This window comes from Streptomyces sp. NPDC001393, from assembly GCF_053597455.1.
Genome location: NZ_JBSFIH010000038.1, coordinates 1 through 57,671 on the forward strand (window position 1 = coordinate 1; position 57,671 = coordinate 57,671).

45 protein-coding genes (1 of these 45 running past the window's edge) are annotated in these 57,671 nt (G+C 72.6%); 16 read left to right on the forward strand and 29 right to left on the reverse strand.

Going from position 1 to position 57,671, the window contains the following annotated elements; translation table 11 throughout:
* Positions 1 to 398 precede the first annotated feature (398 nt).
* A complete protein-coding gene (locus ACWC2T_RS31385; protein ID WP_450673719.1) occupies positions 399 to 1,157 on the forward strand; it encodes a thioesterase II family protein in 759 nt (252 codons plus the stop codon).
* A 13-nt stretch (positions 1,158 to 1,170) separates the two neighbouring features.
* Here the strand turns inward: ACWC2T_RS31385 and ACWC2T_RS31390 are convergent, their stop codons facing one another.
* A complete protein-coding gene (locus ACWC2T_RS31390) occupies positions 1,171 to 2,502 on the reverse strand; it encodes an aminotransferase class V-fold PLP-dependent enzyme (protein ID WP_450673720.1) in 1,332 nt (443 codons plus the stop codon).
* A gap of 403 nt (positions 2,503 to 2,905) precedes the next feature.
* Here ACWC2T_RS31390 and ACWC2T_RS31395 point away from each other — a divergent pair, with 403 nt between their 5' ends.
* The 7 genes from ACWC2T_RS31395 (at position 2,906) to ACWC2T_RS31425 (ending at position 17,062) form a co-directional block, all read left to right on the forward strand.
* Positions 2,906 to 3,358, forward strand: coding sequence for a hypothetical protein (locus ACWC2T_RS31395; protein WP_450673721.1), 453 nt, complete (start codon positions 2,906 to 2,908; stop codon positions 3,356 to 3,358).
* A gap of 176 nt (positions 3,359 to 3,534) precedes the next feature.
* Positions 3,535 to 6,033, forward strand: a complete 2,499-nt coding sequence (locus ACWC2T_RS31400; RefSeq protein ID WP_450673722.1) for an AAA family ATPase — start codon at positions 3,535 to 3,537, stop codon at positions 6,031 to 6,033.
* A gap of 296 nt (positions 6,034 to 6,329) precedes the next feature.
* Positions 6,330 to 11,633 carry an amino acid adenylation domain-containing protein gene (locus ACWC2T_RS31405; protein ID WP_450673723.1) on the forward strand — a complete coding sequence of 1,768 codons (5,304 nt, stop codon included), beginning with the start codon at positions 6,330 to 6,332 and terminating at the stop codon, positions 11,631 to 11,633.
* Between the two features lie 78 nt (positions 11,634 to 11,711).
* Positions 11,712 to 12,689 carry a TauD/TfdA family dioxygenase gene (locus tag ACWC2T_RS31410; protein WP_450673724.1) on the forward strand — a complete coding sequence of 326 codons (978 nt, stop codon included), beginning with the start codon at positions 11,712 to 11,714 and terminating at the stop codon, positions 12,687 to 12,689.
* Between the two features lie 34 nt (positions 12,690 to 12,723).
* The gene (locus ACWC2T_RS31415; RefSeq protein ID WP_450673725.1) at positions 12,724 to 13,965 is read left to right on the forward strand and encodes an ATP-grasp domain-containing protein; all 1,242 of its coding nucleotides are present in this window, start codon (positions 12,724 to 12,726) and stop codon (positions 13,963 to 13,965) included.
* Positions 13,962 to 15,782: a hypothetical protein gene (locus ACWC2T_RS31420; protein WP_450673726.1), complete on the forward strand. Its 1,821-nt coding sequence runs from the start codon at positions 13,962 to 13,964 to the stop codon at positions 15,780 to 15,782. Before ACWC2T_RS31415 ends, ACWC2T_RS31420 begins: the two co-directional genes overlap by 4 nt.
* The gene (locus ACWC2T_RS31425) at positions 15,779 to 17,062 is read left to right on the forward strand and encodes an MFS transporter (protein WP_450673727.1); all 1,284 of its coding nucleotides are present in this window, start codon (positions 15,779 to 15,781) and stop codon (positions 17,060 to 17,062) included. Before ACWC2T_RS31420 ends, ACWC2T_RS31425 begins: the two co-directional genes overlap by 4 nt.
* A gap of 99 nt (positions 17,063 to 17,161) precedes the next feature.
* On the opposite strand, the gene ACWC2T_RS31430 is transcribed toward ACWC2T_RS31425, so the two are convergent.
* The 3 genes from ACWC2T_RS31430 to ACWC2T_RS31440 form a co-directional block, all read right to left on the reverse strand.
* Entirely contained in the window at positions 17,162 to 18,397 is a 1,236-nt protein-coding gene (locus ACWC2T_RS31430) for a helix-turn-helix domain-containing protein (protein ID WP_450673728.1), read from the reverse strand.
* Between the two features lie 484 nt (positions 18,398 to 18,881).
* Positions 18,882 to 20,963: a condensation domain-containing protein gene (locus ACWC2T_RS31435; RefSeq protein WP_450673729.1), complete on the reverse strand. Its 2,082-nt coding sequence runs from the start codon at positions 20,961 to 20,963 to the stop codon at positions 18,882 to 18,884.
* A 449-nt stretch (positions 20,964 to 21,412) separates the two neighbouring features.
* The gene (locus tag ACWC2T_RS31440; protein WP_450673730.1) at positions 21,413 to 21,760 is read right to left on the reverse strand and encodes a hypothetical protein; all 348 of its coding nucleotides are present in this window, start codon (positions 21,758 to 21,760) and stop codon (positions 21,413 to 21,415) included.
* Between the two features lie 188 nt (positions 21,761 to 21,948).
* Here ACWC2T_RS31440 and ACWC2T_RS31445 point away from each other — a divergent pair, with 188 nt between their 5' ends.
* Positions 21,949 to 22,197: a phosphopantetheine-binding protein gene (locus ACWC2T_RS31445; protein WP_450673731.1), complete on the forward strand. Its 249-nt coding sequence runs from the start codon at positions 21,949 to 21,951 to the stop codon at positions 22,195 to 22,197.
* Between the two features lie 37 nt (positions 22,198 to 22,234).
* Here the strand turns inward: ACWC2T_RS31445 and ACWC2T_RS31450 are convergent, their stop codons facing one another.
* The 13 genes from ACWC2T_RS31450 to ACWC2T_RS31510 form a co-directional block, all read right to left on the reverse strand.
* On the reverse strand, positions 22,235 to 23,056 hold the full coding sequence (locus ACWC2T_RS31450; protein WP_450673732.1) for an AfsR/SARP family transcriptional regulator: 822 nt from the start codon (positions 23,054 to 23,056) through the stop codon (positions 22,235 to 22,237).
* A gap of 257 nt (positions 23,057 to 23,313) precedes the next feature.
* The gene (locus ACWC2T_RS31455; protein ID WP_450673733.1) at positions 23,314 to 24,156 is read right to left on the reverse strand and encodes a 4'-phosphopantetheinyl transferase family protein; all 843 of its coding nucleotides are present in this window, start codon (positions 24,154 to 24,156) and stop codon (positions 23,314 to 23,316) included.
* A 123-nt stretch (positions 24,157 to 24,279) separates the two neighbouring features.
* Positions 24,280 to 25,008 (reverse strand): phosphopantetheine-binding protein, encoded by a 729-nt coding sequence (locus tag ACWC2T_RS31460; RefSeq protein WP_450673734.1) that lies wholly within the window; start codon positions 25,006 to 25,008, stop codon positions 24,280 to 24,282.
* A 40-nt stretch (positions 25,009 to 25,048) separates the two neighbouring features.
* Entirely contained in the window at positions 25,049 to 25,924 is an 876-nt protein-coding gene (locus ACWC2T_RS31465; RefSeq protein ID WP_450673735.1) for an AfsR/SARP family transcriptional regulator, read from the reverse strand.
* A gap of 92 nt (positions 25,925 to 26,016) precedes the next feature.
* Positions 26,017 to 26,337, reverse strand: coding sequence for an acyl-CoA carboxylase subunit epsilon (locus ACWC2T_RS31470; RefSeq protein WP_450673736.1), 321 nt, complete (start codon positions 26,335 to 26,337; stop codon positions 26,017 to 26,019).
* An 87-nt stretch (positions 26,338 to 26,424) separates the two neighbouring features.
* Positions 26,425 to 28,431 (reverse strand): condensation domain-containing protein, encoded by a 2,007-nt coding sequence (locus ACWC2T_RS31475; protein ID WP_450673737.1) that lies wholly within the window; start codon positions 28,429 to 28,431, stop codon positions 26,425 to 26,427.
* A 178-nt stretch (positions 28,432 to 28,609) separates the two neighbouring features.
* On the reverse strand, positions 28,610 to 29,485 hold the full coding sequence (locus tag ACWC2T_RS31480; RefSeq protein WP_450673738.1) for a 4'-phosphopantetheinyl transferase family protein: 876 nt from the start codon (positions 29,483 to 29,485) through the stop codon (positions 28,610 to 28,612).
* Positions 29,479 to 31,032, reverse strand: coding sequence for a hypothetical protein (locus tag ACWC2T_RS31485; protein WP_450673739.1), 1,554 nt, complete (start codon positions 31,030 to 31,032; stop codon positions 29,479 to 29,481). Before ACWC2T_RS31485 ends, ACWC2T_RS31480 begins: the two co-directional genes overlap by 7 nt.
* Positions 31,033 to 31,088: 56 nt before the next feature.
* Positions 31,089 to 32,033, reverse strand: a complete 945-nt coding sequence (locus ACWC2T_RS31490; protein ID WP_450673740.1) for an SRPBCC family protein — start codon at positions 32,031 to 32,033, stop codon at positions 31,089 to 31,091.
* 109 nt (positions 32,034 to 32,142) lie between these two features.
* A complete protein-coding gene (locus ACWC2T_RS31495; RefSeq protein WP_450673741.1) occupies positions 32,143 to 32,976 on the reverse strand; it encodes an AfsR/SARP family transcriptional regulator in 834 nt (277 codons plus the stop codon).
* Positions 32,977 to 33,159: 183 nt separating this feature from the next.
* Positions 33,160 to 33,795 carry a ScbR family autoregulator-binding transcription factor gene (locus ACWC2T_RS31500; protein WP_450673742.1) on the reverse strand — a complete coding sequence of 212 codons (636 nt, stop codon included), beginning with the start codon at positions 33,793 to 33,795 and terminating at the stop codon, positions 33,160 to 33,162.
* A gap of 365 nt (positions 33,796 to 34,160) precedes the next feature.
* Positions 34,161 to 35,396, reverse strand: a complete 1,236-nt coding sequence (locus ACWC2T_RS31505; protein WP_450673743.1) for a cytochrome P450 family protein — start codon at positions 35,394 to 35,396, stop codon at positions 34,161 to 34,163.
* A gap of 135 nt (positions 35,397 to 35,531) precedes the next feature.
* Positions 35,532 to 36,215, reverse strand: a complete 684-nt coding sequence (locus ACWC2T_RS31510; RefSeq protein ID WP_450673744.1) for a ScbR family autoregulator-binding transcription factor — start codon at positions 36,213 to 36,215, stop codon at positions 35,532 to 35,534.
* A 407-nt stretch (positions 36,216 to 36,622) separates the two neighbouring features.
* Between ACWC2T_RS31510 and ACWC2T_RS31515 the strand changes: the two genes are divergently transcribed.
* The gene (locus ACWC2T_RS31515; RefSeq protein WP_450673745.1) at positions 36,623 to 38,617 is read left to right on the forward strand and encodes an acyl-CoA dehydrogenase family protein; all 1,995 of its coding nucleotides are present in this window, start codon (positions 36,623 to 36,625) and stop codon (positions 38,615 to 38,617) included.
* A gap of 120 nt (positions 38,618 to 38,737) precedes the next feature.
* Here ACWC2T_RS31515 and ACWC2T_RS31520 read toward each other — a convergent pair whose 3' ends face one another.
* From ACWC2T_RS31520 to ACWC2T_RS31545, 6 genes are all read right to left on the reverse strand, one after another.
* Positions 38,738 to 39,112 carry a DUF6009 family protein gene (locus tag ACWC2T_RS31520; protein WP_351217195.1) on the reverse strand — a complete coding sequence of 125 codons (375 nt, stop codon included), beginning with the start codon at positions 39,110 to 39,112 and terminating at the stop codon, positions 38,738 to 38,740.
* Positions 39,109 to 40,674 (reverse strand): DNA primase family protein, encoded by a 1,566-nt coding sequence (locus ACWC2T_RS31525; RefSeq protein ID WP_450673746.1) that lies wholly within the window; start codon positions 40,672 to 40,674, stop codon positions 39,109 to 39,111. The genes ACWC2T_RS31520 and ACWC2T_RS31525 overlap by 4 nt, the downstream gene beginning before the upstream one ends.
* Positions 40,671 to 41,783, reverse strand: a complete 1,113-nt coding sequence (locus ACWC2T_RS31530) for a bifunctional DNA primase/polymerase (RefSeq protein ID WP_450673747.1) — start codon at positions 41,781 to 41,783, stop codon at positions 40,671 to 40,673. The genes ACWC2T_RS31525 and ACWC2T_RS31530 overlap by 4 nt, the downstream gene beginning before the upstream one ends.
* Positions 41,784 to 42,427: 644 nt before the next feature.
* Positions 42,428 to 42,811: a DUF6009 family protein gene (locus ACWC2T_RS31535; protein ID WP_450673748.1), complete on the reverse strand. Its 384-nt coding sequence runs from the start codon at positions 42,809 to 42,811 to the stop codon at positions 42,428 to 42,430.
* Between the two features lie 193 nt (positions 42,812 to 43,004).
* Positions 43,005 to 44,546: a DNA primase family protein gene (locus ACWC2T_RS31540; protein WP_450673749.1), complete on the reverse strand. Its 1,542-nt coding sequence runs from the start codon at positions 44,544 to 44,546 to the stop codon at positions 43,005 to 43,007.
* Positions 44,543 to 45,568 carry a bifunctional DNA primase/polymerase gene (locus ACWC2T_RS31545; protein WP_450673786.1) on the reverse strand — a complete coding sequence of 342 codons (1,026 nt, stop codon included), beginning with the start codon at positions 45,566 to 45,568 and terminating at the stop codon, positions 44,543 to 44,545. The genes ACWC2T_RS31540 and ACWC2T_RS31545 overlap by 4 nt, the downstream gene beginning before the upstream one ends.
* 836 nt (positions 45,569 to 46,404) lie before the next feature.
* On the opposite strand from ACWC2T_RS31545, the gene tap reads away from it, so the two are divergent.
* The gene (gene tap, locus ACWC2T_RS31550) at positions 46,405 to 48,669 is read left to right on the forward strand and encodes a telomere-associated protein Tap (protein WP_450673750.1); all 2,265 of its coding nucleotides are present in this window, start codon (positions 46,405 to 46,407) and stop codon (positions 48,667 to 48,669) included.
* 6 nt (positions 48,670 to 48,675) lie between these two features.
* Entirely contained in the window at positions 48,676 to 49,230 is a 555-nt protein-coding gene (gene tpg, locus ACWC2T_RS31555) for a telomere-protecting terminal protein Tpg (protein ID WP_450673751.1), read from the forward strand.
* A 145-nt stretch (positions 49,231 to 49,375) separates the two neighbouring features.
* Here tpg and ACWC2T_RS31560 read toward each other — a convergent pair whose 3' ends face one another.
* Both ACWC2T_RS31560 and ACWC2T_RS31565 read right to left on the reverse strand, forming a co-directional pair.
* Positions 49,376 to 50,629, reverse strand: coding sequence for a ParB/RepB/Spo0J family partition protein (locus ACWC2T_RS31560; RefSeq protein ID WP_450673752.1), 1,254 nt, complete (start codon positions 50,627 to 50,629; stop codon positions 49,376 to 49,378).
* Positions 50,626 to 51,891, reverse strand: coding sequence for a ParA family protein (locus ACWC2T_RS31565; protein WP_450673753.1), 1,266 nt, complete (start codon positions 51,889 to 51,891; stop codon positions 50,626 to 50,628). Before ACWC2T_RS31565 ends, ACWC2T_RS31560 begins: the two co-directional genes overlap by 4 nt.
* Before the next feature lie 1,093 nt (positions 51,892 to 52,984).
* Here ACWC2T_RS31565 and ACWC2T_RS31570 point away from each other — a divergent pair.
* Positions 52,985 to 53,437: a MarR family transcriptional regulator gene (locus ACWC2T_RS31570; protein WP_351217213.1), complete on the forward strand. Its 453-nt coding sequence runs from the start codon at positions 52,985 to 52,987 to the stop codon at positions 53,435 to 53,437.
* Positions 53,437 to 53,748: a cyclic nucleotide-binding domain-containing protein gene (locus tag ACWC2T_RS31575; protein WP_388767505.1), complete on the forward strand. Its 312-nt coding sequence runs from the start codon at positions 53,437 to 53,439 to the stop codon at positions 53,746 to 53,748. Before ACWC2T_RS31570 ends, ACWC2T_RS31575 begins: the two co-directional genes overlap by 1 nt.
* 321 nt (positions 53,749 to 54,069) lie before the next feature.
* Here ACWC2T_RS31575 and ACWC2T_RS31580 read toward each other — a convergent pair whose 3' ends face one another.
* Genes ACWC2T_RS31580 through ACWC2T_RS31590 form a run of 3 tightly spaced genes read right to left on the reverse strand, consistent with a single transcriptional unit; the run spans position 54,070 to position 55,317 of the window.
* Entirely contained in the window at positions 54,070 to 54,447 is a 378-nt protein-coding gene (locus tag ACWC2T_RS31580; protein WP_450673754.1) for a toxin Doc, read from the reverse strand.
* Entirely contained in the window at positions 54,447 to 54,686 is a 240-nt protein-coding gene (locus tag ACWC2T_RS31585; RefSeq protein WP_388767482.1) for a hypothetical protein, read from the reverse strand. Before ACWC2T_RS31585 ends, ACWC2T_RS31580 begins: the two co-directional genes overlap by 1 nt.
* Positions 54,687 to 54,699: 13 nt before the next feature.
* On the reverse strand, positions 54,700 to 55,317 hold the full coding sequence (locus tag ACWC2T_RS31590; RefSeq protein WP_450673755.1) for a TetR/AcrR family transcriptional regulator: 618 nt from the start codon (positions 55,315 to 55,317) through the stop codon (positions 54,700 to 54,702).
* Between the two features lie 131 nt (positions 55,318 to 55,448).
* On the opposite strand from ACWC2T_RS31590, the gene ACWC2T_RS31595 reads away from it, so the two are divergent.
* Positions 55,449 to 56,018, forward strand: a complete 570-nt coding sequence (locus ACWC2T_RS31595; RefSeq protein ID WP_450673756.1) for a dihydrofolate reductase family protein — start codon at positions 55,449 to 55,451, stop codon at positions 56,016 to 56,018.
* A gap of 67 nt (positions 56,019 to 56,085) precedes the next feature.
* Here ACWC2T_RS31595 and ACWC2T_RS31600 read toward each other — a convergent pair whose 3' ends face one another.
* Positions 56,086 to 57,021, reverse strand: coding sequence for a LysR family transcriptional regulator (locus ACWC2T_RS31600; RefSeq protein ID WP_450673757.1), 936 nt, complete (start codon positions 57,019 to 57,021; stop codon positions 56,086 to 56,088).
* 148 nt (positions 57,022 to 57,169) lie between these two features.
* On the opposite strand from ACWC2T_RS31600, the gene ACWC2T_RS31605 reads away from it, so the two are divergent.
* On the forward strand, positions 57,170 to 57,671 hold the 5' end (the start) of the coding sequence (locus ACWC2T_RS31605) for an MFS transporter (protein ID WP_450673758.1). The gene runs 767 nt beyond the window's last position; the window shows 502 of its 1,269 coding nt (coding positions 1-502); the start codon lies at positions 57,170 to 57,172; its stop codon lies off the right edge, out of view.

Genomic DNA, 57,671 nt, shown 5'->3' on the forward strand with positions numbered 1-57,671 from the left:
CCGAGGTGAACCGGTCACCCGTGAGCTGCATACCGTCACCCGAGTCCCCCGCGAACCGGATGATCACCCGGTCCAGGCGCCGCACATCCTTCGCGGTTGCCGTCCCCGTCTCGGGCGGCCCGGTCATTTCCACAGACATGCGTAGGTCCGCTCCTGTCGGTCCGTGACTGATCTCGCGGCGGCACCGCATGGTGCGCGCACCTGGGCCCGAGGCTAGGGACGGCCGTTAGAGGGGCACTCGCGTCTGCCCGGGCCGCCGTGAACGCGACGACGGCATCCGCAGCGCGCCGCTCGCCGCGTTCCGCTGCGGCTGTATCGCCACGTGCGATGCTCCTGCGCCCGGAACTGATCCGCGCGGAGCCGGCCCGGCCCGCACGACCCCGAGGGGGACCACCGACATGACAGCCTTCACGACGCCCAGGAGCGCCGGGACGGGCGCCTGGGTACGGCGCTTCCACCCCGCTCCCGACGCCCCGCACCGCCTGGTGTGCTTCCCGCACGGGGGCGGTTCGGCGTCCTACTACTTCCCGTTCGCCCGCGCCCTCGCCCCGGGCGTCGATGTGCTCGCGATCCAGTACCCGGGGCGCCAGGACCGACGCCACGAACCGTGTGTCGACAGCGTCCACGGGCTCGCCGACGCGCTGGTGGAGGAGTTGCAGGGCTGGTTCGACCGGCCGGTGTCGTTCTTCGGGCACAGCATGGGCGCCTCGGTGGCCTACGAGGTGGCTCGGCGCTTCGAGCAGCGCGGCCAGGTGCTGCACGGGCTCTTCGTCTCCGGCCGGCGGGCCCCGTCGACCGTGCGGGACGAGCGGGTGTACCTGCTGGACGACGACGGACTGATCGAGGACGTCATCAGGCTCAGCGGCACCGACGCCCAGGTGCTGGGCGATCCGGACATCCTGCGCATGGCCCTGCCGTCGATCCGCGCCGACTACCGGGCCGCCGAGACCTACCGCCCTACGCCGGGGCCGCTGCTGTCCTGCCCGCTGACCGCGCTCACCGGTGACGACGATCCCCGGGTCACGCTCGACGAGGCCGGGGCCTGGGCGGAGCACAGTACGGGGCCCTTCGAGCTGAAGGTGTTCCCCGGCGGCCACTTCTACCTCAACGCGGAGGCACCCGCCGTCTTTTCCACCCTTGAGGCACGGCTGCGCTGACCGGACCGCGAGCTCACGCCCCGGTCTGGAGCGGGCTGGTGTGCGACGGATCGCCGGTCACCAGGGTCAGATGCCCTCGCCCGACCGCTCGCCGACGCGGCATCCGGACCACGGACGGCGTGGACGGCACGGACGGCGCAGACGGCGCAGACGGCGCAGACGGCGCAGACGGCATGAATGGCACAGACGGCGTGAACGGCGTGGCGCGCGACGCCGGTTCGGTGGACAGCGGATGCGCGGCGTGGACGGACCGCGGGCGCCCCTCAGCCACGGCGTCCTGGAGAGCGTCGGCGAACCACTCGATGTCCTCGGCGCGGTTGTCGGGGTGGACGGATGCGCGTACGGCCGTCACGACACCGCGCCCGGGCAGGTACAGCGGGGTCTCCTGAGCGACCGTCTTCCATACGACGACTCCACGGTCTGCGAGGCGGCGGCGCACCAGTGCGGACGGCAGTTCCTCGTGCTGGAAGGTGACGATGCCGGACTGGACCCGGCCGGGGGCGATCAGCTCGGTGCCGGACGTGTTCTCCACGGCGGCGCGCAGGCGGGAGGCGAGGTCCCCGGGCGCGGGTGCGAGGGCAGGTGCGTGCCCGGTGAGGGCCGCGTTCAGCGCGGCGACGGCGGCGCCGTGGGGCGGCACGAGCGGCAGACCGCCGTGCGGGGCCAGAAGCTGGTGCACCTGCGGCGCCACGTAGGCGAACCCGACGGACTGCGGGCCGCGCAGGAAGCGCCAGCCGTCGCCGGTGAGCAGCTGGCAGCCGATGCGGGCGACGTCCACGGGGAGTTGTCCGACGGCGTAGGAGGCGTCGACGGCGTACAGGCAGCGGTGGGGGGCCAGGATGCGCCCGATCTCCTCCACCGGGTTGACGATGCCGCAGCCCGCCGGGACATGTGCCACCGAGACCAGGGCAAGGTCACCGTCGGCGTGGGAGGCCATCCACTCCAGGTCCAGGTCCCCGTCCGGGCGCAGCGGTACGACCTCCAGCCGGCAGTGGGTGCGGGCGCGCAGGGCGAAGAGGGCCGTGAGGTTGGCGGCCGACTCGTAGGGAGTCGTCCAGACCCGGTCGCGCGGGCCGAGCGGGAGCCGGGACAGGACGGCGGCGAACGCGTCGGCGGCCCCGGTGCACAGGGCGGTGTCGCCGGGTGGTGCGCCGAGCAGGGCGGCCAGTCGCTCGTGGATCTCCCGGTGCAGCACGTCGTCCAGGCGTTCCTCCAGCTCGTACGGCCCGTACCGGTCCTCGAAGCGTGTCCATTCGGTGAGGACCTCGAGTACGGCGGCGGGCATGCGGCCCAGACCGGCCGAGTTCAGATGGACCCTTCGGTCGCCGTGGGACATCGCGTTCATCTCCGGGGCCTCCCCCCGTCTCCGAGACAATTGAGGCAACTTCTTGCCTAATGCTTGGCAATACATTGCCAGCACGCATCGAGATTTGGCAACCTGGGCTCAGGCAGCGCTCAAGTGGGCGGCCCGTTTGCCTCCGAACTCAGCTGCGCCCGGCTCTCTTTCCTAGGGATTGCCGAGCGTTGCCAGAGCCTCTGGAATTCTGCCAAGAAACCGAGATTCCGCAGTTCACAGGCAGTTTGTCCAGGCAAGTCGGCCGAGTTCGCCGGGGTTCCTGGAGCGCATCTCGCGGCCGACTTGAGCATAACTCGATCAATTCCCGAGCGATTCCCGAGATTTGCTTGCCAACCTTCTTGGCAAGAGGTTGCCAAGCAACGAACACGGAATTGACACCGAGGAGCCCACCATGAACCGCATCGCCCGGATCGCCACCGTCGCCGCCACCATCGCCGCCGCCGCGTTCTCCACCGTGGCGACCGCCACCACCGCGGACGCCATCAACTGGCCGGCCACCGCCACCACCGCCACCCAGGCCGGCTCCGACATCAACTGGCCCGCCACCGCCACGGCCACCCCGGCCAGCACCGACATCAACTGGCCCGCCGCCACCGCCACCCAGGCCAGCGCCAACATCAACTGGCCGACCACCCCCACCGCCACCCCGGCCAACACCAACATCAACTGGCCCGCCGCCACCGCCACCCCGGCCAACACCAACATCAACTGGCCGACCACCCCCACCGCCACCCCGGCCAACACCGACATCAACTGGCCCGCCGCCACCGCCACCCAGGCCAGCGCCAACATCAACTGGCCCGCCGGCGCCGGCATCAACTGGCCTGCCTCCGCCTCCGTCTGATCCGCGCCCGGGCATTCCGTGCCCGTTCCGTGACGCCCCCGTCGGCCGCCGTGCCGGAGCGGGGGCTTCGGCGTTTCCGGGGGTGTTCTCACCTCCGTCGCCGCTCCACCTCGTTTAGAGGCGCTCCTCGGATGCTGGCCCGGACCGGGCGCGGCTTCGGGCGAGGGAGCGGGTTCATGACGGAGGCGGACAGAACATCGATGGCCGGAGCTCTGGAGACGGTCCTCACCGCCTGCGCGGTGGGACGTTCCCGGGTGGTACTGATCGAGGGGGCCGCCGGCTGTGGCAAGAGCCACCTGCTGAACGCCGTGGCCGAACAGGCCACCGCCGCGGGAGCGCTGCTGCTCACCGCCGCCGCCACCGAGTCCGAACGCCGGGTACCTCTCGCCGTGCTGCGCCAACTGGCCGGTGACGCGGCGGAGTTCGTGTCCCAGCGGACCCATGCGCCAAGCGCCGTACCGTCCGAGGAGGCGATGCGGACCTTCTGCGCGCGGTTGCGCGATCTCGCCCTGGAGGGCCCGGTGGTGCTCTGCGTGGACGACGTCCAGTACGCCGACGCGCCGTCCCTGCATCATCTGCGCCATCTCGCCCGGCACGCCCGCCCGGCCCCGGTGCTGCTGGTCGCCACCGTCTCCCCGTACGCCGGGGTCGCCCAGGACACCTTCTGCGCTTCGGAGTTGGCCAGGCAGCCGCACGTCCGGCGGATCCGGCTCGCTCCGCTCACCCCGGAGGAGACCGCACGGACCGCCGCCACCCCGCCCCAGGAGTGGGCGGTGCCGGCGCACCCCGGCCGTCCGCCGTCCGAGCTGTACGGCATCACCGGCGGAAACCCGCTCCTGCTGCGCGCCCTGCTGCAGGAGGACGGCGCCGCCGTACGGCCTGCGGAGACCGCGTCCGACGGTCCGTTCGCCGAGGCCGTCCTCGCCTGTGTGCACCGCAGTGGGCAAGGGGCCCAAGCGGTCGCCCGCGCCGTGGCGACACTGGCCGGGCGGGCCACCGAGCCGCTGATCGCCCACATGCTGCACGGCCCCGGGAGCGGTGCCGCACCGCCCGCCGGCCGTGACGTCCGGGGCGCGCTGAACGCTCTGCGTGCCTGCGGGCTCCTCGACGGCCTCCGGTTCCGCCACCCGTCCGTCCCGGCCGCCGTCCTCGCCGACACTCCCCCGCGCCTGCGTGGCGACCTGCGTCGACAGGCAGCCCATGCGCTGCACGCGGCCGGTGCCCCGACCGAGGCGGTGGCCGGTCTGCTGCTCGCCCCACCGGGGGACGGCGTACGCTCCCCCGCCCGCTCCGAGGACTTCACGTTGCTCGTCGAGACGGCGGACGCCCTGCTGGCGCCCGCGGCGGGCGGCGGGTGCCCCGGCCGAGGCGGTGACCGGCCGACCGGCGGACACGTCGACGGCCCCGGCCGGATTCCGCGCGCGGACACCGTCGTCGACGCCGAGCGTCTGCTCGAACTCGCGCATGCTGTCTGCCCCGACGAGGACGAGCGTGCCGCCGTGGCCCTGCGGCTCGCGCGGACCGGCGCCCGCCGGCATCCGGCGGCCGCCGAGGCACGGCTGACCGCATGGGTCACCGGCCCGCGTTCGGCCCGGCCCGCCGGGTGGGACCCGCGGGAGCCCGCCGCGCTGCTGCTCGCGCAGGGCCGGATCGCCGAGGCCGACGCGCTGCTGCGGACGGAGGATTCGGGTGCCGAGGACCGCTCGGCGGTCGGCACCCTGCTCGACGCCCCGGTCGACGGCTGCGAGAGGCTGCTGCGGACGGTGCCGCTGACGGACGCCGCCTTCGCCCCGCTCGTCAACGCCGTGCGAACGCTGCTGTACTCGGACCGGCCCGAGCGCGCGGTGTCCCCGAGCAGAGGGCTGCTGGCGCAGGCGGAGGCGAGCGGCGCGCCCGGCTGGCGTGCGGTCTGCGCGGCGCTGCACGCCGAGGCGCTGTGGCGGACCGGCGAGGCGGACGGCGCCCGTCGGCACGCGACGGCGGCGCTCGACGCGCTGCCCGCCTGCGAAGGCGGAACGTTCCGTTACGGTCCGGCCGCCGTGCTCGTCCAGGCCTGCGGCGCCCTCGGCCGCCACGACGAGGCGGCCCGGCACGTCCAGTTCCCGGTGACCCGTCAGATGCTGACGAGCCTGTACGGCGTGCAGTACCTGCGCGCCCGTGGGCTGCACCGGTTGTACCAGGGGCTGCCGCACACCGCGCTCGCCGACTTCCTCGCGGCGGGCCGTGTGGTGCGGTCGTGGCGGGCGGACCGGCCGGCGTTGCTGCCGTGGCGCACGGACGCCGCGCAGGCGCTCGTGCGGATGGGCCGGCTCGGGCGGGCCCGGGCGCTGGCGGAGGAACAGCTCGCCGTGCCGGACGCGGCGCTCCCCCGGGTACGGGGTGTCTGCCTGCGCCTGCTGGCCGCGACGGGTTCGCCCGGCCGGCGCACGGCCCTGCTGCGCGAGGCCGTCGACGAACTGCGGCGCTCGGGCGACCGGTTGGAGGCGGCCCGGGCGCTGGCCGACCTCGGGCGCGCCCTGCACGGCGACGACGTCCCCGCACAGGGAGCCGCCGCGCTGCGGGCCGCCTGGGGCCTGGCGCGGCAGATGGGCGCGGTGGGCCTGCGGGACGAGCTGTGGGCCGTGTCCGACCGTCCGGCGGTCGCGGCCGCCGCCGAGGCGCCCGTGCGCGGCTGACCGCCGGGCGGCCCCGGCCGCCGTCCCTCCCCCCTGACGCCCCCTGAAGCCCCCTGAAGCGGCTGTGCCGCGGAGGACCCTCCCTCCGCGGCACAGCCGCTTTCGCATGCAGGACGAGCCCGCCCCGCGGCGGTACTTGGCAACACGCTGCCTCTCGAACTGTCAAGTTTCCACCCCCACCACCTGCGATTCCAGCACCGCTCGACCATGGCGAGACGGCACCTCAGGCAGCCGTTGCCAACATTCAGGCAAGGTTTTGCCATGCCGGAAGGCGCTGTCGTAAGGAGCGGGTGCTGATGTCCGTCGTGTCGGTCTCTGGCCTCATCGAGCAGCAGGCCCAGGCGCGTCCCCACGCGATCGCGGTCCACTACCCCGAGCACGCCGACGGCCGCGGGGCGCGCCTCACCTACCGGGAGCTGAGCCGTGCGGCCAACCGCCTGGCCGCCCATCTGCGGGCCCGCGGCATCGGCCGCGGCGACCGGGTGGTGACCTCCCTGCGACCGGGCCCGGAGATGGTGACCGCATTCCTCGGGATCGTCCGGGCCGGCGCCGCCTACGTCCCGGTCGACCCCGCCAACCCGGCCGAACGGCGCCGGCTGATCGTGCGCGACAGCGCGGCCGCCGCGGTGCTCACCGAGGGCGCGGACGCCGCGGACTACGCGGACCTGGACACGGTGGTCGTCGCGCTGGACGCCGAGGCCCCGGAGATCGCCGGGCGCCCCGACGCCCTGCCCGAGCAGACGGCGGGCCCGGACGACGCGGTCTACGTCTGCTACACCTCCGGCACCACCGGCACGCCCAAGGGCGTCGTCGTACCGCACCGCGCGGTGCTGGACTTCGTACGCTCCACCGACTACCTGCGGCTGACCCCCGCCGACGTGGTGGCCCAGGCCGCCAACCCGGCCTTCGACGCGGTCACCTTCGAGGTGTGGACGACGCTCACCGCGGGCGCCCGGCTGGTCGGCCTGGGCAAGGACACCGTCACCGACCCGGGCCGCTTCCAGGACGCGGTCCGCGACCACGACATCACCGTGATCTTCCTGACGACCGCCCTGTTCAACCTGATCGCCCGGGAGCGCCCGGCCGCCTTCGCCCCGCTCGGCACCGTCCTGTTCGGCGGCGAGGCCTGCGACCCGCGCCGGGTGCGCGAGGTCTTCGCCGCCGGCGCGCCCGAGCGGCTGCTGCACGTGTACGGGCCGACCGAGACGACGACGTTCGCCACCTGGCACCAGGTCACCGAACCCGCCGAGGGCGACCGTACGATCCCGATCGGCCGGCCGATCGGCGCCACCACGGCCGTGGTCGTGGACGCCGACGACACCCCCGTCGCCCCGGGCGGCACCGGTGAACTCCTGCTCGGCGGGCCCGGCGTGGCCGCCGGCTACCTGCACCGGCCGGAGCTGACCGCGCAGCGGTTCGTCGAGGACCGCTTCACCGGCACCGACGGCCCCCTGTACCGCACGGGTGACCTGGTGCGCCTCGGCGAGGACGGCACGCTGGAGTTCGTCGGCCGGGTGGACAACCAGATCAAGCTGCGCGGTTTCCGCATCGAACTCGGTGAGATCGAGTCGGTGCTGACCGCCCACCCGGCCGTGTCCGCCGCCGCGGTGTCCCTGTACGAGACCGAGGACGGCGACAAACGCCTGGTGGCCCACGTGGTACCGGCCGCCCCGGCCGCGGCGGCCGCCGACCAGGACGCGCAGATCACCGAGTGGAAGGAGATCTACGAGGCGCTCTACGACGACGCCGGCGCCGCCGGGCTGGGCGACAACTTCACCGGCTGGAACAGCAGTTACGACGCCCTGCCGATCCCGCTGGAGCACATGCGGGAGTGGCAGGACGCCACCCTCGACCGGATCCGCGAGCTGCCGCGCCGCCGGATCCTGGAGATCGGCGTCGGCACCGGCCTGCTGATGGCCCACCTCGCCCGCGACGAGGAGGTCCACGAGTACTGGGCCACCGACTTCTCCCCCGCCGTCGTCGCCGCGCTCACCGCGCAGGTGGAGGCCGACCCGGTCCTCAAGGAGAAGGTCCGGCTGGGCTGCCGGGGCGCCGAGGACACCGGCGGACTGCCCGCCGGTCACTTCGATGCGATCATCGTCAACTCGGTGATCCAGTACTTCCCGAGCCTGGACTACCTGCGCACCGTCGTCGAGCGGGCCCTGCCCCTGCTCGCCCCGGGCGGCTCGCTGCTCCTCGGCGACCTGCGCAACCTCGACCTCGCCCGCTGCTTCCAGACCGGCATCGCGCTGGCCCGGCCGGGCGCCGCCCGGGGCGAGAGGGAGGCGCTGCGCCGCGCCATCGACCAGCAGGTCGCCACGGAGACCGAACTGCTGCTCTCCCCCGCCCTGTTCGACGCACTCGCCCGGGACCTGCCCGCCGTGCGCGCGGTCGACGTACGCGCCAAGCGGGGCCGGCACCACAACGAACTGACCCGCTACCGCTACGAGGCGGTGCTCTCCACGGCCGCACCGGTCGCCGACCTCACCACCGCGCCCGCCCTCCGCTGGGGCCGGGACGTCGCCGCCACCGCCGACGTCGAACACCACCTGACGACGGAACGCCCCGCCGTGCTGCGCCTGGCCGGGGTGCCCAACCGCCGCCTGCACGACGAGTACGCGGCCATGCAGTCCCTCTTCGACCCCCGCGAGAGCATCGACCTCGCACCGCAGGACGCCCCCGCCCCCGACCCGGAGACCCTGTGCGAGACCGCCGAGCGCCTGGGCTACCGGGCCCTGCCCACCTGGGGCGAGAGCCCGGACCTCCTCGACATCGTCCTCCTCGACCCCGAGCAGGTCCCCGCGGGCCGGCTGACCGGCGTGTACGCGGCAGCCGTCTCCGACGCCGAGAGCTGCGCCAACACCCCGACCGCCTTCGACCACACCCTCGACCTGGACGTCGTCCTGCGCACCCACCTGCAGGAGCGGCTGCCGGACTACATGATCCCGTCCGCGCTGATGACCCTTGACGCCCTGCCGCTGAACGCCAACGGCAAGGTGGACCGCAAGGCCCTGCCAGCGCCCGCCGTCACCGCCGACGGCCCCGGCACCCAGCCCGGCACGCCGATCCAGGAGATCGTCCGTGACCTGTTCGCCGAGGTGGTGGGCCTGCCGCGGCACAAGGTGCACGCCGAGTCCGACTTCTTCCAGATCGGCGGCCACTCGCTGGCAGCGGCCCGGCTGCTGTCCCGGGCCCGCGAGACCCTGGGCGCCGACCCGGGCAGCCGGGCGCTGTACGACGCGCCGACCCCGGCCGCGTTCGCCGCGCTCGTCGGCGACGCCCCCGCCGCGGTGACCGGGCCGGGCGCCACCGCCGGCGACAGCTCGGAGTTCTCGGTGCGGCTGCGCGGCGCGCTCGACACCCGCGCCCTGGAAGCGGCCCTGGAGGACCTCGGCCGGCGCCATCCGTCGCTGCGCAACTCCCGGCTCGGCGTGGCCGGCACCCGGCTGCGCGCCCTGGCCGCCGACGACCACCTGCTGGAGGTGGCCCTGCCCGCCGACTCGGTCGACCTGTGGTCCCACCTGCCGCTGACCGCCGAACTCGCCCAGGCCTACGGGGCACGGGCGACCGGGGACACCCCGCACCACTCCCCCGCCGCACTGGACGCGGCCCCCCTCGCCGTCTTCGGCGACCTGCCGCCCACCCCGCTTCCCGGCAGCGCGCCGCAGGCCGGCGACGCCTCCTACGGCACCCTGGAGACCGAGCTGGACGCCGAACTGCACGCGCGGCTCACCCGGTTGGCCGCCGAGCACGGCGCCACCCTGTTCATGGTGGTGCACGCCGCGCTCGCCACCCTGCTGAACCGGCTCGGCGCGAGCGAGCAGGTCACCGTGGCCGCCCCCGTCCCGGCCCGGGACACCGCCGCACTGCGCCGGGCCGTCGGCCCCTACGGGCGGGTCCTGGCCCTGACGGTGGACACCTCCGGCGACCCGGCCTTCACCGAACTGCTGCGCCGGGTCCGCGAACGGGACCTGGCCGCCTACCGGGACGGCGAGGCGGCACTGGCGGCACTGCCCGGCGGGATCGCGCTGACCGTGCTCCAGGAGTGCGCGGGCCGGTTCGAGGCGGCCGGACTGTCCGTGCAGGCCGAACACTGCACCCCTCCGGTCCCGGCCACGGACCTGGGGCTGACGCTGACGGAACGGCACAACCCCGCCGGCGCCCCGGCCGGCATCACCGTCACCGCCGCCTTCCGCCACGAGACGGTCGGCGAGAGCGCCGCCGCCTCCCTCACCGGCCAGCTCACCGCCGTACTTCAGGCCGCCCTGGAGGCGCCCGCGACCCCGCTCAGCCGGATGCGGCTGCTGCCCGGCCCGGCCGCCGGGAGCGGGGTGTGGGCGGGTGCGGACGTGCCGCTCGCGGAGCAGGACATGGCCTCGCTGTTCGCGGCGCAGGTGGCGCGGGCCCCCGAGGCGCTCGCACTGACCGGCCTCGACTACGCCGAACTCGACGCCCGCTCCGACCTGTTGGCGCACGCTCTCATCGAGCACCAGGCCGGTCCCGGCACCTGTGTGCTCACCGCCCTGTCCTCGCCGGCCTCCTTCGCGGTGGCCGCGATCGCCGTGGCGAAGACCGGAGCCGCGCTGCTGCCGGTCGACCCGTCGCTGGACCTCGCCGAGTCGCTGCGCCCCGCGGTGCTGCTGCTCGACGAGACCGCGGACCTGCTGCTGCCCGCCGTGCCCGGCGCGGCCCGTCTGGTCCGCGAGGACGCCGCCGACCGGCTGCCGCCGGCCGGGCACTGGCCGGTGACGGAGGCCGACCGGACCCGGCCGCTGCGCAGCGGCGACCCGCTCCTGCTGCTGCCCGGCGAGGACGGCACCGTGGCGGTGGGCAGCCAGGCCGTCACCGCGGCGACCCTGGCCGCACCGGCCGACGCCGCCTGGCTGGTGCACGGCTACCCGGACGGGGACGCGGCGATCGGGCTGCTGAGCGCGCTGGCCTGCGGCGCCCGCGTGCACGTCCCGGACGCCTCGCTCACCCAGGACGTGCCGCACGAGGTGCTGGGCTGGCTGCGCCGGCAGGGGGCCCGGGTGGTGCTGGGCGGCGCCGACGACGTGCTGTGCGCGCTGGTGTCGCTCGCCCGGACCGAGGGCGCCGAGCTGACCGTGAGCGGCGGCTGGGCCGAGGGCAGGCTCGTCGTCGAGCGGGTGCCCGGCGCCCCGGCCCGGCCCGCCCCCGGCTACCGGGCCTACCTCCTGGACTCGCTGCTGCGCCCGGTGGGCCCGGGCGAGACCGGATCGCTGTACATCGCGGGCGTCGGCGTGGCCCGGGGCTACGCCGGGTCGCCCGGTGCCAGCGGCGAGCGGTTCCTGCCGGACCCGTTCGGCGGCCCGGACGGCGGCACCGCCCGTATGTGGCGCACCGGCCGCGCCGCCCGCCTGGACGAGGACGGCAATCTGCACGTGCTGGACGGCCCGGCCCACGACGACCCGTTCGCCGACGAGTTCGCCACCTTCGTGGTGCTGGCCGACCCGACCGGCCACCGCGCGGTGTGGCCCGCGACGGCCGCCGTCCCCGAGGGCTGGCACGAGACCCACGCCGAGGACCTGTACGAGCTGTGCCTGGACCACATCAACGACCACCTCGGCGACCCGTTCTAGCCCGGCGGCCGGACCTGCGAACCGTTCCCGAGAGCACCCCCACCGCCACCGAAGACGCGCTCTTTTCCGGAGGATCCCATGACCGCCACCCACGACCGCCACCACGTCCTCGACCTCACCCCGCGCGAGGCCCGCGCCGCGCACGCGCTGGCCGCGGCCTGCCTGGAGTCGTACAAGGCGGCGGACGACCCGCGGTTCCTGGACGAGGCGCCGGTCCTCGCGCACGAACTGCCGCTGACCGTGCGCCGCCACCTGAACTCGGCGCGGCGCGACGAGACCACCCATGTCACGCTCATCCGCGGCAACCTCGTCGACCAGGCGGCGCTCGGCACCACCCCGAGCCACTGGAGGGAGGCGAACACCGACGAGAGCCAGGTCCACGGCTTCCTGCTGGTGCTGTACGCGGCGCTCCTGGGCGACGTCACCGGCTGGGCCACCCAGCAGGACGGCCGGCTGGTCACCGACATCCTGCCGAGCAAGGGCTTCGAGAAGAGCCTGGTCTCCGCCTCCAGCGAGCTGGAGCTGGCCTGGCACACCGAGGACGCCTTCTCGCCGTACCGGGCGGACTGGGTGGGTCTGTTCGCGCTGCGCAACGACAGCCGGGTGCCGACGACCGTCGCCCATGTCGACGTGCACCGGCTGCCCGCCCGGATCCGCGCGGTGCTGTCCCAGCCGCGTTTCGTGGCCCTTCCGGACTCCGCGCACGAGTTCGCCGAGGGAGCCTTCGTACCGGAGCCGGTGCCCGTCCTGGAGGGCCATCCGGACCAGCCGGTGCTCCGCATCGACCGGGACTTCTTCCGCGCCCAGGACGGCGATCCGGAGGCCGCCGAGGCCTTCGCCCACATCGTCGCCCATCTCGACGCCAACCTCACCGACGTGGTCGTTCCCACCGGCGGGATCTGCTTCGTCGACAACCGCAACGTGGTGCACGGCCGGCGCTCCTTCCGCGCCGGGTTCGACGGCGGCGACCGCTGGCTGAAGCGGGTCAACCTCGTCCGTGACCTGCGCCGCACCCGCCCCGGCCGGATCGACGGATCCACCCGGGTCATCGGCTGAACCCCCGCGCGCCCCACCAGACCTGGAGACGACCATGCACGCCACCGGCACCCCCACCGCCCGCCCCGCCGTCCTGCTCGTCGAGAGCCGCCGGGCCACCTTCACCGACCACGTCCTCGCCCGTGAGGACGTCGACGTCGTCCTGCTGCGCTTCGACACCGTCCAGCTGACCGAGGACTACATCGCCCGCACCGCGCACGTGCCGACGTTCACCCTGGACACCTCCGCGCCCCTTGAGGACGAGGCGGCCCGCTACCTGCGCTGGATGAAGGGCACCAGGGGCCTGCCCCGGCCCACCCACTTCTGCAACCCCAACGAGGCGCTGCAGGCCACCGCCCAGCGCTTCGCCGCCCTGGTCGGCCTGCCGCACCTGAGCGAGGAACAGGTGGGCTGGGTCCGCAACAAGATGACGATGAAGGACCGGTACGCCGAGATCGGCATCCCGCACGCCGCCTACCGCCCCGTGCACGCCCTGGAGGACGTCGTCGCGTTCGGCGACGAACACGGCTGGCCGGTGATCCTCAAGCCCGTCGACTCCGACTCCTGCATCGGCACCTACCGCCTGGACTCTCCCAAGGACCTCGCCGGCGTCCCGCCGCTCGACCCGGGCCTCGACTGGATGGCCGAGGAGTACATCCGGGGCCGGGAGTTCCAGCTGTGCGCGGTCGTCGCCCGCGGGGTGGTCGTGGACGCCTACCTGTCGAAGAACCCGGTGCCGATCCTTCAGGTCCTGGACGGCAAGATCAACGCCAACATCACGTACGCGCCCGGCGAGGAGATCCCGGTCGACGCCCGCGCGCTGGCGCAGCGGCTCACCGACGGCCTCGGCATCCCCTACGGCTATCTGCACGGCGAGTTCTTCCTCACCGACGACGGCGAGTTCGTGATGAGCGAGGTCGCGGCCCGGCTCAGCGGCTGCGAGGTGCCGATGAACCACGGCCTCGCCTACGGGTTCGACTTCCTGCACGTCATCCTCGACACCTACGTCGGCCGGGTGCCGCGGCCCCGGTACACCCTCGACCGTGCCGTCGGCGACCTGCTGCTGCCCACCGCGCCCGGCCGCGTCGTCCACATCACCTCCGAGGAGGAACTGCTCCGGCTGCCCGGCGTGATCGGCGCCCGGCTGACCGCAGCGCCGGGCGACGTCCTCGACCCGCCACGCGCCTCGCACGCCTCCACCGGCTATGTGCACGTCGAGGGTGCCACCGCGGACGAGGTGGAGGAGCGGATGCACGCCGTGCTGCGCCACTTCGAGCTGAAGGTGGACGCGTCGTGAGCGCCCCCGTGGCACCCGGATCGCTGTTCGCCCCGCACAGCGCACTCGACGCCTACACGGCGGCCGTGGCCGCGGGCGCGGCCGGCAGCGGGCCGCTGCCGGTGTGGACCGGCGACCGCGCCGACCTGCTCGACGGGATCGCACTGGCCGAGCAGGTCTACGGCGGCCGGCGCAGCCCCGAACCCGCCGACACCGGTGTGCTGTTCGGCGCCGACCAGGTGCCCGCCGCCCTGCGCACGCTCCTTAAGCCGCTGGCCCGCCGCTGGGTCCCGGACCCGTCCCGGCTGCCCGAGCAGGGCTCGGTGCTGCTCGCCGGCGTCTACGGGCAGCTGCCCGGCGACGAGCTGCAGCCGGTCGTCGAGGCCGCCCACGCGGCGGGCCGGCCGCTGTACCTGCTGACCGGCCGGGATGTGCCCAGCCTGAGCTGGGTGGTGGCCAAGCAGTACGCCCAGGTCACGGCGGGCGCCGCGGTGGGCGTCGTCTCCGAGCTGGACGCGGCGGCACCGGTGCCGGGGGCGGACGTGTGGTGCGGCGCCGAGGACGTGCACCGCGTGGACGTGAAGGAACTGGCGCTGGGCCGGGTGTGGCGCCGGGTGCTGTTCCACGGCAACGGCAAGGACGACCAGCTGAACCTGGGCCTGTTCACCCTGTGCGGGGCGAGCCCGGTCGCGGCCCGGCTCGGTGCTCCGGGCCCCAAGTGCGCCTACGGACTCGGCTGCACCAAGCCCATGGACAAGCTGATCCCGGCCCGCGCGATCCGGGCGGCCGAACTGGTGCTGGCCAACTGCTTCAGCGGCGCGCTCGCCGGACACGCCATGTACGACCCGAAGTACCTGATCCTGCTGAACGCCCTGGACGGCCCGGCGCAGACGGTGGTGGCCACCCTCACCGCCTGCGACGGGCAGCGTCCGGAGAACCTGGCCTGGCTCTCGGCCGGCACCGTGGAAGCCGTCAACGACCGGCTGCGGGACATCAATCCGTACCCGGCGTTCGTCCAGGCGGGCCTGCGGTCCTCGGGCGCGCAGATGGCACCGGGCACGGAGGGAACGCCGGAGCCGGCGCGGGAGCCGCTGCCGCTGCACACCCTCGGGGCCCGGCTGTCCGGCCTGCTGGACAGCGGTCTGCTCGGCGCGGAGTACCCGCTGCGGCCCCGGCTGCGGGCGCTGTCGGACAGGCTGCTGCACAACGTGGTGCGTACGGTGGTGAAGACCCCGGAGGCCGAGGAGGCACTCGCCGCCGTCGCCAAGGAGGCCCTCTCCCTCGACCTGGCTCTCGCCCACCGCTTCGCCAAGCACCACGACGATCCGGTCCTGCAGTTCCCCACCTACTTCGGCGAACGCAGCGTGGCCGAGGCGCCCGTGGCCCTGGACACTCCGTGCGCCTGCGGCCGCCCGCTCGTCGCCTACCGTCGGCGCGGCCGGGTGCCGGTGGTCACCGACACCGTCCAGGTGGTCTGCGCGCGCTGCGGTGATGTCGCCAACACCCTCGCGGATTCGGCCGAGTTGACCGTGAAGGCGGCGGAGGACGTGGCGGCCGGCGGTACCCTCCACGTGGTGGTCGAGGCCGTGGCACGGCGCGCCGGGACGGTGAACCTGGGCATCGTGCTGCCGGTGTACCTCGACGCGAAGGTCGGTCCGGTGCTGCGCCGGGTGCAGGCGGACCGGGCCGGTGAGCGGGTGCGGGCCGAGTTCACCATCACGCCGTCCGGTGCGGCCACCCCGCAGGCGTACTACTTCTGCCCGTACGCCGTACAGGATCTCGGCATCTCCGTGTCGCGGGTGCACTTCACGCTGCATCCGGAGGAAGGACGACGATGACGCAGACGGCGGCCGGGGACCCGGCCCGGGGCAGCTCGTGGGCGCCACTGGCGCACCGGGCCTTCCGGCGGCTGGCGGCCGGCCGGCTCCTGGTGTACTTCGCCAACGCCATGGCGCCGGTGGCCCTCGCCTTCGCCGTCCTGGACACGACCGGCTCGACGACGGATCTGGGGCTGGTGGTCGGCGCGCGCTCGCTGGCCAACGTGGCGCTGCTGCTGGTCGGCGGGGTGGTCGCCGACCGGGTGCGGCGCACGCTGGTGCTGCAGGGCTCGGCGCTGGCCGCGGCCGGGGTCCAGGCCGCGATCGCCGCGAGCGTGCTGGCGCACGCCGCGTCGATCCCGCTGCTGGTGCTGCTCAGCGCCCTCAACGGGGCGCTCGCCGCGCTCTCCCTGCCCGCATCCGCCGCGCTCACCCCGCAGACGGTGCCCGCCGAGCTGATCCGGCCGGCCAACGCCGTGATGCGCATGGGCACCAACCTCGGCGCGATCGCCGGTTCCTCGCTGGCCGGAGTGGTGGCCGCCGTGCTCGGACCCGGCTGGGGGCTCGCGGGCAACGCGGTGGCGTTCTGCGGCGCGGCCGTGTGCTTCCTCGGCGTGCACACCACGCCCGCGAAGGGGGCCGGCGCCGCCGGTCCGACGCGCCCTCTGCACGAACTGCGCGAAGGCTGGCGGGAGTTCACCTCGCGGTCGTGGGTGTGGATCGTGGTTCTGCAGTTCATGGTGGTCAACGCGGTGGTCGCGGGCGGCGTGCAGGTGCTGGGGCCGGTCGTCGCCGACGACACCTTCGGCCGCGGGGCGTGGGGCACGGTGCTGGCCGCGCAGATGGCGGGCGCGGTGGCCGGCGGAATCCTCGCGGCCCGCCTCCGGGTCCGGCGCGGTCTGCTGCTCGGTGTGGCTCTGGTGGCGGTCGAGGCGGTCCCGCTGGTGGTCCTGGCCAAGGCACCGGGCGCCCTGCTGTTGACGGTCGCGATGTTCGTCAACGGGCTGGCCCTGGAACAGTTCGGGGTGGCCTGGGACGTCTCCCTCCAGGAGAACATCCCCGCCGACCGGCTCGCCCGCGTCTACGCCTACGACGCACTCGGCTCCTTCGTGGCCCTGCCCATGGGCGAGATGGCCGCGGGCCCCCTGGCGGGACACCTCGGCATCCACACCACGCTCCTGGCCGGTGCGGCGCTGGTGGCCCTGGTGACGGCGGGTGCCCTGTGCAGCCGCCAGGTGAGGTCCCTGACCGCGGTCCCGACACCGCCCCCGTCACCGGCGACGGAGCCGGTACCCGGGTGACCGCACACCGGGCCGACGGCCGCCGCGACGGACCACACCCGACGAGCCACCACCGCACCCGGCGAGTGGCCCACACCCAGCCAACGGCCCACGCCGGCGTCACACCCCGGACGCCGCGGAACCGCGCCCCACGGCGGACTCGGCAAGGGACTCGGCGAGGATGCGCCAGACCTCCGCGGCGAGGCCGATGTTGGCGTCGGCCTGTGCCTGCTCGGCGAGGGCCCGCAGCCCCTGGACGCCGCTGTCGTCGCCGGAGCGGATGAGCAGCTGGTTGCGGAGGATGTCCAGCCGCACCCGGGTCCGGTAGGTCATCCTGGGCTCCGCCTCGGCGAGTTCGCCGAGCAGGACGCGGGCGTCGTCGTACCGGGCGGTGAGGAAGGCGAGGTCGGCCTTGATCGCGGTCAGTTGCTGGCGCAGGCCCGGGGTGCCGACGAAGGCGAGCGCGGGTTCGGCGGCCGTGACGCACCGTTCGGCCGCGTCGGGGTCCGGCGGCAGCTTCTGCAGATGGAGCTCGGCGGCCGCGAGCCGCAGCCGCAACCACAGCACGAGGTCCTCGCCGCTGTCGAACTTCTCCAGCGCCTCCTCCAGGTGGGCCTCCGCGGCGGCGTGGTCGCCCTGCCGCAGGCGCACCGCCGCGGCAGTCCACATGGCCTCCGCCCACAACGCGTCCGACCGGCCCGCGACCAGCTCGACCAACTCGTCGGTGTGGGCCCGTGCCTCCGGCGTCCGGCCCGCCTCGGCCTCCACCGAGACCAGGGCCAGCAGCACCGCGGCGCGGTCCTCGACGTCCAGGTCGTCCTCGCGGGCGAGGTGGTGGGCCGTCATCGCGGCGTCGAGGGCGGGGGTGATGTCGCCCAACGAGCGCAGACAGCGGGCGAGCCGGGTCAGCCCGCGCACCCGCAGCGCGACCAGCCCGACCGCGTCGCCGAGCCGTACCAGCTCCTCCAGGTCGTCCCGCTCGCCGTCGTGGTCGCCCTGGAGCCTGCGTTGCCCGGCCAGTTGCCACAGCGCCTGCCAGCGCAGCACCGGCGCCTCGTGTCCTTCGGCCGCCAGGGCCTCGCGGAGCGTGTCCATCGCCGCCGCCGAGCCGGTGGAGGCGACCAGCGACAGCGCGTGGGCGAGCGATCCGCCGGCGGGCTCCTCGAAGTCCGCCGGTTCCAGGCCGAGCCGTTCGGCGAGGTAGGCGACGGCCCGCTCGGTGGGCTGGCGTGCGCCGGACTCCAGGCGGGAGAGGTATCCCGTGGACATGCCGTCACCGGCCAGCGCGGTCTGGGACAGCCCCCGGGCCTGTCGCAGTTTGCGGAGACGACGGCCGAACGCGGGCTGCTGCGGCATGTGACCATTCCCTGGGACGGACGGCTGGGGGGGTGGCTGCGGGGCGGGGTGGGCGAGCCACCGCCACGCCTCCGAAAGCCGCCACGAGCGTAGGGGGCCAGGCAAGTGCCGGGCAATATTTTGCCAGATGCCGTGCCCTGGACCTCGTGCGAACCTCACGGAACTCTCTTGCGTTCCTCGAGTGGTCCTTGAGCGAATACGAGGAGGATCTCAAGCGCCGGTGCCGGGACCTGCGCACCGGCACGTCCTCGATCACGGGAGCTGTCGTCGTTCGCGTCCACGGGAGTCGTCCATGAAGCACTCGGTTCCTGCCCACCGGGGCCGCTCCGACCACCCGGAAGCGCTACGCGGCAGGTCGTCCGACGACGAGATCAACTGGCCCTAGAAATGATCTTGCCCGACGTCCGTGCCGGGCAAGAAGGCACCTGAGGCAAAGAGGCACCTGAAGCACGCAGGCGCGGCCGGATCACACGGGCGGGGCGCTTCAGTGCCGGGCCGCGGACGCGCTCGCCCTCTGCAGGGCGTTCGCCAGACTCCGCGGCCCCTGAGGATCGTCGCAGGCGCCGCCGACCACGACCAGGGGCGGGCGCGCCCCGGTCCCGGTGACCTGCCGCGCCAGTTCGCAGGCGACGGCACCGGTGCCGGAGTACCCGCCGAGGACCAGCCGGCCGTGCGAGCGGGCCAGCGCGCCGAGGGCCCCGGCCTGGGCGGCCTGCTCGCCGGCGGTGAGCCGGAGGGCGGTCAGTTCCTCCGGCCCCTGGTAGTGCCGCACCAGCTCCCAGTGCCCCGTCGGCGGCGCGCCCGGCACGTCGAGCAGGCACACGGCCGCCGCCGCGGGCGCCGCCGCACCGCGCAGCGGCACGAGCGGCGCCACGTCCCCGGCGACGGGACCGTCCGGCACCCGGGGCGTGACCGCGTCCGGCAGCCATTCCAGCACGTCCCCGACGGTGGTGCCCGTGGTGACCGCGACGGGCAGCAGGCGCAGCAGCCGCGCGGTGTGCGCGAGGAGCGTGCGGGCGGTGCCTGGGTCGACGAGGTCACGGTCGTACGCGCAGGTGAGCACGAGACGGCGGTGGGCGTCGTGACCGGCGCGCAGCCGCAGGGCGTACCCGGCGGGGGCCCCGGCGGCCTCCTGTTCCTCCAGGCGTATCCCGTGCGCGGCGAGTTCCTGGCCGTAGGCGGCTTCGGGGCGCGGGCCGCAGTCGAAGGCGAGCAGGCCGCCGGCGCGCGCCCGGTCGTACCCGCCGGGGGCCGGTCCCGCGGCCGCGGCCCATTCGTACGCGGCCATGTCCAGCACCAGGTCACGGAGTTCGCGCAGCAGTTCGGGCAGGCCCAGCGCCGGGTCGACGGTGACCGTGAGGGGCAGCGCGTTCTCGAACGGGCCGGGGACGCCCTCGATGCCCTCCAAGAGCAGTCCCCGCCCGGGAAAGTCCAGGCCGAAGCCGACGGTTGCGGGACCGGGCGCGGCATCGGAGGCACGGTAGAGGAGCATCGCCCACACCGCTTGGAGCACGCTGCTCTCCGCGACGCCCCAGCGCGCCGCCCAGTGGGCCAGGTGTGCGCTGCGGACCGGGGACAGGGCAGCGCGCAGCACACCGGTGCCTCCGCTGCCGACGGGACCGGGCCGGGGCACGGCGGGCGCGGTCGGCCGGCGGGCCGACCCGCGCCAGAAGTCGTCGGCCGGGCCGGGGTCCTGGGTGCCGAGCCAGCGGGCCAGGTCGCCCAGGTCGGGCCGGCGTTCGCCACCGGGCAGCACCCCGTCGGAGAGGTAGGCGCGGCAGCACTCGCGCATGAGCAGGCGGACGCTCCAACTGTCCAGCATGGCACGGTGATAGGTGACGAGTACGTCGGTGAAGGGCGCCGCCGCGTCCGCAGGGCCGCTGTCCAGCAGCGCCACCCGCACCGCTCCGGGGCGTCGCAGGTCGAAGGCGCGGGCACGCTCGCGGGCCAGCAGCGCCGCGCGCCGGATCACCGTGCCGTGCGGGTGGCGGGCGACGTCCGTGGAGCCGTGGTCGAAGACGACGGCGCGCGGCCTCGGGTCCCATACGAAGGCGGTCCGCAGCACGCTCTCGCGCTCGCAGACGGCCTGCCAGGCCGCCTCGAAGCGTGCGGTGTCGAGGGGGCCGTACCAGCGCCAGACGACCTGCTCGACCTGGTGGTCGGGCCAGGCCAGGGCCTCGGTGAGCCGCTGCTGCTGCAGGGGTGTGACCGGCTGGGTGCGCGGCAGCGTCCCGCAGGGCCGGGCGGCCGGCCCCGTGGCGGCCTTGGCACTGGTCCGGCCGTGGGCGTCGGGGTCGGGGGCGGCGGTGAGCAGGTCGGCGAGCAGGCCGGCCGGGTAGGGCGCCGATGCGCCGTCGCCGCCGGGAAGTTCGACGGTGTGCAGGTCGGCGGCGTGGCGCAGCAGCCGGGGTCCCGGGTGCCGGGCGCCCGGACGGATCTCCGCGATGCGGTGCAGGGCCCGGTGGAAGCAGGCGGTGTCGAGCGGCCCGTGCAGTTCCATGGTGCCGTGGGCGCCCCGCTCGGGGTCGATCACCGCGCATACACCGGCAGGCCGGTCATCGTTCATCGCCTCCCCCTCCTGGACACCCCCGTACGGAACGAACGTCTGCTCCCTCGGTTCAGCGGATCGGCCGGCGCGCCCCGGCGGGCGGGGCAGAGCGCACAGCGCGGCGGACCCGGGCGGCAGGGGACGTCACCGGGTGCGCACCCGGCGCACCCAGTTCCGACTCCGACTCCGGCGGTACGTGCCGGCCGATGTGGCGCTCTCCCATGACCGTCCCCTCACACTCGGCCTCTCCACGCTAGCTCCGCCACGTCCCGGCCGTCCGTTTTCTCCAGTGACCCCCGAACCGTCCCCGACCTGCATTCATCCACCCTGAACGCACCGAACGCGGCCCGCCGGGCCTGACCGCCGCGACCCCTCGGCCCCTCAGACCCTCTGCTCCTCAGACCGGATGGGACCCCTCCGCTTATTACGCCGTAATAGCTCGGCCCATCACGGCGTAATAGGCCGAGTCAGCTCGCCGTCGTCTCCGGTACGAGCATGTCGTGGCACTGCGCGACCCGCCCCGCGGCGTCGAAGTGGAGCTCCGCGACCAGCGACCAGGCCGCCTCTCCGGCGCGCGCGGTCGCCCGCAGCACGACGACGTCGCCGTCGGCGAGGACGCTCTCGACCGTCAGCCCCAGCCCGTCGGGCAGCGCTCGCCCACCCGTGCCGGCGGGGCCGGCCCAGTGACGGGTGAGCTGGTTGACCTCGCCCCGGTTGCCTGCCGCGACCAGCGCGAGGACGAGTTCCCTGTTGCGCTCGCGCAGGCTGCGAGCGGTGAGGAGTTCATGCAGCGCCCCACTGAGAGGCTCGGTCAACGTCGGCACCATGACGAGAGGCCCTTCCTCATGGTTCGTCATCCCGTACGGCTGTCCCGGACATCATGACCGCCCGCGCTGGAGAGACGATGGAGAGCGAGTTCCGCCTTCCGCCACGGCTCCACCACCCCTGTAGGCGGCCTGGCCAGGCTGGCCCAGTTGGAGGTGGACCAAGAGTGAGGTCAGCAATGGCATGGGACAAGAAGTTCGAGGAACTCCTGCGTGACTACCTGCCGTTCCTCGACGCCGACGAACCGCTGGAGGCCGACACCGACCTCAGGCTCTCGGGCCTGGACTCGCTGGCCGCGGTGGAGCTGCTGGGCTCGTTGGAGAGCGCCTACGCCGTCCGCTTCGTGGACGAGGCCCTCTCCCTGGACACCTTCGCCACGCCGGCGGTCCTGTGGGAGACGGTGACCCGGTTGCAGACGGCCGCCTGAGCCCCCGTACGCACCAACGCGCGGGCGGCGCCGCCCATCACGCCGCGAACAGGTCGAACGTCGAGGTGTGGCGCGGCCCCGCCAGCACGTCCAGCTGCGGATCCACGGCCAGCATGGCCTGGTGCATGCGCTGCAACTGCGGGGAGGGCTCCACGCCCAGATCCTGGATGAGCCGCATCCGCAGCCTGCGGTAGACCTCCAGCGCGGTGGCCTGCCGCCCCGACCGGTACAGCGCCACCATGACCTGGGAGTGCAGTCCCTCATGGTGGGGATGGCGAGCGGTCAGCTCGGTCAGCTCCGCGATCAGCTCCGAGTGGCGGCCGAGCCGCAGATCGGCGTCGATGCGCCGCTCCACGGTGACCAGCCGGCTCTCCTGGAGCCGCATCACCTCGATGTCGAGGACCGGCCCGAGTTTCACATCGACCAGCGGCGCACCGGTCCACAGGTCGAGCGCCGCGCCGAAGCGCGCCGCGGACACCTCGTTGTCACCCGCCTCGAACGCGGCCTGGCCCTGCCGGGCCAGTTCCTCGTAGCGGTTCACGTCGACGCAGCTCTTGTCGATCTGGAGCAGATATCCGCCGTGCCGCGTCGCGAGAATGTCCTTCGCCCCGGTCGGCGCGCCCGGACCCATGGCCGTACCGAGTCGTCTGCGCAATTGGAGTATGTAGGTCTGAAGGGTCGTCAGCGCGCTCACCGGAGGCTCGGATCCCCAGAGTTCCTCCATGAGTGTGGGAACGGGCATGACCCGCCCCGGATAGAGCGCCAGCAACGACAGAATCTGTCGCGGCTTGCCGGCCGTCGGAACGATTGATCCCCCGTTGACCTCGGCACTCAACGGACCCAGAACCTGAATCTTCATGGTGTCCTCCCCACTTCGTCGAGTTCCTTGTCCAGTTCCTCTTGGTGGCCAGAAATCTCCGCCGATAGGCACGCTAGCCGTGTCCGTGCCCCTCAAGCGATTTTCTGTAGCGGTCCTCTAGCAGCGCTCCAAGTGGGGTGTTGCACAAGGCCGTTTCCCCACTCAAGAACACATGTACCAATTCTGGAAATGAACTCTTGGTTCCGGTCGGGATTTCCGGGTGACGGATAATCTCGCGCCGCGTACTCGCTCTTCTCCTAATCGTGCGGTGCGCCCACCGGCTCGGGCAGGGCGATGATGTGCGGTGCGGACCGGTCCCAGGGGAATCCGTGGTGCAACTCCAGGTGCGGCGCGCAGGGTTCGTCCGCGGGTACGGCCACCGCGGCGAGCACGTCGGGCACCGGCTCCAGTTCCAGGAACCGCCAGCGCCCGGCCTGGTCGTCGGCGGGCGGCCGGAAGCCGAGCACCCCCCGCTCGTCGGCCAGGGAGAAGGAGAACTCGTCGAAGGGCAGCCCGAGCCCCAGTCCACGGGCCTTGGAGTACGCCTCTTTCAGGGTCCACAGCCTGAGCACCCGGCGGTCCCGCTGCCGTCCCGGGGACACACCGGCCGCCCACCGCTGCTCCTCGGGGGTGAAGGTGGTCAGGATCGTCTCCAGGGACCCCGCCTCCCGCCCGAGGCCCTCGACGTCGACGCCGATGCGCTGCCTGCGGACGATGCCCAGCAGGCTGTAGCCGCCTGCGTGGGAGAGGTTGAAGTCCAGGTGGTCGCCGCCTCTGGGCAGGCCGCCGGGCAGCGGCTGCAGGAAGGGCCGGCCGCGCGAGGAACGCCAGATGACCAGTTCGGCCTCGGCGAGGCCGGCCTCCAGCGCCAGCGCCCGGCGGACCAGGGTGTGGGCGACGAGGTACTGCCGGCGGTCGCGTTCGAAGAGGAACCGGGCCGCGGTCTTGTGTTCGCGCTCGTCGAGCCAGTGCGCTGCCAGGACCTGGGCGACGGCGGGCGGGAGGGCGTCGTTGGGGCAGAGCCACAGCTTCACCGGGGGCACCGTGTCGTTGCGCGGTGCGGGCCCGGTGCCGAGGGACTCCGGTGCGGTGATGGTCATGATGTCGTGTCAGTCCGTATCGGTTCGCCGTCCCACTGCGGGCGGCGCGACGACGCGGCCGGGGGGCCGCCGGGGCCGGAGCAGGAGGGGAGCTGCCGGTGCTCCACGGGTGGTGCCTGGCGTTCAGGCGGAACGGTCCGCCAGCAGTGCGGCGGCCTCGTCGACGCCGATCCGGTCGCCGCGCACCGCGTCGAGGAGCGCGACCAGTTCGTCCTGGGAGAGCGGGGGCCGCTTCGCGGCGGCCGGCGGCTGCGGCCTCGCCTGCGCCGCGGGCGGGGCGCCGCGGCCGGCGGCCGGCGCCGCTGGGGTCACCGCTCCCCCGGTGCGGGAGGCGATGTAGGAGGCCATGGCCGCGAGGCTGGGATGCTCGTGGACGGTGACGGGGCGTTCGTTCAGGCCGTAGGCCCGGTTGACTCCGGCGATGAAGTCCGCGGCCAGGATGGAGTCGATGCCCAGCTCGGCGAAGGCGGCACCGCCGTCGATCTCCCACGGGTCGCAGTGCAGGATCCGCGCCAGTTGCCGGCGCAGCACCTGCAGCACCTCGGCCGAGGCACCCTGGCCCCGGACGGCGGGAGCGTCGTCGGCGCCACCGCGGACGGCGGCCAGGTGGCGGGCGAGGAGGGCCGGCGTGGGGTACTCGTAGAGGTCCGCGCCGGCGATCCGGACGCCGAAGCGCTGGGCGATGGCCGTGACGAACGCGACGGTGAGCAGGGAGTCCAGGCCGAGGACGAGGAAGGGCTGTTCGGGGTCGACCCGGTCGGGGTCGGCGTCCACGACACCGGCCAGCACGGCCGTGAGCTCGGCAAGGATGTCTCCGTGGCCATCGGAAGGTGCCGTCGGCTCACTGGTCATGGTGGTTGCCTCCAAGGATCTGGCGCCTCGCGCCGGAGGGTCAGTGGGTCGGTGCCAGGGGTCCGGCGTGCGGGTCCTGCGCGGCTCGGGCGGCGCGGGCCGGTGCCGCCGGGACCGGCGCGGTCTCGGGCGCGGCCATCAGGATCGAGTGCTGGAGCCGGCGCAGCCGCGGTGACGGCTCCAGGCCCAGGTCGCGCCCGAGGGTGTTGCGCAGCTGCAGGTAGGCGTCGAGCGCCTCGCCCCGCCGCCCCGAGCGGTGCAGCGCGATCATGAACTGGGCGTGCAGGTTCTCGTGCGTGCGGTAACGGCTCGTCAGCACCGTCAGTTCGGCGAGCACTTCGCGGTGCCGGCCGAGCCGCAGGTCCGCCTCGATGCGCTGGTCGAGTGCGCACAGCCGGCTCTCGTCGAGGCGCTTGGCCTCCATGGCGAGCTGCACCCCGGTCTGCACGTCCGCGAAGGCCGATCCCGACCACAGGTCCAGGGCGGCGGCGAGGGTGCGCGAGGCACCCGCGAAGTCACCGGCGTCCATGGCCCGGTAGCCCAGTCCCGCCAGCCGCTCGAACTCCCGGACGTCGCTGGTGCCGCCGCCGGAGGAGAGCAGGTATCCGCCCGGCAGGGTGAGCAGCACGTCCTTGGCGGTACGGCGTTCGGGCCCGGCGCCGGACTGCTGTCCGGGGCCGCGGGCGAGCGCCGCCGCGATGAGCTCGCGCAGTTGCAGCACATAGGTCTGCAAGGTGGTGCGCGCGCTGCGCGGTGGCCGGTCCGACCACAGTTCCTCGATGAGTGAGGCGACCGGCACCACCCGGTCCGCGTTCAGCGCCAGCAGCGCCAGAACCTGGCGTGGCTTCGGCGCCGTCGGGGCGATGGACACCCCGTTCTCCCTCACGTCCAGTGCGCCCAGTACGTCGATGTCCACGCCGTCTCCCCTAAGTCCACATGCACTGCTGGCACTCCACGATTTAAAAACAGCACGCACGGTATGTCAATACGAGACCGCTCGTCCTGTTTTTAACAATCTTCGAGCGGCGGTGCAGCACGCCTCAAAGACGGCCGCCCACCTGCCAAGTCACCCGATCGCGCGGCAACTTGGCACCCCGCACGCACCCCTACGGACCGACACCCACTCCAAGAACGGCAGGAGGCACGCCAAGGCGAACAGACCGTACGTGCCACGGCGCCACCAGTAAACAGACCGACAGGTTTTGTTCGTTCGCTGTCGGTAACCCTGCCGAGGGCCAGCAGAACGACGGTCAGCGCGGCCAGTTCCTCGTCGGTCGCCGTGCCGCGCTCGACGCGCAGGGCCGGTTGCCCACGGTCCGTGTCGCCCATGCCGCCTCCTCTTTTCGGCCACCGTCGGCCATGGCGCTCAAGAGGCGCTCTCGGCGCGGTGGAAGGGACGGGCGACGACGCCACCGGTCAGGCGCTGCGCGCCCGCACCGCCCGCAGGGCCCGGGACAACGCCTGCGCGCTCTCGACGGCACCGCCGACCCCGGTCATGACCACGGCCGGAACCTCACCCGTCCGCTCGGCCGTACGGCGGGCGATCTCATGGGCGACCCGGCCGGCCGGACCGACACCGCACAGGGTCAACCGCCGCCCGCCACCGACCAGTTCCCCAAGGGGATCGGCGGGCACCTGCCGGCCGGTCACACTGAGCGACACGATGCGCTCCGGCCCCTCGTGCTCGCGCAGGAGCGTCTCGTACGCGCCCGGCGTGACGCCGGGAACGGTGACCAGGCACACCACATCCGCCTCGGGTTCCCCGGCCCTCAGCACCGCCAGCGCGAGCCGGGCGCCGTCGGGTCCGGGCGGTGTCACGCGGGGCACCTCGGACGTGCCCAGCAACCGCAGGGCGTCACCGACGGTGAACCCCTCGTCCGGGTGCTCGGGCAGACCCCGCAGCAGGTGCAGGCACTGCGAGAGGATGCCCGAGGCGTCGGTGTCGGCGACCCTGGCCCGGTCGTACAGGGCGGTCAGCACGAGGGCGCCCTCGGTGTCGTAGTGCGCGACGAGCGTGACCGGCAGAGTCGTGTCACCGCCGGCGCTCTGCGGCGCGCCCACCCGGATGCCCTGCGCCGCCAGTTCGGACCGCAGGTTCTCCGGAAGTCCGGGACGGCTGTCGAAGCGGACGGTGGTCTCGGTGAGGCCGGCGCCCGGGGCGCGCCCGCTCCACTGACGGATCCGGTCCCCGCCGACCCAGGCATAAGGGGTGAGGTCGAGCGCCGCGTCCCGCACCTGCAGCAGCAGGTCCACAAGCGGCGCGGCCGGGTCCACGGTGACCGTCATCGGCAGCGGGTTGCCCAGCAGTCCGGGGATGTCGGCCGCGGCCCGCAGCGACATGTCCCGTCCGGACATGTGCACGCCGAAGGCCACCGGCAGCGGCCCGTCGGCCCCGGCCGCCCGGTACAGCAACAGGGCCCACGCCACGTGCAGGGCGCTGCTCTCCCCCGCGCCCCGCTCCGCGGCCCAGGAGCGCAGCCGGGAGGTCCGGTGGGCCTTGAGCCGCCGCTGGATCCGGCCGGGCCCCTCGGTGTGCCGCGCCGGACCGCCGGGGCGGCCCGGGCTGACGGCGGCGTCGACGGGCGGTGCGGCCGCCGCCCAGAACTCCCGGGCCACGGCCGCGTCCTGGCGGGTCAGCCACTGGGCGTGGTCCCGGATGTCGGGCCGCCGGTCCCCGCCGGGCAGCACGCCGCCGGCGAGGTAGGAACGGTAGAACTGCCGCACCAGCAGGCGAGCCCCGCGCTCGTCGAGCAGAGCCCGGTGATAGGTCACCAGCAGACGGGTGGACGACCGCCCGGCGCCGGTCGCGTCCGGCGCCGCGTCGAGCAGGGAGACGCGCAGCAGACCCGGCCGGTACAGCTCGAAGCCGCGGGCCCGGTCCTGCCGGAGCAGTTCGCTCCAGCCGACGTCGGCGTGCACATGGCGTACGACCTCCACGACCGCGCGGTCGTGGAGCACCAGGCGGGCGGCGCCGGCCCAGTCGAAGGACGCCCGCAGCACCGCCTCCCGCTCGGCGACGGACTGCCAGGCGCTGATGAACCGGCCGAGGTCCAGCGGCCCCGCCCAGTCCCAGAAGAGCTGCTCCACATACCGGCCGGGACCGCCCCGACCGCCGACCGCCGCCGCGAGCAGCGCCCGCTGATGCCCGGTCACGGCGATCGTGCCCGCCGCGAGCGGCGCCAGCAGGTCGGCCAGCAGGTCGTCGCTGAGCGGCCCGCCGGGCTCGGCCGGGCCGCGCGGGGTCAGGCGCAGGAGACACCGGCCGAGGCGCCCGCCGTCCGGTACGTCGTCCAGCTCGACGTCGTACGCCCGATGGCGCTCGGCGACACGGGCGGCGACCGCCTCGGCATCGGTGCGGGCGAGTCCGCACAGCTCGAAGACGAGCGGCGACCAGGCCTCGATGCCGAGCGGTTCATGCACCACGGCGAGGACGGCGCCCCCTTGCGAGTGATGACTCCTCATCCGCTCACCGGGGCGGCGGACACCACTGCCCCAGCAGCCGTCTCCGGCACCCCGACCTCCTTTTCGAATCGTTTCTGCACAGCTCGTTTCTGCACAGCGCGTCCGGCCGGCACCCGGCGGCTCTGCCCGACGCGGCCGCTCATCGAGGGCCGGGGCCCCGACGCCCCGGAAAGCCGATGACCCGGGCGCCTTGGGGCGGGTCCGCGGTCGGCGGCCGCACCGGCGCGTCGGCGGGTGACGAGGCCCGCGTCCCCTCCGCCGCCGGCGCGGTGTGCTGCCGGTGCGCCTCGCTCACCAGGAAGCGCCCGTCGACGAGATGGGTCGCAAAGGCCCACTCTCCGGCCGTGTCCCCGGTGAGCCGGGCGGTTCCCGTCGCGTCCCAGCCGAAGCCGAACGCCGAGAAACGACGCCGCATGCCGTGCCCGAGCGCCTTGGTGTACGCCTCCTTCAGCGTCCACAGCCGCAGGAACCGGTCGGTGCGCTCCTCCTCGGGCAGGGCCATGAGCGCTTCGGCCTCCTCGGCGGTGCACACGTGGTCGCGCAGCGCCTCCAGGGAGATCCGGCGCCCGGCGGGCTCGGCGTCCACACCGACCGGCCCGGCACGGCTGACACCGACCACGATCAGCTCGTCGGTGTGGCTGAGGCTCACCTGCAGGTCCGCGCCGAGCCCGCGCAGCACGGGCCGCCCGCCCGGCAGCCCGGCCAGGTCGAGCCGTTCGGCGGGGACCTGGAGAGCCGCGGCGGCCGTGTGCTTGAGCACCACCCGGGAGACGGCGAGGATCAGCCGGCCGGACGGGGCCGGATGCTGCCGGAAGCGGGGCCAGTCACGGCCGAGCAGCGTGCGCAGCCCGGGATCGAGCAGGGCCGGTGTCAGCCACTGGCCCCAGGTGGTGTGCACCACCGCCCGGTCCGTCCGCTCGATCCGCTCCTGGACCTCTTCCCAGGGCCCGTCCGGCCCGGAAACGTGGTACGGCGGCGGGAACGGCACCGCCGGTGTGCCGGCTCCGTTCACCATGGCAGCCTCGTCGCATACAGGTCGCAGTCCACGCCGTCGGCCGCACGCCGGGCCAGCTCCTCCCACACGCCCGGCTGCGGATCGGGCGAGCGGCCGGACGACGGCAGCCCGAGCCGCCCGCCGATCCGCCCGATCGCCATCAGCGCCCAGCCCGCATCCCCGAGGAAGAACATCCCCGCCCCGGCTTCCCGCACACCCGACACCCCAACCCCCACGTCCGGCACACCCCACGCCCCAGCCGCCGCGCCCCGCCCACCCAGCGCCCCGGCTTCCCGCACACCCGACACCCCAACCCCCACGTCCGGCACACCCCACGCCCCAGCCGCCGCGCCCCGCAGACCCAGCGCCCCGGCTTCCCGCACACCCGACGACGCACCCACCACATCCCGCACGCCCACCGTCCCAGCCACCGCTTCCCGCACACCCAACGTCGCGGCGGCCAGCGCCAGCAGGGCCTGGCGGTCTGCCAGGGCACGTGCCGCCGGATCGGCGGGGTCGTGGACGGCGGTGGTCGCGCAGGCGGCCCGCAGCGCCCGCTGCTCGATGACCAGCCTGCGGGCGGCGCGGGCAAGGGCCGCGGTGCCGTCATCACCGGCGGCGGCGAGCCGGTCGGCAGCACCGGCGAGCGTCGCCACGACGGTCTGCGGGCCGGTGCCGGGTGCCACCGCGGGGGCCGCCTCGGTGATCCGGAACAGCGCCGCGCATGCCGTGCCGTCGTCCGGCCACGACCCGCCCGCCGCGCCCAGCCCCTCGACGATCCGGGTCTGAGCGGCACTGGCGGCCGTCCAGTCGGCCCGGGCGAACGCCCGGTCCCGGAGGACCTTGGCCAGCGTGCGCCGCTCGACGGTGTCGCCGTCGAAACCGCACTCCTCCAGCACCAGTTCGAGATCGCCCAGCAACTCCCCCACCAGCTCGGGCACGAGGTACCCCACGACGGCGGCGAGCGCCTCCCCGGCCCCCCGTTCCCCGGCCCCACGCTCCGGCGTCGTAGGGCCGCCCGCGCCCGCGCCCGGGCCGGAGCAGGCCCGCAGGGCCACGGCCGTCAGGCTCTCGCAGGCCAGCAGGTCCGCGAAGACGCAGGCCAGGACCCCCCGCCACTGCCGGGCAGCGGCTTCGTACCTGCTCAGCCCGTCCACGATGCGGGTCACGCTGCGCAGGACGCCACCCGCCGACGCGAGCAGCGCCGCCGGCCCGAGCAGCGCGGCGGCCGGGTGCGGCACCGGTGCGCTCAGCAGCGGACGGATGCTCCAGGCATGGGCCAGGGCCAGATCCCGGCGGAAGAGCGGGCGCAGGGCGCGGGCGAGCTGATCGGCGGCCGGCACCTCCGCGGCACCGGGCAGGCCGGCGGGCGGGGCGGGCAGAGAGGTGTGCCCGGCGGCCCACAGGGCGGACCTGCCGTAGGGGTTGCCGGGGTCCCGAGGGTCGCCGAGCAGCGCTTCGAGGCGCGCCGCACACTGCGCCGCGCCTGCCGGTTCACCCGCCGGGCCGGGCGGGATCGGGGTCGTCGGGGGCCGCCCGGCATGCGGGGCCGGCCGGGTCGGGGCCATCGGCGATCTCCTCGTCGTCGTGGTACCGGGCGCCGTACGGTGGTTCTCCGCCGGGCTCATCGCAGTCGGCGTACGGCGCTCTCGGCGTGCCACCGCGCCAGGCTCAGGGCCTCCGTGCTCGACCGGCCCAGCCACTCGCGCACGTACCGGCGGGCGTCCACGAGGAGAGCGCCCGCGCCCAGGACGGCCTCCACCGCGCTCTCCCGGAGCATCACGTGGTGGCTGGAGACGACCCGCACTCCGGTCGCGTCGGGCTCCAGGTACCACTCCCCGTAGTGCGCGGCGACGGGATCGGGCGGCACGGTCTCCTTGTGGACGATCCGCCCGGCGGCCGGGAAGCACAGCCGTACGGCCTCGGACACCAGCGTCTCCCCGGTGTCGGGGGCACAGGTGTGCAGGACCGTCACCTGCACTCCCGGCTGGTCCTCGGTGACCTCGGCCCGCTCGACGTGGGGAACCAGTTCGCCCCAGTCCTCGATGCGGTAGAGGAAGTCGTAGACGAGTTCCGGGGAGCCGGAGACGTACACGCTGTCCTCGAAGGACAGCAGCAGTTCGTCCAGCCGGTCCCAGCGCTCGGCCGCCTCGCGCAGCGCCACCAGCTCGAAGTGCACGTCCGTCTCGAGTGCCTCGGGCGTCTCCCAGGGGCCGGCCGGGCGCTCGTGACGCAGGGTCAGCAGGCACCGGTCGGCGCCGTCGGCCGCCACGCTCCAGACGCCGGACGTCGGCGCGCCGGGCAGCAGGACGTCCTGCAGTTCGAACTCGATACGGCGCTCCCGTGGCCGCAGCACGCGGCGGGCGAGCGCGGAGCACACCTGGCCGTGCCGCAGGCGCCACAGCCGCAGGTTCTCCTCGGCGCCGTCGAAGTCGATGCGTTCGACATGGACGAAGGGGGACAGCAGGACCGGCCAGCGCGGGGCGTCGGCGAGCAGGCCGTAGACGACGCCGGCGGGCGCGGCGACCGATACCGTGTGCTGGGCGGAGTGCACTCGCTGCGACGACATGCGCGACCCCCTCCTCCAGGTGTGATCAACGCTGCACCGCCGGGCCTGAACCGCGCTCGATTCCTGGTGGAGAGGATTCCTGGTGGAGAGGGGGCGAACCGGCCTGGCGTCAGCCCACGGGGGCCATGGACGCGCTCGGAGCGGGGCGGGCCGGGAGGGTGCCGGGGCCGGACATCAGGATGGAGCGCTGCAGCTTGGCGAGCGCCGGGGACGGTTCGAGGCCCATGGTGCGCACCAGGGTGGCGCGCAGCCGCTGGTAGGCGTCGAGCGCCTCGCCGCGGCGGCCGGAACGGTACAGCGCGAGCATGTACTGGCCGCACAGGCTCTCGTGCGTGGGGTACTGGTTGACCAGCACGGTCAGTTCGGCGAGCAGTTCACGGTGCCGGCCGAGCCGCAGGTCCGCCTCGACACGCTGGTCCAGCGCGCACAGCCGGCTCTCCTCCAGCCGCTTGACCTCGGTCTGCAGATGGGGGCCGGCGTGGACGTCGGCGAGTGCGGGGGCGGTCCACAGGTCGAGCGCCTCGCGCAGCAGCCGGGCGGCCTGGGGGTAGTCCTCGGCGTCCATGGCCCGGTACCCGGCGCCGGCGAGCCGCTCGAACTCCCGTACGTCACTGGTGACGTCGCCGCTCTTGAGCAGATAGCCGCCGGGTACGGTCAGCAGCACGTCCTTGGCCTGGCGGCGCTGCCCGGCGTCGTCCCCCTCGCCGCCGGCCAGGGCGGCGGAGATGAGTTCGCGCAGCTGCAGGATGTAGGTCTGCAGGGTGGCGCGGGCACTGCGCGGGGGCTCGGCTCCCCACAGCTCCTCGGTCAGGACACCGACCGGGACGACCTGGCCGGCGCGCAGCGCCAGCAGGGCGAGCACCTGGCGCGGCTTGGGTGCCGTCGGCGCGATGGACACCCCGTTGAGCCGTACGGCGAGTGTGCCGAGCACGTCGATGTCCACGGCGTCTCCCCCATTCCTGGTGCCGTCTGCAGCGTTCCCTGACACCGAGTAAAAAACAGCGCGCGCGGTATGTCAATGCCAAACCGGAAACCCTGCTTGGTCTCGATTCTCCCGCGAGGGCGGCTCGACCGACTCACATCCACAGGGGGACATGGAGCCAGAAGCAGACCTGTCATGCTGTTTTTACCGGCCGGAGCCCTGGGGCTGCGTCTCCTCCGACACCGACACGAGCGCATGCTCGGGGAAGGCCGCCAAGCCCGGCAGGAGGAGGGACCAGAACTGCGCCATACGCTCGTCCGGCCGCCATCCGTCGTCCGTTGCGGCGATCACCTCGAGGCCGACGGTGGCCGCCACGATCGTGGTCGTCGCACCGTCCGGTGAGACACCGTCGGCCAGTTCGCCCGCACGCTGCGCCTGCAGCACCAGGTCGTGCACGCAGTTCCTCCACCAGCCCAGCATGGCCGCCTCGCTCTTGCGGGAGGGGTCACCGCTGAGCTTGAAGCCGGCCCTGACCACCGGGTCGTCGGCCACGGCCACCAACAGGCCGGACATCGTTCGTACGAGCGACTGCAACGAGGTGTCGGCCGTGCCGCGGCAGCGCTCGGCCAGCTTCTCGACGGAGTCCGTGGCCGCGGACTCCACCTCGGCGGCCAGCGCGTCCTTGTTGGCGAAGTGGAAGTGCAGGGCTCCCGCGCTCACCCCGGCCCGCCTGCTGATCGCCGGAAGAGAGGCGAGGGCGTATCCATCGGCGGCGAACACCTCGGCGGCCGCACGGATCAGGGACTCGCGCGTCCGTGCCGCCCTCACCTGCTTGACCATTGCACCCTCCTCCTGGGCATGCACAGAAACCGGAGTCGCTTCATTCGCTTCTCCGGCCCCGGAGCGCGCCCACCTGCGGGATCTTACCAAACCGCGCGCTTGGTACGTTTATGGATTTTGACGTTGCCCCTAGTCAGACGACTGCGACTGCCGGCCACCCGAGACGACGTGCAGGGAAACCCTTTCCAGAAGGCTTCCCGGAACGTGAGCCAGATTAATGAACCATCCATGCAGTTTCTCGACCCGCCCAGCACCGCTCCGCCCGTGCTGTAGCGGTTCTTCGGCAGATCACCAGCACAAAGCGGCGGGACTCCGTCGCCCCTGACCGGGGCGGACAGAGTCCCGCCGCTCGCGTCGCGTCCGCGTCAGTCCTGCGGGCTCAACAGCACCGGCAGGACACGGTAGGAGTTCATCAGGAAGCTGGACATCGGTTCCAACTCCTCGGGGGAGCAGGCGAGTTGCATCCGCGGAAAGCGCTCGAAGAGCGCCGCGAAGGCCCCGGTGGCCTCCACCTCGGCGAGCGGCGCGCCCATGCAGCGGTGCGTGCCGTGCCCGAACCCGAGCGTGTCGCGCTCGGTGCGCAGCACGTCGAACCGGTCGGCGTCCGGGCCGTAGCGCTCGGGATCGAGGCCGCCCGCGGCGAAGTTGACCAGGATCGGCTCACCCTTGCGGATGAGGACACCGTCCAGGTCGATGTCCTCCACAGCGAACCGCATCGGCGAGTAGGCGCCGGGAGTGTGCACCCGCATCGTCTCGGCCGACACGTCCTGCCAGCTCGCCCGGCCCGCACGTACGTGCTCCAGCTGGTCCGGGTGGGTCAGCAGCGCGCCCACGGCGTTGGTGATCAGCGCCGCGGTGGTGTCCTGTCCTCCGGCGATCATCAGGAAGAGCGTGCCGAGCAGTTCGGCCTCGCTCAGGCGGTCGTCCTGGTCCCGGGCCGCGATCAGCGAACTGGTCAGGTCGTCCCCCGGCTCGGCCCGCTTGTCCTGCACCAGCTGCGACAACAGCATGAAGGCCTGCATCCGCGCCGCCTCTATCTCCTGTCCGGGCAGCGTGGTGCTGAAGACCTTGTGCAGCGCGGCGCACAGGGCGTCCGTCGCTTCCCCCTGCGGGACTCCGAACAGCTCGCAGATCACCCGCATCGGCAGGATCTCGGCGAAGGCGGACCGCAGATCGACCGGGGTGTCGGCCGGCAGGGCGGCGAGGCCGTCGACGAGTTCGGCCGTGATCGCGGCGACCCGGGGGCGCAGGGCCTCGGTGCGTCGCGCGGTGAAGGCTCCGGCGACCAGCCGGCGCAGCCGCGCGTGGCTCTCCCCGTAGGCGAACAGCATGTTCTCGTTCGCCACCCACGGATACAGCGGCCAGTCCTCGGTGATGCGGCCTTCGATGAAGGCGGGCCAGTGCCGGCGGGCGTCCTTGGAGACGCGCCAGTCGGTCAGCAGTCGTTCCACGTGCCGCTGTCCCACCACGGCCCAGGCGATCACCCCTCCGGGCAGCTGGACTTGGACGGCGGGTCCCTGGGCCCGCAGCATGGCGGCCTCTCCCGCCAGGTCCCGACCGGTCACGTCCAAGGCGTAAGGACACACAGCCGTCGTGTTCATCGTCGTACTCCCTGGGTCGGTCTTGCACGGATGGCATGTTGCCCAGGGGAGGGGTCCCCCGCCCTCCCCCCTCGGGAGGCGTACGCGGTCACGCCCCCGACGACTGTTCGGTTGTAGCTCCGTTCCCGGCCGCTGTCAGCTGGCCGCAGGGACCTTCTCGGCGGCCTCGCGCAGCCTCAGTGCCGCGGCGTACACCCGGGCACCCCGGTCGACAGCCGTGTCGAGCTGCATGAGGACCGCCGGGACCGCAATGCTCGCCATCAGGTGACGCTGCAGGTCCGAGACCCGCTCCGGCAGGTCGGCATGGTTGGACATGATCTTGGAGAGCACCTGGACGCCGGTGAACGCCCCGACGAACATCCGTGCCGCCGCCGCGACGTCGACATGCGGCAGCAGCTCGCCGTTCTCCTTCGCCTTGGTCAGGAGGTCCATGTTGTGCTCGATCCACCCGCTCATCGGCACCCGTCGGTCCAGGCCGTCGCTCGGGGCCCCCTGGTCCACCGTCAGACGGATGCTGCCCTGCACCATCGGATCCCCCACCGACAGCAGATGCGCGAGCAGGAAGGCCTCGTCGATGCCCTGCTGGAGCATCAGCTCCTGCGGCGGCGGGGTCGGCATCGCCTCCAACTGGCCGGCCAGCACCGCCTGGGCCAGCTCCTCCTTGGAGGCGAAGTGGAAGTACAGGGCCCCCTTGGTGACGTTGGCCCGGTGGAGGATCTCCGAGATCGTCGCCGCCTCGTACCCCACCTCGGCGAAGACCGCGGCGGCAGCGACGAGGATGGCCCGCCTCGTTCTGATGGCCCGTTCCTGCAGCGCCACGGCCTTCACCTCCGCATCGGCTCCGGTCAGTTTCCTTGGGTAAAAATAAACCGACAGGTTTGTATTGTGCCACCCACCCTCCCCGCGATCAACCGGGGCCGCAGCGCGCTCGAGAATGTCCCATTTATTCGCAACTATCGCGAATCCAGCACCCGGCAGGGATGCCAGAGAAAACCTCGCGTGCGGTTTCCTCGCGCCTCACCGGGCCCATGCCTCGTGGATAAACCTAGACCACGAGGCTGCAGAATCGGATATTCCGCTACGGATCCCCAGGCAGATGCTCGAAGATCCCTCGCTGGCCACTCACACTTTACCGCTATTTGACTTGATAAGAAAACCGGTAGGTCCGTATCTTCTGGGTCCTGCGCATCCCTACTCGGATCTGCGAATTGACGGGGGACAGGGTCATGGCCCTTCTGACAACCCAGCCGTGCATACCAACCACCGCTTCTGGCGATGCCGGCCGTGCGGCGGACCAACCGCTGCGAACCGGCCTGGCGGGCGACCACCCGAGGACCGACCGTCTTCGGGCCGGCCTGCTGGGCAATCTGCACGCGCTCGACACGCTCGCCCTCGAGGGACTCGGCAGCGTCGACGCCACGCCCGCGCAGGACTTGGCCCGGCTGCTCTTCGGCGAGGACGGCGAGCGCGAGCGGGTCCACGGCCGGTGGCGCCGGCTGATCCGCAACGAAACGTTTCGTCACCGTCCGGGCCGCTCACCCGCCGAACAGGCGGGTCAGTCCTACGAGTGGCTGCGGTTGGTGAACGACACCCTCGGGGACCCCGAGAGCCTCGCCACCGACCCGAGCCTGCTGGCGAGCCTGCACGAGTGGGCGGCGATCGTGGACGGCGGCGGGGGCCTGTGCACGGTGGCGAGCATCCACTACAACCTGTTCCTCGGCAGCCTCCTCGACCATGAGGCGGCAGAGCAGCGGGACCTGTCCGAGTTCACCTCCATGCGGCGCATCGGCACCTTCCTGTGCACCGAACTCGACCATGGCAACGACAGCGCCGCGCTGGAGACCACCGCCGAACTCGACCCGGACACCGGCGGGTTCATCCTGCACACCCCGCACCCGGGGGCGCAGAAGTTCATGCCCAACACCAGCACCACCGGCGGCCCCAAGAGCGCCGTGGTCGCGGCCCGCCTCATCGCGAACGGTCAGGACCAGGGCGTGTACCTGTTCCTGACCCCGCTGAGCGACGAGCACGGCCTGCTGCCGGGAGTCCGGGTACGCCGGCTGCCGATGCGGCCCGGCGCTCCCGTCGACCACTGCCTGACCGCCTTCGACCAGGTACGGCTGCCGCGTGAGGCGCTCCTGGAGGCCGAGCACGGCCGCCTCGGCCACGACGGCACCCTCACCAGCACCCTGGGCAACCGCCGCAAGCGTTTCCTGCGTTCGATCGGCCGGGTCACCGTGGGGAAGATGTGCATGAGCGGCGCGGCCGTCGGCGCCTCCAGGGCCGCGCTGGCCATCGCCGTCCGCTACGGCGAGCACCGTCAGGTGGCGGGCCCGAGGGCGGGCGAGCGCATCGCCGTCAACGCCCACCGCACCCATCACGGCCGGCTGCTCAAGTCGTTGGCCACGGCGTATGCCATGACCTTCCTGCACCGGTCGGCGGTGACCGCCTGGACCGGGCACACCGCCGAGACCCGCGAGGAGGCGGAGCGCCTGGTCGCCGTCACCAAGGGGTGGATCACCTGGCAGGCCCGTGCCATCACCACCGAGTGCCGTGAACGCTGCGGCGCCCAGGGGCTGTTCGCGGTCAACGCACTCGCCGGCTTCCCGGACTACGTCGAGGGAACGGTGACCGCCGAGGGGGACAACCTGGTGATCTGGGCCAAGGCGGCGGCGGAGCTGCTCTTCGCCACCGACACCACCCGGTCCCGGGCCGCCTCGCCGGCCGGCCCGCAGGAACTGACCAACCCCCGCTTCGTACGCTCCCTGCTGGCACAGGCCGAGGCCGTCTGGCAGAAGCGGGCGCGGGCTGCGCTGCGCCGCGGGCCCGCCAAGGACCCGGTGACGCGCTGGAACAGGGCCTCGTCACCCGCACTGGAGATGGTCTCCGTGCACGCCGGACTGCGGGCCGCCGACGCCTTCCTGGAGGCGACGGAGCGGGTGACACAGCCCGAGGCACGGCGGCTGCTGGACGGGCTGTGCCTGCTGTTCCTGCTGGAGCAGGTCCGCAGCCACACCGGCGACCTGCTGATGGACGCTCACATGAGTGCCGAGCACGTCGGCGAACTGCCGTTCGTCATCGACACGGTCATCGACGGGCTCGCTCCGCACATGAGGACCCTCGTCGACGCCTTCGACCTGCCTCAGGAGTACCTGGACGCCATTCCGATCGCCAACAGCGGCCGGGTTCCGCTCGCCGAGTACGCGGGCGTCGCCGAATAGGTCCACCGCCGCTCAGGGGACGCATCCCACTCCCCCGCGCGGCCGTCGTTCCCGTGCCGGGTGTGCGCCTTCGGGCCCACCCGGCATCTGTCCGTCTGAGTCCCGTCGTGCAGGCGCTTCCTACAGGGACGACGACACCGCGCCGCCCTCCGACCGCTCCGTCTTGCGCCCCTTGCTCCCCGGCGCCAGGGTGCGCGGATCGATGGCCTCGGCGGGCGCCCCGGTGGCGTACAGCCCGTCGGGGACGGTGTCCCGGTCGTGCGGCAGCAGCCAGAACACCCGTCGGCGGAAGGTGCCCGACGACCGGGAGGGCTTGGCCTTCGGCCCGAGCAGCGCGTAGCCGACCATGCGGCCGTCGCGGTGGTAGGCGGGCCTGCCCCGGCGGGTCGGCAGCCGGTCCAGGCTCTGACGGACGTAGTCCAGCCCGCTGATGTCCTCGAGCCAGACGAGGTCGACCTCGTGGACGATCTCGTCCTCGGCGATGAGGGCGCTCATACTGTCTCCTCGTCGGCGGCCAGCCCGATGCCCGGATAGTACTTGCGCTGGTTGGACAGGATCATCTCCTTCGGAGACGCCAGTCCCACCACCTCCCGGACCCGCGCGGCGAAGGACCGGGACGAGACGGCCGGGGCTCCCTCATTCTGACACCAAGTCCGGTAGGCCGCGTAGAGACCGGCCTGTTCGGCCCTCAGGCCCGGCTCGCGCCGGCAGGTCTCGCCGAGGAAGCGCCCGATGTGGTCCTCGGTCTCCGCGTACGCCGTGGTGGCGATGCGCACGGCCTCCGGGCCCAGCAGGTCCCGCTCCCCGCTCAGGTAGCGCCGCGCGCCGACGACGAGCCAGTTGAGGATGCCCGCCCCTTCCTCCGTGACAAGGATGTCGGCCAGGTTGTCGACCTTCCGGTGGTCCGGCACGACCCGCTCGAAAGGGATCAGCCGCATCCGCCGCCAGAACGCGAAACCGCCCGTCCCCACCTCGGGCCGGTGGTTGCCCAGCAGCCACAGCTTGTGGGTCGGCTGGAAGCTGAAGAAGTCCTGCCGCATCCGCCGTGCCTTGATGCGGTCGCCGCCGGTCAGCAGCTTCACCCGGGCCTCGTCGAACCGGTCCCCCGGCTTGACCTCACTGCACACGATGACCCGGCGCCCGTGCAGCTCGGCCAGGTCGGTGGGGTGTCCCTCGTAGGGGCGGGCCATGAGGAACCCGGGCGGCGCGGCGTCCGCGTAGTCGCCGACGAGCTTCATCACCACGTCCAGCAGCACCGATTTGCCGTTCTTGCCGGAGCCGAACAGGAAGGGCATCACCTGGGCGCCGACGTCTCCGGTGATGGAGTAACCCAGCAGCAGATGCAGGAAGTCGATCATCTGCGCGCCCTCGGGTCCCTCCCCGAAGGTGTCGGCGAGGAAGCGGTCCCAGCGCGGCGTCGGCATCGGTTCGGGCGTCGCGGTGGTGGAGCGGGAGTGGAAGTCCCGGTTCGGGTCCGGCATGCGCTTGAGCCCGGTACGCAGGTCGACGATGCCGCCGGGCGTGCACAGCGCGTACGGATCGGCGTCCAGCAGCGCCGCGTTGAGCACCATGCCGGGTGCGGACTTGGCCTGGGTGAGCATCGCGTTCATCCCGCTGGTGCTCAGCGCGCGCCGGCGGTGCTGCTGCAGGGCGGTTGTGCTGTGCACCCCCCGCGGGTCGGTGGTGGCCAGGGACTCCGCCAGGTCGCCGGCGGCCCACAGCACGGTGTCGTCCTCGTCGATCTGCCAGCGGGTGCTGTCCCACCGGAACCAGCCGAGCCCCGGCACGTGCCGGTAGTCGTTGGCGTAGAGGCTGACGAAGAGCTTGGCGTTGCCACGGTCGCTGAGGGTGTCGGGCAGCAGCCCGTCGGCGGTGGCCTCACCGGCGGCCCTGGGGCCGCCCTGGTCCTTCGTACGGGCCTGGGCGAAGGTCTGGGCCTCCGTACGTGCCTCGGGGACGCTCTTGGCCTCCGTACGCGCCTGGGGCACGCTCTGGGCCAGGATCTGTGCGGCGACCGAGCCGGCGTCGAAGAGGGCGTTGTCCTGGCCCCGCGTCACGGCCGGCCTCCCGGGGACAGCGGGCGGGTACGGCCCGCGCTCAGTCCGCCGCGGATGACGGCGCCGTAGCGCCGCTCCTGCCCGGGCCGGGCCTGCGCCGCCGTCTCGCGCAGGACCCGCTCGGCCTCGTCGGCGTCCAGCAGGCCCCCGGCGACGAGACCGCCTGCGGTGTACGCCGCCCGGTTGAGCTTCTCGGTGAACCCCGCTCCCTCCGCGACGGCCGCGCAGGCGGCCACCTCGGCGAGCAGGGCTGCCAGCACCCGGCCCGCGGCACCGTGGGCGCCCGAGGCGGCCAGGACGGCCTGCCGGGCGCGGGGCGGCACGGGGCGGGGCGCGGGGACGTGCGCGGGCGGCAGGTGGCCGGTGCGCTCCAGTTCGCGCGCGAGCCAGGCGGGCAGCGGTGCGGGCTCACGCTCCGTGCCCACGGCCTCGTACATCCCCGCCCCGGTCACGGTGCCCGGCGCGACGATGTACCCGCCGTGCGCCCGTACGTCGACCTGCCAGGCCAGCGCCCGGCCGCCGCCGGACCCGGAGGAGCACTGCCAGCGGTGCCCGGACAGGGCCCGGTACCACACGTGCAGGCCGCCCGAGGGCGTGCGCACCCGCAGGGTCGTCTCGTCGTCCGCGGGAGAGGCGGCGCCGCGCAGCGCGGCCAGCACGCCGATGGTGTGGAAGCCGTTGGCGAGCCCCGTCAGGTCCACGGTCTCGGCGATGTCGATGCCGGGCAGCAGGCGGTCCCGGCCGGGCAGTTGCCGGGCGTGGGCATCGATGTCGATGACGACCAGCCCGGCGGGCCCGCAGGCGATCCCGACGCCGAACTCCGGGTGGGCTCCCCACCACTGCTCGATCCGGGCGAAGTCCAGGGTGGCGGCCCGGAAGCCGTGGCACCAGCGCCCGGCGGCAGGGCAGCGGCACCCCCGGTGGGTGTGCCCGGGCTCACGGCAGGCCGCGCAGTTGCCCGCGGGCGTCTTGCGTCCCGGCGCCAGCGGATGGACCGGCCAGCCGCGGCCGGCGCACCACCGGGCGATGGTCAGGGACTGCGAGGCGCCCGCTCGGGCGGGAGCGGGCCGCGGTGAGTCGCTGCGTAAAACCCGCAGCTCATCGGTCATGCGTTTCCCCCGTCAGCGACCGAAGCGACTCAACAACAGGCACACACTAGCGAAGCGACGACCAAGCTGGGGTCATCTGAACGAAGAATCGATTCCGCTCCCCCAGAGGGCAATCAGCGACTCAAGAGACCCCCACAGCGACTGAACAACCCTCGGTCGCTGCTTCGGTCGCTGCTTGAGTCGCTGTCAAAACCGCAGGTCAAGGCCACTTCACCTGCCAATTAGCGACTCAAGCGACTCAAGTTCCCTACATATAACGCCCACACGCGCACGCGCACGCATACACGCGCACACGCGAATGTCTCCATATACCCGAACTTTGAGTCGCTTCAGTCGCTGTTTTCCCTGAAAACGGCCTCTGACCAGGGCCTTTACCCAGCGACCGACCAGCGACTCAAGAGCGACCCAACCCGCCTTCGGTCGCTGTTCTTCAGTCGCTGCCCCCGGCCGCCGCCCTTTGGGTCGCTGTCCTCGAAGCGACCCAAGCGACTCAAGCGACTCTGGACCGCACCTGGATGACCGTTTCTGCACCGGGCTGTTCACCCGGCACCAGCGACCCGAGCGACCCAGGCGGCCGGACCCGCCCGCTCAGCCGTCGAACCCCGTCCCCGGGCGGGCTCTTGGCCCAGCACCCGCGACGCGGTTCACGACGCGGCGGTGACCATGGCGGACGGCCCGCTCTGGGACCGAGGCGTCTTGCTCCCGGGCTTCTTGGGCTCGATGGTGCGCGGATCCACAGCCTCCCCGGGCGCCCCTTCCCGGTACAGGCCCTCGGGAAGGCTGTCCCGGTCGTGGGGCAGCAGGAAGAACACCCGCCGCCGGTACAGCCCGCTGTCGGGATCTGCCTCGGCTCCGTCGTCGAGAACGGCGTAGCCGACCATGCGCCCGTCCCGGGCGTACGGCGGCTTGGTGTTGCGACGCCTGGTCTTGTCGAGCGCCTGGCGTACGTAGTCGAGGCCGTCCAGGGGCTCCAGCCACACCACCTTCGCTTCGTGGATGAGGTCGCTCTCGTTCAGAAGCGAGCTCATGGCTCCAGCCCCTCCTTCGTCGACCGGCCCTCGGCAGAGGTCCGGGCCTGGCGTGTACGTGTCGTGCTGTGGTCCGCGTCCCGGCGGGCGGGGCGGGAGAGCGCCGCGGGAACGGCCGTCCGCTCTCCATCGTAGGAGGGCCCCCGCGCGGGGCGGAGGTGCGGCTGTACGGCTTGCGGGCGGGCCGGGGCGGTCATTCGGCCCCCGCGAGGGCGATCCCCGGGTAGTACTTGCGTCCGTTGGACTTGATCATGGCTGCGGGAGAGGGCAGACCCAGCTCCTGCCGGACCCGGGTGGCGAAGGCCCGTGGACTGGCCGGCCGGATGCCCTCGCCCGCGGTGCACCACCCCTGGTACGCGCTGTAGAGCAGGCCCTGCTCCACCCTCAGCTCGGCCGGGCCCGCGGTCTCCCGGATGCAGCACTCGCCCAGGAAACGGCCGATGTGGTCCTCGGTCTGCGCGTACTCCGTGGTCGCCACCCGGACCCGGTCGGGCCCGTCGAGGGGATCCCGGGTGGCCAGGTAGCGGCGCGCGCCCTCGACGAGCCAGTTGAGGATGCCCGGGCCCTCGTCCCGGACCAGCTCGAAGGCGAGGTTGTCGATGCGCCGCTCCGCGGGCACGATCCGGGTGAACGGGATCAGCCGGATGCGGCGCCAGAACGCGAAACCGCCCGTCGACACCTCGGGCCGGTGGTTGCCCAGCAACCACAGATGGTGGGTGGGCGTGAACGAGAAGTAGTCCTGCCGCATCCGCCTGGCCTTGATCTTGTCGCCGCCGGTGAGAAGGCGGACCCGGGCCTCGTCGAACTTGTCGTTGGGCTTCAGCTCGCTGCACACCACCAGGCGCCTGCCGTGCAGCTCCGTCAGCTCGGTGGAGTGCTCGGAGAATGCGCCCCGGTCCATCAGAAAGCCCGGGGGCGCGGCGTCCGCGTAGTCCCCCAGGATCTGGATCATGGTGTCGAGCAGCACGGACTTACCGTTCTTGCCCTCGCCGAACAGGAAGGGCAGGACCTGGGCGCCGACGTCTCCGGTGATGGAGTAACCCAGCAGCAGATGTAGGAAGCCGATCATCTCCCGGCCCTCGCCGTCGTCCCCGAAGGTGTCGGCCAGGAAGCGTTCCCACCGTGGCGTGGGCATCCGTTGCGGCCCGACACTGGTGGCGCGGGAGTGGAAGTCCCGTTCGGGGTCGGGCTTGTGGAGCTGACCGGTGCGCAGATCGACCACCCCGGCCGGAGTGCACAGCGTGTACGGATCCCCGTCCAGGGTGTCGGGATCGACCGACAGATCCGGAGCCGCCTTCGCCTGGGTGAGCAGCGCCTTGATCCCCGTCGTGGACAGCGTCCGCCGTTTGTGCGTGGCCAGTTCACGGTCGCCGTACCGGCCGAGCGGGTCGCTCTCCGGCAGGTCCTCGGCCATCTCGCCCGCCGCCCACAGGGCCGCCTTCTCCCCGCCGGTGCGCTTCCAGCGGTAGCCGTCCCAGGCGAACCAGCCCAGTCCCTCGACATGCCGGAACCGGTCCCGGTACAGCTGCACGAACAGCCGGGCGTTGCCGCGGTCGCTCAGATGCGGCGGCAGCAGCACCGGTTCCTGCCGGGCGCCGTCCGGCGCGGAGAGGACCTGCGGCGGTGAGACCTGCGCGGGCAGGACGGCGCTGACCGGCTCGGTCCCCTGCAGCTCGAGCATCTGCTGAGCGGCAGCCTGGGGATCGAACCTCGGCGTGCTCTCGGCGCTGCTCATGTACGTCCTTCGAGGTGGAATGGGCGCGCGCCCCCTGCGGCGAGCCCGTCATCGATGATCTTCTCGTTACGGCGTTCCTGCCAAGGACGCGCGCTGTGTGCCGCGGCCAGCAACTCCTCGCGTATCTCCGCGTGCTCAAGGTGCCCGGCGGCCACGAGCCCACCGGCCGTGTAGGCGGCCCGGTTGAGCTTCTCGGTGAACCCGGTGCCCTCCGGTGCCGCCCCGCACGCCCTGACCTCCTCCACCAACGGCTCGAGAACCCGGCGCGCCGCCGCGCCCCGCGCCCTGCGTCGCACTCCCCCGCCACCACTTGTGGTTGGTGTCCGCGGCGCGGGAGGGGCGAGCCGGTGCCCGGTCCGCACCAGTTCGGCGTGCAGCCAGGCGGGCAGCGGCGCCGGTGTCCGGGCGGGACCCTCCGCCTCGTAGGCGCCCTGAACGGTGCGTGTGGTGGGGGCGACGATGTACCCGCCGTGCGCCCGCACATCGACCTGCCAGGCCAGCGCCACCTTCGGGCTGGACCCCGTCGAGCAGCGAAACCGCGTGCCCGGCTCGGAGACCCGGTACCAGATGTGCAGGCCGCCCGACGGCGTCCGCACCCGCAGCGTGCCCTCGTCCCGGGCCGGGTCGGGCTGCCCGCGGAAGGCCGCCAGCAACGCGAGCGTGTCGAAACCCGAGGCGAGACCGGCCAGATCCACGGTCTCGTGAATGGGAATGCCCGGCAGCAGCCGGCCGCGGTCCGGCACCGGGGCCGGGTGGGCGTCGACGTCGATGACGACCAGTCCCGCAGGGCCGCACGCGATGCCGACACCGGCCGAGGGACTCTGCCCCCACCAGGCGTCGATGCGTTCCTGGTCGGTGGTCGCGGCGTGAAAGCCGTGGCAGGCCCGGCCCTCGGCCGGGCACGGGCAGGTCCGGGGATCGTGGCTCCGGTCCCTGCACGCCGGACAGTTGGCGGCAGGGGTCTTACGCCCCGGCGCGAGCGGATGGACCGGCCAGCCCTGCGCCGCGCACCAGCGGGCCACCGAGTGCGGCGTCGCCGGCCCGCCCCGGGGGGCAGGCGCCTGGGTCTCACCGTGGCAGGGCACGTGGATCGTCCTCGTCGCAGTTGTTTCTCGGTCCCTGTGAGATGGCAAAACACCAGGTCGGCCGGGGGCATGAGGCGTTCTCAGGGACCGAAGGGACTGTCTTTCGCACAGAGTGTAGGGCCGCCCCTTCCGGGGGCGGTGCAGCTCCCCTCCCGCGCGCCGTCCTATCGGACCGCTCGGTCCCTTGAGTCCCTGCGGAGGACCTTAGTGTCCCCTGGGCCCATCAGAACAAGCCGGTTTATCGCATTTTCTGAGTGACCGAAGGGACTTTCGAGCGGGATTCGAGCGAACCACCAGCGCCCCGGCCCCGCCCGGGGGCAGGGACTGAAGTACGGCCCCTGCCAGAGTCCCTTCGGACCCTTGGGTCCCTGCCGGAAAAGCTGCAGGTCAGCGCCGTCTTCCCGCCCCCCGCAGGGACTGAAGGGACCGAACGCCGGGAGTTATGAGCTGAACTAGAGATATTGATCTTGATGGTCTTCACACGCGTGCGCGCGTACGAAAAACCCACTCCCCCTACTGAGTTCCGCTCATAATGGGGGCAGTTGAGTCCCTTCAGTCCCTGTTACAGGGCCGACACCCCGTCTGACCAGGCAAAACGCCTCAGGGACCAAAGCCCCTCCAGGCCCTGCGCCTTCAGTCCCTGATCCCTTGGTCCCTGCCTCCTCAGCCCCTGCCCCCTCGCCCCCACTCGGGAAGCGATGTGTGATTCGCGAGCGAATCGATGGGGGATCCGGTGAGTACCTCGGATAGGGTGCGAACGGGAGGTGAGCTCCGTGCCCACTCAGGACGAGCTGTTCAGCGCGGTCGACGCGCTACTGGAGGAAGTCGCCCAGAACGACCTGCCGTCGCCCGCCGAGCGCAGGCGCCTGCGGGAGGCCGCGGGGCTGAGCCAGACACAGGTCGCGGCCGCGCTGGCCACCCGCCGTGAGACGGTCGCGAGCTGGGAGTCGGGCAAGAACGAGCCACGCCCCCCGCAGCGGGCCGCCTACGCCCGCTTCCTGGAGAAGCTGGCCGAACGCTTCCCCGCCCCGTCCCCGGAGCCGCCCACCACTCCCCCGGCCTCCACTCCCCCAGCCGCCGCCGTCCCGCCGGAGCCTGCGCCGCCCCGGCCCCCCGCGGCCCCTGTACTGCCGCAACCGGCCCCGCCGACCAGCGCGAGCCCCCCGGCCGGGAACACACAGCAGACCAGCGCACAGCAGCCCAACGCACAGCCCCTCGGCCCGTGCCCCCCGGCCCGGCCCCGGCCGAAGACCGCGCCGAGGAAACCGACCGGCAGGCCGGGCCCCTCGGCGCCCCCCATCGCTTCCGACCCCCGCTTCGAGAACGGCCCCCTCGCCGTGATCGATGTCGACGGCGACCAGGTGGCCGCCTACTGCGTGGGCGGCCTCGTCCTGGACGTGCCTGCCAAGAGCGTCGCGGCCCTGGTGGACTGGACACTGACCGAGGCCAGGCTCGGCCAGTCCCGACTGCACCGGCACGGCCGCGACGCCGATCCCGTCCTGGTCCTCCCCCCCGCCGCCCTGGAGCGCTACGGCCTGCCCGTCACCCTGTCATCGGAGGAACGGCGCGCCGGACGCCTGCACGACAACCACAAGGTGGTCAAGCAGGTCAAGAAGGCAGAACTGCAGCTCACCCAGCTCGGCTTCGGCCCGTGGGCGCGCCTCTACCGCGACCCGGAAGGCGCCCGCCGCCGCTGCGTCCAGCTGTGCATTCCGACCTGGGGAGCCCTCCCCGTGGAGGAGTGGGACGACAAGACCGACCCCCGTCTGCCGACCATGCCGGCCGCCGACCTCGCCCGGTTCCTCGGCACCTACGCGGAGCGGGTGATGACCCCGCGCGGCACCACGGCGGTCACCGGCCTGGAGCTGATGACGGCGCTGCGCCCGCCGACCCGCGCCGAGAAGGACCCGGACACCGGAGAGTTCCGGCAGGCCTTCAACGCCGACGCCCTCACCGAGGTGTACGACGTCGTCGAGTGCGAGGTCCCGGACGAGCACCCGTTGCTCAAGGGCAGGTTCGCCCGCCACCACCAGCGGACCCCGGCCGAGATGCTGCTGGAGGAGCCGTACGACTGGTGCCGGGAGCTCACCGACGACGAGTGCATGAAGCCGTACCTGGTCGCCATCGACGTCAACATGGCGTTTGCGGCGGCCGCCAACGGCCTGACCGTCGGGCTGAACGGACCGACCCACCTCACCGGCAACCCCCGCTTCGACCCCGCCCTGCCCGGCTCATGGCTGGTGGACCTCTCCCACGTCGATCTCTCCCGGGTGGAGGTGGGCGGCCGCACGCTGGACGCAGACCGGCTCCCGTCGCCGTTCACGCCGAGGGGCGACCGGCCCGAGGGCCCCGCCTGGTACGCCACGCCGACCGTGGCGTACGCGATGGAACTCGGCTTCGACGTCGCGCCGGTCGAGGCGTACGTCCGTACCCGCACCGGCCGTTACCTCGACCCCTGGTACAAACGGCTGCGCGACGCGTACATCGCCACCATGGCCGACCTCGGGGTGAGCACCGCGATGGAGGGCGAGGAGTTCCTGCACGCCATGGCCCGTTCCCGGCACGCCGATCCGACGCTGGCCCTGGTCCTCAAGGCCATCAAGGCGACGGCCAAGGGCGGCATCGGCAAGCTGCGCCAGCGCAACCGGGGCCAGGTGCCGTACTACGAACCGTGGCCGGCGCTCTCCCGGCCGACCTGGCGCCCCGACATCCGCGCGGCCGTCCTGGCGACGGTCCGGGTCAGCATGCACCGCAAGATCATGAAGACGGCGGCCGCCACCGACCTCTATCCCGTCGCCATCGGCACCGACGCCCTCGTCTACCCCTCCCCCGGCCCCAGCCCGCTGGACTTCCTGCCGTACACCCCCGAAGGCAAGCCCGTGCCGGGCACGTTCCGGCTGGGCGTGAGCCCCGGCATGGTCAAGCACCAGGGCACACAGACCGTGCTGTGGGCGGAGGAACAGTTCGAGCAGCACGGCGGTGTGTTCAACATCGCCAACCACATCAAGAACGACGGCACCGCCACCGAAGGGGAGTAACCGGCCATGGACTCGGTAGGCGACAGCCTGGACCGTGCGCTGGAGCAGGCGTTCACCCGCCCGATCCCCAAGAGCGCCCCGGCCCAGATGAGATATCTCGTCAGGCAACTCAAGGGCACCAGGCGGGTCGCCGAACTGCTGGGCGTCTCCCAGCGCACCGTGGAACGGTATGTGACCGGTCAGTTGAAGCACCCCCGCCGGGAGCTCGCCGCCCGCCTGGAGCGCGAGGTACGCAGCCGCTGGCAGCCCCAGGTCCGGGCCAGGGCGAAGCAGAAGGCCGTCACCACCGACGGCCTGGTCTTCGCCACCCGGGGTAGGTTCGGCTTCACGGCAGCCCCGGGCACCACCGAGGACGCCCGCATCCGCGACATCACCCAGGCCCTGCCCCCCCGCTGGGCCGAGCGGCTCTTTGAGGCCCGGGACGCCGGAGCCACCGAGGACCAGCTGCTGCAGATCGCGGCGCAGGGCCTGGGCGAGATGTACTTCCGGGCCGACAACACCCGAGCCCAGGGCCTGGACGTGGAGTTCACCGACGTCGAACAGATCGACATCTCCCTGTAGGGCCGGCGGGCCTCGCGACGGGTCGACCTATTACGCCGTAATAGTCGGCGCGACCCCAGCGACCTATTACGGCGTAATAGCCGGGGAGAAGCGCAATGGGCCGACCCCCGAGAGGGCCGGCCCATTGCGCTGGTGCTGTCAGAGATCAGTCGCCCTGTACGGCGGCCTGCTCGGCGAACGACTGCGCCAGCTCGGCGAGCCGGTCGGGGTTCCGCTCCAGTCCCTTCTTGCACAGGAACCGGAGCAGGTCGAAGAAGGTGTCGTCGCCCGCGATGTTCCGGTCCAGGAGCATGGCGAGAGGGCCGGGCTCGTTGTACGGCACCCGGCGGGGATGGGAGCCGATCGAGGCATCCGTCTCCGTGCCGATGCCGGACGTCTCCGTCCGCGGCACCGGCACGGGCTGCTGCGCATCCGCGTCACCAGCGCTCGGCGCTGACGAGGCACCCGAGGCCGACGCGCCCGGCGCGGCATCCCCTATTACGCCGTAATAGCCGTCGGACATCCCGGACCGCTGCCCCGACCCGGCACCGCCGGTCCGTTCCACCTGACCGGTCACCGAAGGCGCGCCCGGCTCACCGTCTCCTATTACGCCGTAATAGCCCTCCGGCTCCCCCGGCTGCCCCGGCTGCCGCGGGCCGGTGAATGCCGGCGTCTCGCTCTCGTCCGCCTTCTTCCGGCCGCGCCGCTCCTCGTCCTTCCGGGCCCGCTCGTCCTTGAGCTCCCGCAGCGCCACCTCCTGCTCCGCAGCCGGCTTGTTGGCCACGGCACGCAGCAGATCGATGGGCTCCTCACCGATCCGGCTCTGCAGTTCGGGGGTCAGGTTGAGCAGTGCGAGGCGCTGCGAGACCCAGCCCTGGGAGCGGTGCAGCCGCTTGGACAGCGCGGTCTGGCTGCCGTGGATGGCCAGCAGGCGCCGCAGCGCCCGAGCCTCGTCGAGCTCGCCGAGGTCGTGCCGGTGGATGTTGGCGACAAGGGCGGACTCGAGGAGTTCCTCGGAGTTGCTGCCCTGGTCGTCGCTGACCATCACCTTGACCGCGGTGAGCTGCGCCTCGCGGGCGGCGGCAAGGCGGCTGCTGCCATCGATGACCACATGGGTGGTGTCGGGTTCGAGGTCGGCTTCACGCTCGGGGTTGGCCTTGATGTAGGCGTCGCGGTTCATGACCGTGATCGCCTGCTTCTGGCCGTGCGTCTTCAGGCTGCCCGCGAGATCGGTGAGGTCGCCCAGACTGGAGCGGGGGTTGTCGGGGTTGAGGCTGATGCGATGCGGCGGAAGCTCGGTGGGCGGGGCGACGCCCTCGGTGGGCACCCCGGTGGCGGCGGCCACGGCCTGGCGGCGCGCGCTCACCGAGCGCACTCCCCCACCGAACCGGCCGGCTCCCAACTGGTCGGCCTTGCTCATACGATCTCCCGGGCCAGCGCGCGCATCCCGATCGCCTGCTGCGACTTGGGGGCGTAGGACAGCAGGGGCCGCTTCATCCGGACTGCTTCTTTCTGCTCTTTGAGATCACCGATGAGCCCGACGACCCGAGGATCCTTTATGTCGACCCACCCCTGGAGCGAGGACGTGGCGATGAAGCCACGGCGCGAGTCGTAGAGGTTGACGACGATGCCGAGGTAGTCGATGTCGACCTGCAAGTCGCCGCGCAGATCGTCGATCTGAGTGGTGAGCAGCTCGTAGGCGTCCGCCGAGCTGTCCTCGGCCTGGACGACGATCAGGGCGCCGGACTGCCCCACCTTCTCACCGGCGCGCCGGCGGCCGTAGTACGCGGCGGCGTCCATGCTCAGACCCAGGCTGGGCGGGCAGTCGACGAGGATTACGTCGTAATCGGCCTCGAGCGGGGCGAGGGCACGTTCCAGTGCCGCTTCCCTGGCGCGTACGGCGGAGAGACGGACGTCGAGCAGGAAGGCGTCGTTGCAGGCGGGCAGCAGGTGGAGCCGGCCGCCGAAGGCCTCGTCGTCCACCGAGACGATGAGGTCCCGAAGCTCGCCCTTGGGATCGCCCGCCATGTGATTGGTCAGGCTGTCGCCGTTCATGGGTAGGGGCGCCGCCCCGAGCTGGTTGGTGAGGTGGCACTGCGGGTCGAAGTCGACCAGCAGAACGCGCAGCCCGAGCCCCGGGAGGTTCTCCACGCTCAGCGGGTCCTCGCCGCCGGGCACTTCATCGGACGGGGTGTCGCTCGCCCGCAGGGCTTCGGTGAGAGCCTTGGCCACCCTGACGGCGTGGAGGCTGTTGACGTCCTCGGCGAACGCCTCGCCGACGCCCGCCGTGATCGCTGTCTTGCCGACGCCGCCCTTCTGGTTGCACACGATGATGCGGCGGGTGATCTCGGGCCGTTCCACGTGTGGCGCGGGATTGGAGTCGAGCCACAGCTGGACGGACTGGGCCAGGCCCTGGATGAGCGAGACCCGGCGTTCCGTGGCCACCTGTCGGAACTCGTCCCACTGGCCGGGCGGCAGGAACGTGGAGAACGAGTCGGCGCGTGAGGTGTCGATGGCCGGGGGAGTGGAGGCGAGCGTGCACCAGTCCCGGATGCCCTGCTCGACGGCCGCCTGGATCTCGATGCCGTGCTGGGCGGCTCTGACTTTGAGGTTCTGCCGGAGCCATCCCGGCAGCTTGGAGACGACCTTCTCGCGGTCGCTGGAAGTGGCTGGCGAACTCATGGACGACACCTTACTAACGTTCAAGATCCTTGGAAGCATCGACACGTTAGTTGAAACATTTCTGAGGGAGCGCCAGGCCCTCGCGTCGGCCCCAAGGGCTATTACGCCGTAATAGCCCCCTGCCACGCGACCGACCCTCCGGAGCTATTACGCCGTAATAGCCGACTGCCCCACGACTGGGCTCCGGCCGACCTCCAGCCCACCTCGTGCACACGCCCAGAGCTCTCCCGCGGGTGCCCGCAGAGGTCTCGTCGGGTGCCGGTCGACGTGGGTGCCGGTCACCGACAGGCCGCCGCCAGAACGCGCCGTCGTCCAAGCCCGGGTGAGTGCCTGGACCTCGGAGGTGGCTCGGCTGCGTGGTACCAGGGGCCTTCGCCGGCCCCTGGACCCCGCTGCCCCGCCACTTCCCGGCGCGCACCCGTTTCGTCGTGGCTCGAGCCGTGCGCGCCGGGAAGCAACGGGGTCGTGCGTGCGGGGTCCTGGACCGGGCACGCGCTGGACCGGGGCCCGGTCAACCGTCAAGGCGAGGGCCCGACGGGGCGCACCTGCCGTGGGGCTGAGGTGAGGTGGTCCGGCTGTCGGATGCGAGCACGGATGTTTCCCGGGACCGGCTGCCCGCCGATTACAGAGGGAAGAGAGCGCACCTGCCAATACGGCTCTGACCTGCGAAAACGTACCGATCGACCAAGACCGTGGGAACTGGCAGGCAGTTCGGGGGACCGTGCAGAACGATCCGCGGATCCGGGTCCCCGGTTCCCTCGGACGTACCACCCGGTCCCAGCAACCTCTCACCACGTCCGAGCAGACCGTGACAGCGACTGAGGAAACCGCCACCACGACTGCAGGAACCGGGCACCACGATCCTGTGACCGCACCAGATTGACGTGACGTACATGAGTCGGTGTCCGGGCAGCCGTGAGCGCACAGCCCCGAGCGCTCGGGAGCGCGCAGCGGGATCCCTGACGGGACGGCAGGCGACACGGCCGACAGGCGGAGCTGATTGACTTCATGCTCATGTACGTTAAGTTCATCTGGTCGGCTTCACGGCCGTCCCTCATGAACCACCAATCACCCCCCTTCCACGGAGGGCCCGTTGGGAGCAGTACGCAGACTGGTCGACGCCGACACCGGCGAGCCGGTCCCCTATGCGCCGTACGCCTTTTCCGGCCGGCACACACAGGTCGACAAGGCGCGAGTCGAGGCGATCACGGAGTCCAAGGCGTTCACGCCCAGTCAGAAGTTCCTCGTCCTGTGGTGGATCGGGGTCTCGCCCGAGGGCATGGAGCCGCTCAGGGCCACTGGAGCGGACATCGCCAAACGGGTGGGCATGTCCACCGACGCCGTGGGAAAGATCAACAGGAAGCTTGCCAAACACCGCATCCTGATCATCCGTGGACGCATCGGCAACTACAACTTCTACCGGATCAGCCCCTACATCGCCTTCCACGGCACAGGGATCGAGCAGCGCGAAGCAGTGAAGACCTGCAACCCGCCGGACATCCCTGGATTCGACGACAATGTTCCTGCACGGTGGGAGGTCCAGTGATCAGCAGCGACGACAAGCAGAAGAACCTCAAGCTGCTTGAGAAGACAGCCGGCATGAGCGCCAACCAGCGTCTCGTCGTCATGCTGTACGCCCTGCACCCGACCGACCGGTCCGGCGCCGTCCTCGAGACCGCGGCCAATCTGGCCAAGCTCGTCGGCATGGCCCCGCCCGTCTTCTCCCGCACCCGCAAGCAGGTCATCGAGGCCGGCTGGCTCGAGGAGACCGAGAGAATCGGGCACATCAAGTACTACCGTCTCGACCCCAAGCGCATGGGCGAGAACGTCGTCGTCCCGCTGCGCCGCGCGACCTGACGTCCTGGGGAGCGCACCTCATTGACGTCACGTACATGAGGTCCGCTCCCCAGGACGTTCTCCTTGACGGGACGCCAAAGAGTCACGCGGTCGGCGGGGGCGGCCTCCATCGCGGCCAGTCCGGCGCGGTCCGGTGTCCGTGAACGGTCGTGCCGGCGGGCGTCCGGCCGGGATCCGGGGGCGTTCGGCCCGTATCCGGGGGGCGGGCTATTACGCCGTAATAGCCCGGCGCGCTGCGCGGACCGTGCGGGGGAGGGGCGGCGACGACTCCGAGGCCGCGTTCACGGAGTCACCGCCGGCGCGTGACGGCAGGGGCCGTTGTCAGATCCTCCAGGACCGCAGCGCGTCGGCGACGGCGTAGACGCTCAGGCGGGTGTCCCGGACCTTCCGGACGAGATCGGACAGAGCGCCGTACGGTGGGTCGATGCCCTCGCCGCACTGGTCCATGTACTGGGCGGCCGTGAAAGCGGCGAAAAGGCTGTTGCGGTGCGGAAGCGGTTCCAGGCGCACGATCGTGTGCAACAGTGCGGCCGCGCGCCAGGCGGCATCCGGATCGGCCGTCTCGAGCGTCGGCATCTTGGTCTTGTGCCGGGCCACGGCCGCCACCAGCGCCGAGTAGTCGGTCACCGTCACGTCCTCGTGGCCGAGGGCCGCCTCCTGGACGTCGAGCAGCCAGGAGACGTCGATGTGCAGAACCATCAGGCGGCCGCAGCCCCGTTGCCGCGCCGGGAGGGCGGCACCTCGTCGGGGAACGCTTCGTCGAACTCGCCGCGCAGCCTGTCGGCCCAGGCGACGGCGCCCGCGACGAAGCGCTTGCGATGCATCTCGCGCACGCCGAGATCATGCAGGTACTGCTTCAGGCTCTTGCCCTCTGCCGCTGCGGCGGCGCGGACGCCTTCCATCTCCTCGTCGGAGAACGACACGTTCAGTGATGGCATGTTCCGATGGTACCTACTTGGTACCTAGCCCGCCAGGCCGGGTGAACTCGTCGCAGCAGGCAGCAGGCAGCAGGCGCGTCACCATGGCGTCGATCAGGGCCTCGGGCCGGTGCGGGGCGAGGAGCTCGGGGACGGTCAGGTCGTCGACGATCAGTCCCAGCATGGCCAGGTAGACCAGGACCACCCCGGTGCGGTCGCCGGGCAGGCCGTGACCCAGGTGGAAGTCGATGTTGGCGTCGAGCTCGGCGGTGAGGAAACGCGTCAGTTCCGCGTGGAGTTCGGGCCGCCGGGCGGCCTCCAGGCGCAGTTCGAGCATGGCCAGGTAGCTGCTGCGGTCGCGGCGCATGCGGTCGAGAAGCTGCAGCATCAGCGTTCTGACCATCTCGTGTGACGGCTCGGCGTTCATGGTGCCGGCCAGCTCGGCCGGATCCGGGGTCAGACGCTCGCGGGTGCGGCCCGTGACCTGGGCCAGCATGTCGCCGCGGTGGGCGAAGTAGTTGGACGCCGTCCCGGTGGGCACGGCCGCCTCCTTGTCGACGGCGCGCAGCGTCAGGCCCCGGGAGCCCTCGCGGGCGAGGACCTCGATGGCGGCGTCGAGCAGGGCGGTGCGGCGGGCGGGGTTCTGGCGCATCGGCGACTCCTCGGAAACTCATTGACACCACTGCGAGTGCAGTACTACATTCAAACCACTTCAATCAGAGTACATCACTGGGCCGAACGGACTGGGCCCGCCCGCCGCACCGCCACAGGAAGAGAGACCGGATGCGCAAGCTGACCTACTACGTCGCTGCCAGCCTCGACGGCTACATCGCCGCCCCGGACGGCAGCTACGACTTCTTCCCCTTCGAGGGGGAGGTCCGGGAGGCGATCCTCGCGGAGTATCCCGAGACGATGCCGGTGCACGTCCGCGGGCCGTTCGGCCTGACGGACGTCCCGCACCGGCACTTCGACACCGTGATCATGGGGCGCGGCACCTACGAGCCCGCCCTGAAAGCGGGCATCACCAGCCCCTATGCCCACCTGAAGCAGTACGTCGTCTCCCGCACCCTGACCCCCGCCGACCCCGAGGTGGAGATCGTCGCCGACGACCCGGCCGCCCTGGTGCGCGAACTGAAGAAGCAGGACGGCAGGGACATCTGGCTCGCCGGCGGCGGCAAGCTGGCCGCCGCGCTCCGCGAGGAGATCGACGAACTGATCATCAAGCGCAACCCGGTCGTCATCGGCACCGGAATCCCGCTGTTCGACGGCCCGTTCACCCCGACCGGCTTTCTGCCGACCGCACGCCGCGACTTCGACTCCGGCCTCAGCATCGTCAGCTACACGAGGACATGACGCGCGGCGGACGCATCCGGCGCCGAACCCACCGTCTTCGGCCGGCTGGAGTCGGACCCGGTGCCGTTCAGCGCGCGAGCACCCACTCCGGTGCCCAGGTCCCGGGCGCGCCGTGACCGGCCGCCGTGGCGGCGAGGTGGGCGCGGAGGGTGGCCAGCGCCGGGTGGGGGTTGTCGCGGTGCCAGAGGAGCGAGTGCGGGTAGACGGGCGTCGGATCGGTCACCGGGATGCGGCGCAGGCCGTGGCCGGCGGGCCAGACGAGGCGGGTGTGCTCGCCCATGAAGGTGGCCAGGGCCGGGGTGTCGGCGACGGTGTCGAGGAGCGCGTCGGAGCCGAAGTTGGGGCCGGTCGCCTCGATGGTGAGGCCGAACTCGGCAACGAGGTCGTCGTAGTAGGCGGCCCACTCGGTACCGGGCACGATGCCGGGCATCCAGATCCGGTGCCCGGCGAGCTGGGCGACGGTCACCGACCGGGCGCCCGCCAGCGCGTGGGCGGGGCCGGTCAGGAGCTGGAGCGGCTCATCCAGCACCCGGACGGACTCGATGTCCTCGGGAAGGGGCCGGCCGGGCATGGCGACGGCGCGGAAGGACGCGTCGATCTCACCGGACCGGATGGCCGCGACGGCCGTCTCGACGTCGAACAGCATCACCACGTCGAGGTCGATCTCGGGGTGCGCGCGGTGGAAGCCGCGCATCAGGCCGGACGGCGCGACGCGCGAGGCGATCACGTCGACCCGCAGCGCACGGATGCCGGCGCGCACGGACGCGGCCGCGCGCTCGGCGACGCGCAGCAGCTCACGCGCGTGGGGCAGGAACGCCTGCCCGTCGATGGTGAGCTCGGCGCCGCGCGGCGTGCGGGTGAACAGCCGCACGCCGAGGCTGCGCTCCAGCGCGGCGATCCGCTTGGAGACGGCCTGCTGGGTGACCGCCAGCGCGGCGGCGGCCTCCTGGAACCGCCCCGCGTCGGCGGCGGCGACGAAGGTCCGGACGGCGCCGAGGTCCATGGCGACACCCTACTTCCACAACCAATGGTTGTGGCTCGCGGCCCCGCAGTTGTTTGATCCCCAGGTATGGTGCTCGCTTTGATGTTTCCGATGACGCTTCCGATCGCGGGTCGGTTGTGCAGGCGAGTGGTGACGAGAGGTGTCGGGCATGAGCAGCGGGCACCGGCTGGGACAGCTGCTCGGACATCGCCTGGGACGGCGGTTCGGGTGGCTCTGGGCAGCGTACGGGACCAGCGCGCTCGGCACGTGGCTCGCCTTCGGCGCGTTCCCGCTGATCGCCATCCGGGTGCTGCACGCCGGACCGGCCGAGGTCGCCGCGCTCTCCTCCGTGGGGGCCGCGGTGGGCGCGGCCGTGGCGGTGCCGCTCGGCCCGTGGGTGGAGTTCCGCCGCAAGCGGCCGGTGCTGATCGCGACGGACCTGGCGCGGTGCGCGGCACTGCTGACGATCCCCACCGCGTTCGCGCTCGGCGTGCTCACCTTCCTACAGCTCCTGCTGGTCTCGGTCGTCGTCGCGGCGGCCGACATCACTTTCCGCGCCGCCTCCGGCGCGTACCTGAAGACGCTGCTGCCGGCCGAGGACCTGCTCGTCGCCAACTCCCGGTTCGAGTCCACGGCCTGGACGACCACGATCATCGGACCCCCACTGGGCG

Bases quoted from the DNA above. Each gene is read 5' to 3' on its own strand.
- ACWC2T_RS31400 (WP_450673722.1), top strand. From the start codon at position 3,535: ATGACGGAGGCGGACAGAACATCGATGGCCGGAGCTCTGGAGACGGTC.
- ACWC2T_RS31585 (WP_388767482.1), bottom strand. From the start codon at position 54,686: ATGCCATCACTGAACGTGTCGTTCTCCGACGAGGAGATGGAAGGCGTC.
- ACWC2T_RS31435 (WP_450673729.1), bottom strand. From the start codon at position 20,963: ATGAACGATGACCGGCCTGCCGGTGTATGCGCGGTGATCGACCCCGAG.
- ACWC2T_RS31590 (WP_450673755.1), bottom strand. From the start codon at position 55,317: ATGCGCCAGAACCCCGCCCGCCGCACCGCCCTGCTCGACGCCGCCATC.
- ACWC2T_RS31600 (WP_450673757.1), bottom strand. From the start codon at position 57,021: ATGGACCTCGGCGCCGTCCGGACCTTCGTCGCCGCCGCCGACGCGGGG.
- ACWC2T_RS31415 (WP_450673725.1), top strand. From the start codon at position 12,724: ATGCACGCCACCGGCACCCCCACCGCCCGCCCCGCCGTCCTGCTCGTC.
- ACWC2T_RS31395 (WP_450673721.1), top strand. From the start codon at position 2,906: ATGAACCGCATCGCCCGGATCGCCACCGTCGCCGCCACCATCGCCGCC.
- ACWC2T_RS31445 (WP_450673731.1), top strand. From the start codon at position 21,949: ATGGCATGGGACAAGAAGTTCGAGGAACTCCTGCGTGACTACCTGCCG.
- ACWC2T_RS31595 (WP_450673756.1), top strand. From the start codon at position 55,449: ATGCGCAAGCTGACCTACTACGTCGCTGCCAGCCTCGACGGCTACATC.
- ACWC2T_RS31385 (WP_450673719.1), top strand. From the start codon at position 399: ATGACAGCCTTCACGACGCCCAGGAGCGCCGGGACGGGCGCCTGGGTA.
- ACWC2T_RS31500 (WP_450673742.1), bottom strand. From the start codon at position 33,795: ATGGTCAAGCAGGTGAGGGCGGCACGGACGCGCGAGTCCCTGATCCGT.
- tpg (WP_450673751.1), top strand. From the start codon at position 48,676: ATGGACTCGGTAGGCGACAGCCTGGACCGTGCGCTGGAGCAGGCGTTC.
- ACWC2T_RS31480 (WP_450673738.1), bottom strand. From the start codon at position 29,485: ATGGTGAACGGAGCCGGCACACCGGCGGTGCCGTTCCCGCCGCCGTAC.
- ACWC2T_RS31580 (WP_450673754.1), bottom strand. From the start codon at position 54,447: ATGGTTCTGCACATCGACGTCTCCTGGCTGCTCGACGTCCAGGAGGCG.
- ACWC2T_RS31485 (WP_450673739.1), bottom strand. From the start codon at position 31,032: ATGGCCCCGACCCGGCCGGCCCCGCATGCCGGGCGGCCCCCGACGACC.
- ACWC2T_RS31425 (WP_450673727.1), top strand. From the start codon at position 15,779: ATGACGCAGACGGCGGCCGGGGACCCGGCCCGGGGCAGCTCGTGGGCG.
- ACWC2T_RS31405 (WP_450673723.1), top strand. From the start codon at position 6,330: ATGTCCGTCGTGTCGGTCTCTGGCCTCATCGAGCAGCAGGCCCAGGCG.
- ACWC2T_RS31560 (WP_450673752.1), bottom strand. From the start codon at position 50,629: ATGAGCAAGGCCGACCAGTTGGGAGCCGGCCGGTTCGGTGGGGGAGTG.
- ACWC2T_RS31455 (WP_450673733.1), bottom strand. From the start codon at position 24,156: ATGACCATCACCGCACCGGAGTCCCTCGGCACCGGGCCCGCACCGCGC.
- ACWC2T_RS31410 (WP_450673724.1), top strand. From the start codon at position 11,712: ATGACCGCCACCCACGACCGCCACCACGTCCTCGACCTCACCCCGCGC.
- ACWC2T_RS31565 (WP_450673753.1), bottom strand. From the start codon at position 51,891: ATGAGTTCGCCAGCCACTTCCAGCGACCGCGAGAAGGTCGTCTCCAAG.
- ACWC2T_RS31535 (WP_450673748.1), bottom strand. From the start codon at position 42,811: ATGAGCTCGCTTCTGAACGAGAGCGACCTCATCCACGAAGCGAAGGTG.
- ACWC2T_RS31520 (WP_351217195.1), bottom strand. From the start codon at position 39,112: ATGAGCGCCCTCATCGCCGAGGACGAGATCGTCCACGAGGTCGACCTC.
- ACWC2T_RS31390 (WP_450673720.1), bottom strand. From the start codon at position 2,502: ATGAACGCGATGTCCCACGGCGACCGAAGGGTCCATCTGAACTCGGCC.
- ACWC2T_RS31470 (WP_450673736.1), bottom strand. From the start codon at position 26,337: ATGGGCGACACGGACCGTGGGCAACCGGCCCTGCGCGTCGAGCGCGGC.
- ACWC2T_RS31505 (WP_450673743.1), bottom strand. From the start codon at position 35,396: ATGAACACGACGGCTGTGTGTCCTTACGCCTTGGACGTGACCGGTCGG.
- ACWC2T_RS31540 (WP_450673749.1), bottom strand. From the start codon at position 44,546: ATGAGCAGCGCCGAGAGCACGCCGAGGTTCGATCCCCAGGCTGCCGCT.
- ACWC2T_RS31460 (WP_450673734.1), bottom strand. From the start codon at position 25,008: ATGACCAGTGAGCCGACGGCACCTTCCGATGGCCACGGAGACATCCTT.
- ACWC2T_RS31515 (WP_450673745.1), top strand. From the start codon at position 36,623: ATGGCCCTTCTGACAACCCAGCCGTGCATACCAACCACCGCTTCTGGC.
- ACWC2T_RS31450 (WP_450673732.1), bottom strand. From the start codon at position 23,056: ATGAAGATTCAGGTTCTGGGTCCGTTGAGTGCCGAGGTCAACGGGGGA.
- ACWC2T_RS31490 (WP_450673740.1), bottom strand. From the start codon at position 32,033: ATGTCGTCGCAGCGAGTGCACTCCGCCCAGCACACGGTATCGGTCGCC.
- ACWC2T_RS31530 (WP_450673747.1), bottom strand. From the start codon at position 41,783: ATGACCGATGAGCTGCGGGTTTTACGCAGCGACTCACCGCGGCCCGCT.
- ACWC2T_RS31430 (WP_450673728.1), bottom strand. From the start codon at position 18,397: ATGCCGCAGCAGCCCGCGTTCGGCCGTCGTCTCCGCAAACTGCGACAG.